Genomic DNA, 49,039 nt, shown 5'->3' with positions numbered 1-49,039 from the left:
CGCGCCGCCCCCGCCCCCCCCGCCCCCCCGCGCGCCCCCCCCCCCGCCCGCCCCCGCCCGCCCCCCCCCCCCCCCCCCCCCCCCCCCCCCCCCCCCCCGTTCCGGGGTCCGGACTACTTGGGGTCGTCGGTGTCCCAGGGGTGGACGAACCCGGCCGGAGGCAGGTTCCAGGCGTCGAGCACCGCGGTCAGGTCCGACTCGTCCGCTGCGGATGCGGTTCGGACGAGTTCCGCGCCGATGTCGTGGTCGAAGCCCTCGATGCGGTCGGCCTCGTACTCCCAGTGTTCGAGCCGGAAGCTCCGGCCCGAGTCGCTGCGGGGCCGGCCCTCGTCACGGGCCCGGGCGTCGGGGACTACGGTCGGGTGAGGCCCGGGAGAGAACGGGACACGTGGGCGTGCACCCCTATAGTCGTTAAGTTACTTAGCGATGCACGCCGTGTCAGAATTACCGCCATGGCGCAACAAAACCCCTTCGGAGCCGCCGCCCCATCGGATTCCGCGGACCGGCCGAACCAGCCCGACCGTCCGGACCGTTCACCCTCCGGTGACCCGCTCTCGGGTGCCCTGCGCGACGTCCTGACCTTCACGCACCTGGCCCGCGCCGCACTCGCCGAGCGCCTCGGCATGCCGCTCACCAACGTCGAAGCCGTCGAGCACGTGATCATCGCCAGGAGTGCCGGCGACCCCATCGGCCCCGTCGAACTCTCCCGGCGCCTCGGCGTCACCAGCGCCGCCGCCACCCAGTCCGTCAACCGCCTCGTCGCCGAGGGCCACCTCTCCCGCGAGGCCCACCCCAGCGACCGCCGCCGCCAGGTCCTCGACGTCACCGACGGCGGGTTCCAGCACGTGATGGGCGAACTCGCCCCGCTCCTCGCCCTCATCCACCACGCCTCGGACGGCCTGACCCCGGCCGAACGCGCCGGCGCCCAGCGCTACCTCGAACAGGTCTCCCGCGCCTGCCGCGACTACCTCGCCGACTGACCGCTCACGACACTCGGGGAGCGCTCAGGCAGGCCGCCCGACGGCACGCGGTCGGACCTCGACCGACGCACCCGCTGCGCGCAACCGCCCGGCGACCTGCTCCGCCTCGTCCTCGCGCAGCCCGTCCAGCAGCACCACCGGCCGCTCCCCGGTCACGGCCTGCTTCGCACCCCACAGACCGCCTCCCACCACCGCCCGCAGCACCTTCGCCACCTCCAGCGGCCGCGCACCGGGGTCCAGCAGCACCACGTCGTACGGCACGTCGTCGCAGACGAGCAGGTAGAACTCGGTCGGTTCCGGCTCGTCGTCGTACCAGCTGCCGCCGACCGCCTCCCGCTCACCGTCCGCCGCGGCGTCCTCCGGAACACCCGGTGGCGGGGCGACCGCTGCCGAGCTGCCGCGCAGGTGCCGGTAGTGCGTCGGCGCCGGCAGGGCCGACGTCCGGATCAGTTCGCGGCCGATCACCTGCCCGGCCGCGGTGAGCTCCTCGGCCTGCCCGGGCGGGGCGAGCCTCGCGTCGTACGTCTGGCTGACCGTCCGGCCGGTGTCCGCGAACAGGCAGCGCACCGCGTAGGGCCGCCCGCTGTCGTTCAGCCACGTGTACAGGAGCACCGGCCGGTCGAGCTCCGAGCGGAACCAGTCCGCGGACCGCCGGGCCAGCTCGTCGACCGTGCCGACCGCCTCGACCACCGGGCCGCCGTAGCCGTTCAGCCAACCGCCCCGGACGCGGTCCACGCCGACCTCCAGGTCCATGCCGATCAGCCGGTGGACGACGCCGGGCTCGTTGACGGTCAGCGTCACCACCATCGGGCCGCCGACCTCCGGCCGGCCGAACCGGATCTCCACCCCCGCGCCCACCGACGGCGCGAGCCGTACCCGCAGAGCGGCCAGGAAGGCGAGCTCACCCGCCGTGAGCCCGGACGGGTCCTCGATCTCGAACCACATGTGGTCGCCCATGGGTCGCGTGCCTAGAGCGCGACGTCAGGGGCCGGATCCGGTGCGTCCCCCGGGCGCCGCGCCCAGAAGAGGACGTGGCCGCCGGTGTCGCCCTCCGGGACGAACTCCTCGTGGACCACGTCGAAGCCGGCCCGCACCAGCCAGGAGCGGCTCGTCGCGCCGTCGGCGTGGCTCCACCACATGGCGGCCCCACCGCCCAGCCAGTTCTCGTCCGTGCCGGTCCAGGCCCGGTGCCCGGTGGTGCTCAGGAACCAGCCGCCCGGCCGCAGCCAGGAGGCGATCCGCTCCAGCAGGGCGGGCTGCTCCTCCACCGGGACGTGGATCAGGGCGTACAGGGAGACGACGGCGTCGAAGCCCTCCCGGGGCAGCTCCAGGGTCGTGGCGTCGGCCCGGAGGAACTCGGCGCCCGGCACGAGTTCCCGGGCCCGGCGGATCTGGACCTCGCTGATGTCGACGCCGGTCACGCGGTGGCCCGCCGCGACCAGGTCCCGGGCGACGGGGACACCGGTGCCGCAGCCGATGTCCAGGACGGCGGCTGACTCGGGGAGCCGGCCCAGCAGCTCCTCGATCCACGGGCCGTACTTCGTCCCGCTGCCGAACGCCCGCTCGTACTGCTCCGACAACGCGTCATATCCGCGCCGCACGACTTCCTTCGGGTTCTCGATGTCCACGCGCGCACGCTACGGCGCGGTGGTGGGGGGCGCGACCGTTTTTCCCCCGGGCCCGACGGTCGGCATGCCGAGGTCCGCCTGCGCCGGCACGGTTCGGCAGGCCGCTGCCCGCCGACGGCGGCGGCGTACGAACAGCAGCGCGCCCACGGCGGCGACGGCGAGGACCGCGAGGGCCGGGATCCACAGCGCGCCGACCGCGGAGGCCGCGCCGATGACGCCGAGCACCGCGAGGAGCGGGCCCGCGCAGCAGACCGCGCAGGCGGCCACCGCCGCCGCGCCGACGCCGAACGCCTGCCACGGCCGGGACCCGGGTGTGCGCGAGGACGTCATGCCGCTGCTCCGAACAGTTCGGCCAGCATGCCGGCGGCGCTCGCGGGAGCGCGCACGGCGAGCCGGAGGGAGGTGGGGGTCAGGTGCAGGGTGAAGTCGAGGAACGCGCAGCAGCCCTGCTCGGCCGCGGCGAGGACGGCGATCCGGGCCGCCAGCCCGGGGTCGGCGGGGAAGGAGAGACGCAGACCGTCGGCGATCTCCTCGCGCCGGTCGGCCTGGGCCGCCAGCTCCCGCCACTGGCCGACGCGCGCCCCCAGCTCGGCGCCGCCCAGCGTGCACGCCACCGGTGCCAACCGCCAGGCGTCCTCCGTCTCCGTCTCCGTCTCCGAGGACGTGGCCGGGTCGGGGTCCGGGCGCGAGCGGGTCGGCGACAGGGTGAGCGGCACCGGGCCTGCCCCGGCCGCGTCCGCCGCCGGGGTGCAGCCGCAGTCCGGTCCGCAGGCGCCGGTGGGGGCGGGGCCGGACAGGTCCGTGTGGACGGCCGCCAGGCGGGCGGAGAACGCGGTCAGCTCGGCGATCCGGGTGCCGGTGTCGGCGATCCGGTCGGCGATCAGCGGCAGCAGCCGGGCCCGGACGGAGGCGCACACGCCTTCCTCCCGCACGTCCAGGAGCTCGCGGATCTCCTCCAGGGCCAGTCCCAGCAGTTTCGCGGCCCCGATGAACTCCAGCCGGTCCACCGCGTCCGGTCCGTAGACCCGGTACCCGGCGGCGGTCCGTTCCGCCGGTAGCAGCCCGGCCGTCTCGTAGAAGCGCAGCGTCGTCGCCGGGACGCCGGAGCGTTCGGCGAGCTGCGAGATGCGGTACGTGGTCACGTCTTCGACGGTAGACCTTCGACCCGACTCGAAGGTCAAGCCGACCGCACCGGCCTGCGGGTCGTCGGGGGTCGACGCCGTCACCTCCCGCGCCGATCGCGAATTCCGCTACGGTCGGGCGCATGGATCGCCTGTCCGAGATCACCTTCCGTCTGCCCGGCACCCCGGGGTCGCGTGACTTCCTCGAGCAACTGCGGTCGCTGCTCGACGCCGTGCCGTACGCCGCAGGCGGTCCCGGTGGCCGACTGACGCTCACCCCGGCGCGGCCCGTCGGTGCCCGGCCCGTCACGGTCTTCGAGCTGGCGGACGTGCGCGAGCCCGAGGTCGTCCTCGGTGCGGGCCGGTCCGTCGGTGGGGCCGACGCACCCCGGGCGGGCGGCGACTTGTCCGAGCCGGTCGGGATGGCGGAGCTGACCCAGCGTCTCGCCGGGCACGTCAAGGGCGTCGACCACACGGGGGTGAACCTGCCGACCTGCACCACCTCGCCCGAGGAGTGGCGCGAGCTCACCGCCGCGCTCGCCTCGACGACTGCCCTGTACCGCTATCCCACCGGGGAGGACTGGCCGTTCGTCCTGCCCACGACGCCGGACGAACTCCGCGACGACATCCGCGAGTTCGTCGTCGGCCGGGAGCCGAGGTTCGAGCTGGTCCACGACCGGTGGCAGACCCGGACGCTGTGGCAGTTCGCGCTGCTGACCGACCTCACCCGCGCGGAGCTGGAGCAGCTCTTCCCCGAACCGTGGGGGACGGCGATCCCCGAGCTCGCGGAGTTCTTCCGGGTCGTCCCGGTCCGCAGCCCGTGGCCGACCGGACCGGACCTCCGCTTCGACCTGTGCTACCGGGCGGAGGGCGGACCGTCCGACTGGGAGACCGGCGAGTGGCTGGTCACCGAGGGCGGTCGCCTCCGCTGACGGCCGACGGCTGACGACCGACGGCTGACGACCGCCGGTCAGGCGGACGGGTACCGGACGCCGAGCCACTGCTCGGCGCCGAAGTCCACGAAGCGCTCGACCTCGGTGAACCCCAGCTTCTCGGCGACGCGCAGCGAGGCCGCGTGGGCGACCTGGGTGGAGAGCACCACCGGCTCGCCGGGACGCACGCCGGCGAGCCAGTCCAGTGCCGCCGCACCCGCCTCGACGGCGTAGCCCCGTCCCCAGACCCGGGGCAGGAACAGGTAGCCGAGTTCGGTCTCCCCACCCTCCGGCCGGATGTGCCCCACCCGCTCCACGCCGCGCCGGTCGAGCGTGATCACGCCGACCATCTCCCCGTCGAGCTCGACCACGAACACGCCGAAGCGCCGTCCGGGCAGCGTCGGCATGGCGATCTCCACGTCCGCGCGCGACCGGGCGCCGCCGGTGTACGTGCCCACCTCCGGCGAGGAGAACAGCTCGACGAACGCCGCGCGGTCACGGGCCTCGGACTCGCGGAGCACGAGCCGTTCGGTCCGGATCGGAGCAACTGGCCAGGCGTCAGATCCGTTGTCAGTCATGACAGGCAACCTACCCCAAGCCCTCCGTACCGGAGCGGCCGAACGCGAACTCCACGACGGTCGGCAGGTCGGCCTCCCCCACGGCGGCCCGGAGGTCCGGCAGGATCCGCTCGAACTCCTCGTCGTCGATCGCACCCTGGTACTCCTGGCGCAGCTCGTGGACGGCCCGGACCAGGTCGGGACGCAGCCGCATCCAGGCCCGCGAGGTGCGGATCTCCTCCTCCACCTGCTCGGTGAACCAGCGCATGACGTCCCAGGGGATGTCGACGTGCGGCCCGGCCGAGTCGAAGCAGAGGGTCGGCTCCCGCGCCGGGTCCTCGTCGGGGACGATCGCGATCGCCAGCGTGCGCTGCCGGCCGACGAGGTCGAGTTCCAGGCACCAGGCGTCGTCGGGCAGCGCGTAGAGCACGGTGATCGCGTACTCGCCGCCGGGGTGGGGGATGACGGGCATGGCCGCATGCTGTCACGGCCGGCCCGCGCGGTTCAGCCGGTTTTCTGCCTGGTCAGCGCTCGCCCAGGGCGTGCGCGAGCTGGTCGCGGGAGGCGACGCCGAGCTTGGGGAAGGCCCGGTAGAGGTGGTGGCCGACGGTGCGGGGGCTGAGGAAGAGCTGGGCGGCGATCTCCCGGTTGCTGTGGCCCGCGGCGGCGAGTCGGACGACCTCGCGTTCCTGCGGGGTGAGCCGGCCGAGCGGGGTGGCGGTGGCGCTGGTGGCGTCGATCACCTCGCCGGTGCCGCGCAGTTCGGCGCGGGCGCGTTCCGCCCACGGCCGGGCGCCGGCCTTCTCGAAGGCCTCCATCGCCTCGCGCAGGACGCGCCGCGCGTCGGAGCGGCGCTTGCGGCGGCGCAGCCATTCGCCGTGGAGCAGGCGGGTGCGGGCGAGTTCCAGGCCGCCGCCGGCCTGCTCGCCGAGCTCCACCGCCGACTCGAACGCCGCCTCGGCGTGCGCGTCGGTACTGGTCAGAGCACGGCAGCGGGCGGCCAGGGCGTGCGCGGCGGGGGTGGCGGACCGGGCGGCCCAGGCCTGGGTGCGGGCGGTGGCCGCGACGGCGGTCCGGTCGGCGCCGCTCCGCGCGGCGGCCTCGACCAGGTCGGGCAGCAGGAAGGCGTGCAGGACGGGTGGCCCGGCGAGGGGGTGGTCGAGGTGGGCGAGGGCCTGCGCGGGATCGCCGCCGCCGAGGTGGTTGAGGGCCAGGGCGTGGTGCGCGTGCAGGACGGCCGCGCCGAGGTCGTGCGCGGTGGCGTGGGCGAGGGCGGTCTCGGCGAGCTCGCGGCTGCGCGGTTCGTCGCCCTCGACGGCGGCGCAGGCGGCGAGCGTGGTGCGCAGGTAGCAGGCGCGGTGGTCGAGTCCGGCGTACTGGGCGATCCGCAGGCCCTCGGCGGCTCCGGTGGCCGCGGGTTCCAGCTCGCCGAGGGCGAGTCGGGCCTCGGCGAGCAGGTGCAGGCTGGTGGCCTGCCAGCCGAGCAGGCCCTGGGCCCGGCAGTGGGCGAGCAGCAGGGTGGCGAGGTCGCGGGCGAGGCCGTGGTCGGCGAGCGCGTGGGTGGCGTGGGCGGCCAGGAAGCGTTCGCTGAACAGCAGGTCGCCGTCGCGCGCCACTCCCCCGAAGAGCCACTCCCGCACCGGTTCACCGCCCCCGCCGTCCCCGTCGCCGTAGAGGGTGGTCACGGCGGCGAGCGTGTCGTGCGGGCCGGTCGACACCGTGCGGGCCCGGGCGGCGACGCGTCCGACCAGCTCGGGCACCCCGGCCGACTGGGCGGCGTGGAAGGCCTCGACGAGGATCGGCCGGGCGGCGTCCGCGACGCCGAGCAGCACCTCGACGGCCCGTACCGCGGATCCCTCGTTGAGTTGCAACGCTGCCTGGACGCGGGCGAGTTCGGCGCTCTGCCCGGCGTCCTCGGTGCGCTCCAGCAGGGCGGCGACGCGCTGGAACTGGCCGGCGTCGGCGGCGGCCTGGGCCGCGGCGACCAGGCGGCGCCGGCGGTCGGCGGGGTCGGGGCTGAGCTGGGAGGCGCGTTCGTGGGCGGCGGAGGCGCTGGCGGTGCCCTGGCGGCCGGTGGCCCGTTCGGCGGCCAGGTCGAGCTCACGGGCGACCGTCTCGTCGGGTGCGGTGGCGGCGGCCGCCCGGTGCCAGGCCCGGCGGTCGGCGTGCTCCTCGCCGTCGAGGGTGTCGGCGAGGGCCCGGTGGGCGGCGATCCGCCGGGCGAGGGTGGCGCTGCGGTACGCGGCGGCGCGGACCAGCGGGTGGCGGAAGACCAGGGTGGTGCCGTCGAGCCGTATCAGGTCGGCGGTCTCGGCCGGTTCCAGGGCCTCCGGCGTGGCTTCGGCGGCGCGCAGGACGGTCGCCAGGTCGCCGGTGTCGTCGGCGGCGGCGACCAGCAGCGCGGCGCGGGTCCGGGCCGGGAGGCGGTCGATCCGGGCGCCGAACGCGGCGCGGACCCGGTTGGAGGGGCTGGGGTCGCCGGGGGCGGCGGGCAGCGGTCCGAGCAGGCCGGTGCGCTGCTCGGCGCTGAGCGAGCGCGGCAGCTCGATCAGGGCGAGCGGGTTGCCGGCGGCCTCCGCGGCGATCCGCTCGCGGACGTGCGGCGGCAGCCCGGTGGCGTCCCGGCCGTCGAGCAGCGCGGCGGCGTCCCGTTCGTCGAGCAGTGCGGTGGCGGCGGCCGGGTCGAGGGCGTCCAGGCGCAGCTCGGGCAGGCCGAGCGGTTGCGGTTCGCGCATCGCGAAGACCATCACCACGCCCTCGGCGTCCAGCCGCCGGGCCGCGAAGGCGAGGGCGTCGAGCGAGGGCCGGTCGAGCCACTGCGCGTCGTCGACCAGGCAGAGCACCGGGTCCTCGCCCGCGTACTCGGAGAGCAGGGTGAGGACGGCGAGGCCGGTCAGGAAGCGGTCCTGCCCGCCGGCCGCCGCCAGGCCGAACGCCGAGCGCAGCGCGTCCGCCTGCGGCCCGGGCAGGACGCCGAGCCGGTCGAGCGCGGGGCGCAGCAGCTGGTGCAGGGCGGCGAAGGGCAGTTCGGTCTCCGCCTCGATGCCGACAGTGCGCAGCACCCGGGCCCGCCCGGCACCGGCCGCCAGCTCGTCGAGGAGCGCGGTCTTGCCGATGCCGGCCTCCCCGTACAGCACCAGTGCCGCGCTGGCACCGCTCGCCGCGTCCGCCAACAGGCCTCTGAGCCGGCCCGATTCCCCGTCCCGACCGTAGAGCATCCGGGGAGTCTACCGGGCACGACCTACCTGCCCGCCGGCATGCCCGCCGGCCTGCCGCCGGTCGCATTGGGTCATGGTGACTGATTCGCGACCGGTCTGTCGGTCCGTAAGGTCTGACGTGTTGCGAGAACGCACCCGGCACCGGCCGGGGCAGACCACTGGAGACAGAGTGACCTTCACCATCGAGACCGCCCGGCTGCGCCTGCGCCCGTACACCCGGGAGGAGGCGGAGCTGATCGTGGCCGGCGGGCGGCCCGAGAACGTCTGGAGCGCGGGTTTCCCCCGCGAGGACGACCGGGACGTGGCCCGGATGTTCCTCGGGCTGCCGGAGGGCGAGCCGCTCTTCGGGCCGCTGATGATCGAACTGCAGAGCACCGACCAGGTGATCGGCGGGATCGGCCTGTTCGGCCCGCCGGACGAGTCCGGCACCGTCGGGCTCGGGTACGGCGTGGCGCCCGAGGTCGAGGGCCGCGGCTACGCCACCGAGGCGCTGCTGGGCCTGCTGCACACGGCATTCGCGGACGAGCGGGTCCGCCGCGCGGTCGCCGACACCACCCACGACAACCTCGGCTCCCAGCGGGTGCTGGAGAAGGCCGGCCTACAGCGGACCTCCTCCGACGAGACCCTCCACTACTACTCCCTCACCAACTGAGAGGCCACCGGATGCGCACCCTGACCTACTACGTCGCCACCACCCTCGACGGCTTCATCGCGGGCGCCGACGGCGGCGACCCGAGCGGGCCCGACGGGTTCTTCCCCATCACCCCGGACTACCTGGAGCACATCGTCACCCACTATCCGGAGACCCTTCCCGGCCCGGCCCGCGCGGCGCTCGGCGTCACCGCGCCCGGGACGCGCTTCGACACCGTCGTGGAGGGCCGCCGCTCGTACCAGATCGGGCTGGACGTCGGCGTCACGGACGCCTACCCGCACCTGCGTCACCTGGTGTGCTCCCGCAGCCTCACCGAGAGCCCCGACCCGGCCGTCGAACTGGTCGCCGGCGACCCGGTGGCGAAGGTCCGCGAGCTCAAGTCCGAGGAGGGCGGCGGCATCTGGCTGATCGGCGGCGCCGAGCTCGCCGGCGCGCTGTACGGCGAGATCGACGAGCTGGTGCTCAAGGTCAGCCCGGTCACCGCCGGCGCGGGCATCCCCCTGTTCGCCGGCAAGCACGGCACCGACCCCCGCACCTTCGCACTCGCCGACCAGGTGGTGCTGCCGGGCGGCGCCATGTTCCTCACCTACACCCGTCGCTGACCGGGCGAAGCCCCGGCCTCACCTGCGGAGAATCGATTCGTCTCCTGGCCGCCCGTCAGGGCAGACTTCCGCCTCGGACGTCCGTCCGTCGACCGCACTGCCCGGAGGATCCGCCGCATGACCGACCCCGCCCAGCCCGGTAGCCCGCAGGCCGCCGGGGAACCGGTCGCCTTCAACCCCTGGACGCCGCCGGACGCCGGGGCGGCGTCCGGAACGGCGACCGCTCCACCACCGGCTCCGGGCCCGCCGGTGTATCCGGGCGCCGCCCCGGGGCCGGCTCCGGACCTGAACGCGGGCGCCGGCCCGGACATGCCGTACTGGACGCCGTTCCCGCAGCCCGTGCCACAGCCCCGCAACGGTCTCGGCATCGCGGCGATGACGCTCGGGATCGTCGGCGCCGTCCTCGGCCTGACGATCGCTTTCTTCTGGCTCGCCTGGCTCCCGGCCCTGCTCGGCGTCGTCCTCGGCGCGGTCGCGCTCGGCCACGTCCGCAAGGGCCTGGCGAACAACCGCGCCATGGCCCTGACCGGGGTGATCCTCGGCGCGGTCGGCCTCCTCCTCTCGGCCGGCGCCGGAGTCCTGGTCGCGGTGCAGGTCCACCACGTCAACGAGGCGCGGCGCGCGGCGACGGCCGCCGCCGACGCCGAGGCCCAGCGGAGGCGGGAGGAGGCGGACCGGCTGCGCGAGAAGATCGAGGCCGCGGAGCGGAAGCGGGCCGAGGAGGAAGCGGTCAGGCTCGCGCAGAAGGCGGCCGAGGACCAGAAGAAGGCCCTCGACGAGGCGGCCCGGAAGCTGTCGTTCGGCGGGTCCTACACCTTCGAGGAGAACGGCCTGAAGGTCACTCTGGCTGCTCCGAAGCCGTTCGTCCCGGACGAGTCCGTCTTCGCGGCCCCCGAGAACGCCAAGGTCGTCGTCCTCTCGATCACCCTGGTCAACACCGGTCCGACGACGCTCCCGATGGTCGGCTCCCAGCTGCTCTACGTCAAGGACGCCAACGGCAAGCTGCTCTTCCCGCTCATCGACATCACCGGCCGGGTCCACCCGATCCCCAACTCCCTCGCCCCGGGCCAGTCGGTCGCCGCCCAGGAGGTTTACGCCCTGCCGAACGGCACGACCGCCACCATCTCCGTCCGATTCACCGCCGGCGAGGGCCTGAAGCGGCGCGAGGTCGTCTGGACCGGATCGCCCAGCTGACCCGGCTCACCCCCCTCACCGGCCGGTGAGACGGTAGGTGAGGATCAGCGCCGGCCGGCGAGGCGGTGCGGCCCGAGGAAGTACGACAGCGCGGCGTGCGACGGACCGTCGGAGATCCCGCCGTCGGTGAGCAGCGCGACCACGTCCTTCTCCGGCAACCACTCCACCCGGGCCGCCTCCGACACGTCCTGCGGCTCGCCCACCCGCGTGCAGCCGGTCACGTGGAAGGACCGGAAGTGCGCGTCGGAGATGCCCGCCATCGCGAAGTACTCCGTCAGCGGCTCCACCCGGCCGGGCCGCCACCCCGTCTCCTCCTCCACCTCCCGGGCGATCGCCTCGGCCGGCGCCTCCCCCGGATCCGCCCACCCGGCCGGCACCTCCCAGCCCCACCGCCCGGTGATGAACCGGTGCCGGTGGATCAGCAGGAACTCGCCCGCCTCGTTGGTCACCACGGCCGTGGTCGACGCCCGCGGGTAGTGGACGACGTGGTGCTCGATCCGGCCCGTCCCGGGCACCTCCACGTCCTGCAGCCACACTTCCACCCACGGGCTCGCGTACACCTGTCGCCGCCCGAAGGTCCGCCACTCCACCACGCCCGGCCTCCTCGACCCGCCATCCGCCACCCGAGCCTCTCACGCGCCCGGCCCCGGCCGACGGAGTGTCAGCCGGACGACCTAGTCTCTCCGCATGCAGAACGTGACAGCGCAGCAGACGGCCGAGCAGGCCGAGGCGACGGAGCCGGACAATGCCGAGGGGCTGGCGGCCCGGCTCGCCGATCCGTCGGCGACGGTCCGCGATGCCGCGCTCACCGCGCTGCGCGGGCTCGGCACCGCCGCCCGTCCCGCGCTCGCCGCCGTCCTGCCGCTGCTCGGCAACCGGCGGGAGGAGTTCTCGGCCCGGCGGGTCCTGGAGGCGATGGGCCCCTCGGTCGTCCCCGAGCTGCTGGCCGTCCGGGCGGACGGCCCGGGCCGGCTGCGCCGGCACGCCCTGCACGCCCTCGCCCACCTCGGCGGCTGCGGCGGGCTGACCGGCCGCGACCGGGCCGCGCTGGAGCGCCTGGTGCGCATCAAGCTGCTGGACGACCCGTTCCCCGACGAGCTCTGGGACTACCAGTGGATCGCGGTCCCGGGCGACAGCTACGAGGCGGCGTTCGAGGCGCTGGAGCTCTGCGACCGGATCCCCGCCACCCTGGCGATGGGTCTGTCCGGCCGGGTGTACGACGAAGCCTCCGTCGCCCTCCCCGACGGCACCTCGCGGGTGGCGGAGCGGGTGTTCGTCACTCCCGAGATCGACGGCTGGCGGCTGTTCTTCGGCCGGACGCTGCTGAACAGCCCCGACAACGGCTCGCTGGAGCGCGTCGCCGAGGCCTGCGGCCAGGCGCACTACTACTTCCGCGACGAGTACGAGGACTGCCACCACTGGGCCGTCGCCGAGCGGGGCCGCGGCGTCGTCCGCTCCTACCAGACCTACCGCGAACCGGCGTTCACCGGCGAGCCGCTGGCCTGGGAGGAGCCGCAGACCGACGACCCGCTCTGGGAGCCCGGCATGTACGAGCCCAACGCCTCCCTCGAGGGCAACGCCCACGCCGTCGCGGGCCGGCTCACCGTCGACCCGGAGGAGATCGACGAGGACACCCCGATGACCGGCCACGGCTGGTTCGCCCTGACCGCCCCCGGCGTCGGCCACGGCGCGTTCGCCGGCGTCCTGTCGATCTGATCGGCGCTCGGCCAACAATTCGGGCAGAATGGGCACATGACGATGTGAAGAGCACCGGCCGGGCGGAAGGCCTGGCGCAAGTGGGGGAACGACTGGTTCGGTCGCCGGGGTGATCGCTGGCTCTGCGTGGTGTGCCACGAGCCCGTCCGGTCGTACGAGTACCGCTACTACCCTCCCGAGTCCTCCAGTTTCGAGCGGTGCATCGGGTTCGTGTGGTGTTCCGGGTGCCGGATCTACTGGGGCACGATGGTCCACGTCCCTCGGAAACGGGTCCTGGTCGACGCCCTGGCGTCGATGCATGCCGACGACCGTGAGCAGCTGCTGCGCAAGGAGTCCGCGCTGATCGACTACCTGGACAGTCACATGCCGTAGTCCGAGCGGAATTTCGAGGGGCTTTACCTTCTCATTACCATGGTGGCGGTCATGCTCGTCGAGGAGAGGACTGCCACCATGGCGATTCCCCGTGTCCGAACCACCGCGCTTCCCGGAGTCGGGACGCAGTACGGCCTGACGACGCGAGAACACCGCCAACTGTCGGTGATCGCGCACCGGGACGGCTCACGGACCCTCAACGTGTACCACTCCGACGACCCCGACTCCTGCTCCCAGTCGTTCCGGCTGACCCGGGACGAGTCCGCGGCCCTGGTGGACGCGCTGCTGCCGGACCACCACAGCCCGGCCCTGCTCCACAACAACGACCTCGGCCTGGTCGCCGAGCGCCTTCCTGTGACGGGCACCTCCCGCTGGAACGGCCGGCTGCTCGGCGACACCCGGATGCGCACCGAGACCGGCGCCTCGATCGTCGCCGTCCTGCGCCGCACCGGCGCCGTCCCCTCGCCCGCCCCGGACTTCCGGCTGGCCGGCGGGGACACCCTGATCGTCATCGGCACCCGCGAAGGCGTCGACGCCGCCGCGGCGATCCTCGGCAGGGAGTGATCGGATGCACACCGCGAGCGTCTTCGTCGAACTCGGCTCGATCATCCTGGTTCTCGGCCTGCTCGGCCGGGTGGCCGGCCGCTGGGGCTTCTCACCGATCCCGCTCTACCTGCTCGGCGGGCTGGCCTTCGGCCACGGCGGGCTGCTGCCGCTGAGCGCCAGTGAGGAGTTCGTCGCCACCGGCGCGGAGATCGGCGTCGTCCTGCTGCTGCTGATGCTCGGTCTGGAGTACACGGCCGCCGACCTGGTGACCAACCTCAAGGCCCAGTACCCGGCCGGTGCCGTGGACTTCGTGCTCAACGCGCTGCCCGGTGCGGCCGCCGCCCTGCTGCTCGGCTGGGGACCGGTCGCCGCGGTCGTCCTGGCGGGGGTCACCTGGATCTCCTCCTCCGGGGTGATCGCCAAGGTGCTGGGCGACCTGGGCCGGCTCGGCAACCGGGAGACCCCGGTGATCCTCAGCATCCTGGTGCTGGAGGACCTGGCGATGGCGGTCTACCTGCCGATCGTCACCGCGCTGCTGGCCGGTGCCGGACTCCTGGCCGGCTCGATCACCCTCGCCGTCGCGCTGGCGACGGCCGGCTGCGTGCTGTTCCTGGCGCTGCGCTACGGGCGGCTGATCTCCCGGTTCGTCTCCCACAAGGACCCGGAGAAGCTGCTGCTGGTGGTGCTCGGCCTGACCCTGCTGGTGGCGGGCATCGCCCAGCAGCTCCAGGTGTCGGCCGCGGTCGGCGCGTTCCTGGTCGGCATCGCCCTCTCCGGGGAGGCCGCGGAGGGTGCGCACACCCTGCTCAGCCCGCTCCGCGACCTCTTCGCGGCGGTGTTCTTCGTCTTCTTCGGGCTGAGCACCCACCCGGCGAGCATCCCGCCCGTGCTGCTCCCCGCCCTGGCCCTGGCGGTCGTCACCGCCGTCACCAAGGTCGCCACCGGGTACTGGGCCACCCGCCGGGCCGGCATCGCGACCCGCGGCCGCTGGCGGGCGGGCGGTGCGCTGGTGGCCCGCGGCGAGTTCTCCATCGTCATCGCCGGTCTGGCCGTCACGGCGGGCATCGAACCGGGCCTCGGACCGCTGGCCACCGCGTACGTCCTGATCCTGGTCGTCACCGGGCCGCTCGCCGCCCGGTACACCCAGCCCGCCGTGGAACGGCTCGGAGGGTTGTGGGCCCGGTGGGTGCCCGCCCGGAAGCCGGCTGCCGGTCCGTTCGAGGCGCCGGCCGACGCCGGCCGCGCGCGTGCCGGCGGACTGCTGGAGCCGGGCCTCGAACCGGTCCTGGAGCCCTCCCTGGCCCTGGACTTCGAGGCGTCCGCCACCCGGGACGACCCGGTCGGCGGGCCCTACCGGAGCTGACTCCCGCGGCGCCGGGCGGACCGCTCGTCCTCGGCGACGAGCACGCCGCTCTCCGACGGTCTCGACGAGCACCGCCCGGCGCACCGCGGCCACCCCCCTACCGGTCAGGGGCCGGCCGGGGTCGGGGAGACTGTGGCGCGTCGGATGTGACACGCAGGGGTCCACGGGAAGCACGGGGGAACAACTCATCGCACTCCACCACGTTCGCGGGGCGTCGCCGGCCGCGCTGCTGGGCGCCGCGCTCCTCACCGGGTGCTCGATCACGATCGGCTCCCCCGGCGGATCCGGCCCGTCCGCGAGTACGGCGGCACCCGCCGCCGCCTCACCGCGCCCGCTGCCGGCCGACGGCATCGCCCCGGCGGTCGGCGCGAACCTCTGCACGCTGCTGGGGGCCGATTTCCTCGCCCGGTACGCGCCCGGCTACTCCCCGGACCGGGAGAAGCCGAACCGGCTCAACCCTCCCGAGGACCGCGTCCTGCGCACCGAACGGGGCGGCACCGGACCGCAGTTGAGCTCCGGCGGGTGCCGTGTCACGGCCGCCGACGGTGTGGGCGGCCTCGGGGTCTCCTTCACCCGCGAGCTGCCGGGGCCGAACACCGGCATGTCCCCGGAGCAGCGCTGCGCCTTCGTCGCCACGGACCTGCACAGGCAGGAGGCCGCCGGGACCGCGTCCCTGTCCCCCGCGTTCACCTTCGAGGACCTGCCCGCCCTCGGCGCGGGCGGCTACCGCGAGATCGAGAAGGAGAACGGGAGGGTCACCATGGCGAGGGTCCAGAGCTGCCGCGGCGCCGACTGGATCATGCTCACGATCGTCCCCGGCCCGCAGAGCGACGACGGCAAGGCCGCCGGCGACGCCGTCGCGGCGCTGCAGGACCTCCACCGTCGGCTGGGCGACGCCTGACGGGGCCGCTGTCAGTGCCGCGTGCCATACTGCGGGCGGTATCGGGGGCTGCGGAGCGGGGGGTGGGCGGCGTGGGTTTCGTGGGTGAGGTCTGGCGGCTGGTGCGGCAGGAGGAGCTGCTCGGCGAGATCGTGATCGGCGAGGCGGATTTCCCCTGGTTGTACGGGCGCTTCGTTCCGACGGAGGCGTTCGGCGAGGTGAAGCCGTGGTTCGACGAGTCGCGGGCCCTGCTGGACGCGGAGGAGTACGACCGGTTCGACAAGGCGTACGACCGGATCGCGGACGCGCTGTCGCTGGTGGCGCCGGAGGGCCCGGTCGCGGAGTTCCTGCTGCACATCAAGGACGGGCGCGCGTGGTTCAGGTGGAACGACGAGCCTTTCGACGAGGACTGACCTGACGGGAGGCGGCCGTCAGCGCACAGCCGCGACCATCCGGCCCAGGACCGGCAGCACGTCGCGGAGGTCGTCGCTGTCCACCGTGGCGGTGGCCGCCGCCCGCGCACCCTCGGAGGCGTTGAACGCGACGCTCAGGCCGACCGAGCCGAACAGCGGCAGGTCGGAGCGGCTGTCGCCGACCGCCCCGCACGCGCGCGGGTCCAGCCCGAGGCTCCGTGCCTGCGCGAGGGCGAAGTCCCGCTTGTCGTACTCGTCGAAGTGCCGGGCGACGCGCCCGGTGTACCGGCCTTCGTCGGTCTCCAACCGGGGGCCGCTGTAGGCGTGGAAGCCGAAGCGGTCCGCCAGGTGGCTGCCGACCGGGGACCACGCCAGGGTGGCGAGGACGGGCACCAGGCCGTTCCCCCGGCACCAGGCGACGGTCTCGGCGATGCCCGACACCAGCGGAAGCCCGTCGAGCCGGTCGGCGACCTGCTTCTCCGACGCTCCCGCCCAGCCGGCCGCGTCCAGCTCGGAGACCTGGCGGTTGTCCAGGTCGCCGACGGCATAGGCGTCCTCGGCCCGCGTCACCTCCGCGCCGTGCCCGAGGAACCCGGCCAGGAACGCCGACGAGCTCGTCCTCGGAACGAGTGTGCCGTCGATGTCGAAGAAGACGGCGCCGACCTGATTCCCTGTGAGCACCGGTCAAGGATGCCACGCCCGACGGTCCCGGACGGCAGGCCCGGGCGGCTCCCCAATGCGGTTGCGCGGACGCCGCCCGCGCCTGTCTGATGGGCTGCCATGACCGAGCGACCTCCCCGGCCGACCCTCAAGCAGCGGTTCAGCCCCCATCCCCCGAGTTCTCCGCGCAACGCGTTCCAGCGCTTCAACCGCGCCAAGACCGATTCGGGTTGGCCCCTGCTCCTGGCCAACTTCGCGATCTTCGCCGGCCTGGCCGGCTATGGACTCCGGGCCGCCGCCTCGGGATCGACGCTGTTCACTGTCCTGAGCGTGACGTTCGTCCTCGGCGCCCTGCGGACCGGCCACGTGATGGTGTGCGTCGCTCGCGGGAGGACGGGCCTGACCGCCGGCGGAGAGGCCGTTCCGACGGTCCGCCGCGACGATCCCGACCAGCGACCCAGGCTCTTCTAGTGCAGGGATCGGGTGGCGTGGAGGATCGGGAGGAGTTCGTCGGCGGGGTCAACCGGGTGGTCCGGGAGGGCGGGGTGGTCCGGCGGCCGGCGGGGCCGTGGAGTGGGACCGTCCAGCGGCTGCTGGCGCACCTGCGCGCGGCGGGGTTCGGCGGGGCGCCGCGGCCGTTCGGGCTGAGCGGGGACGGCCGCGAGGAGCTGGTCGAGTACCTCCCGGGCGAGGTGGGGCACGACTTCGCGGCGCCCGCCGTGCGCAGCGACGCCTCGCTGGTGGCGGCCGGGCGGCTGCTGCGCGGTCTGCACGAGGCCTCGGCGGCCTTCGTCCGGGAGCCGGACGACGTGTGGCAGCTTCCACCGCGTGAGCCGGCGGAGGTGATCTGCCACGGTGACGCAGCCACGTACAACACCGTGTTCCGCGACGGACTCCCGGTCGCGTTCATCGACTTCGACACGGCGCACCCCGGGCCGCGGCTGTGGGACGCCGCGTACACCGCGTACCGGTTCGTTCCGCTGTACGCGCCGGACGAGGTGGAGCACACCCTGCCGGTGCTGGAGGCGGAGCGCCGGCTGGCGCTGTTCGCGGACGCGTACGGCCTGTCCCCGGAGGAGCGCGAGCGGCTGCCCGCCGTCGCGGCGGAGCGGCTGCGCGCGCTGGTGGCGTCGATGCGGCAGCAGGCAGAGGCCGGCCACCCGGCGTTCGCGCAGCACCTCGCGGACGGGCACGACCGGCGGTACCTGACGGACGCCCGGTGGATCGAGGAGCGGTTCTGAACGGCGAAGCCCCCCGGGGACCGGGGGGCTTTCGGACTGCAAGGTCGGCCTAGCGCTCCGGGTCCCACTCGAAGAGCTGGTCGAAGAGGATGCGCTGCCCCTCCAGCTTGAGGGTGTCGAACGGGATCCGGCCGTAGAGGGCGAGGAGCAACTCGTTGGCCGGGCCGGCGGCGGTGGCGTCGGCCGGCTCGGGGGCGTCGGCGGGGACGGCGCCGAGCCGGGAGCCCTGCTCGGAGAGGAGGCTGCGCCAGGAGCGGCCCTCGGTGGCGTGGTAGTCGACGACGGCGGCCTCGTGCGGCCAGGCCTCCGTCGTGGTGCCGATGGTGCAGAGGAACTCCTCGGCGCCGTCGAGGGCGATCTCGACCGGCACCGGCTGCGGGGCGCCTGCGGCGAGCTGGGCGTCGTAGGTGTGCACCGCGATCTCGTGGAGCTGGCGGCGGGCCGCGCCGTACACGGTCAGGGGCGTCTGGGACTTCCCCCACCAGCCCCAGCAGGGGCCGTCCTCGCCGGCGTCGGTGAGGGCGTCGAGCAGCAGCCGGGTCGACTCGGCGAGCCAGGCGTCCAGGGCCTCGCGCTCGGTGGGGGCGACCGGGTCGCCCAGCGGCTCGGCCTTTCCGGTGGCGGTGGCGCCGGCGGCGACGGTGGCGGCCCAGGCGCGGCGTCCGACGCCCAGGTGCTGCACCAGGTCGTACAGCGTCCACTCGGGGCAGGTGGGGACCTGGACGTCGAGGTCGGGCGCTGCGGCGATCGCCGCCCGGAAGGCGGTGGACCGCTCGTCGATCAGGCGCAGCAGCTCGGAGAAGTGAAGGTTGTTCAGCACGCCGGAGTTGTACCACCGCGCTCCGGTATCCGAACAGCCGTTTTCGATCGGCGGCGGTGGCCCGCGCGTGTCGGGGGTGGATGGCCTTGCCGGTGGGCGGGGCGCGGTCGATGATGCGGGGATGGTGGACGGTCAGGATCCCGCGTACGCGACCCGGTTGCTGGATGTCGGCACGTGGGAGGGGTTCGCCGGGCTGGTGGAGCGGCACAACGGGGTGTGGGGCGGGTGCTGGTGCCTGGGGTTCCACCCGGAGGGGGTGCGGAATTCCACGGGCCCGGCGGAGAACCGGGCGGCGAAGCGGGCGCACGTGGAGCGCGGCACGTGCCACCAGGTGCTGGTGTTCGCGGAGGGCGAGTGCGTGGGCTGGTGCCAGTTCGGGCCGCCGGCGGAGCTGCCGAACATCAAGAACCGGGCCGCGTACGCCAAGGAGCTGGACCGGCTGCCGGACTGGCGGATCGGCTGCGTGTTCACCGCCACCGCCCATCGCGGCCGCGGGGTGGCCCGGGCCGCGGTGGGGGCGGCGCTGGCGGCGATCGGGAAGGCCGGCGGGGGGACGGTGGAGGCGTACCCGGAGCAGTCGGAGGGTCGGCCGCCGCAGCGCGGGGCGTACTTCCACACGGGGCCGGAGGAGTTGTACGCGGGGTTCGGGTTCGTCCGTGACCGCCGGATCGCCAAGTGGCGCTGGGTGATGCGGTGCACGGTGCCCTCGGCGTGAGGCGAGCGGTGCCGGGCCCGGGCGCAGGTGCGCGGGCCCGGCACCGCCGGAGCGGGGGTCGGGTCAGGAGGCGACGGGCTGCTGCTGGGTGACGCAGTGGATGCCGCCGCCGCCGGCGCCGAGGTAGTCGATGTTGAGCTGTTCGATGACGCGGCCGGGGAAGAGTCGGGTGAGGGTGGCCCTGGCCGCGCTGTCGGCGGAGGTGTCGCCGAACTGGGCGGCGATCACGGCGCCGTTGCAGACGTAGTAGTTGGCGTAGGCGGCGACGAAGTCGGCGCTGGTGGAGCGGATCTTGTAGTAGTCGGGGCCCTGGAGCTTGGTGACGGGGATGGGGCTGCCGGCGGCGTTGGTCGAGGTGGAGAGGATCTGGTACTGCTGGCGGGCGTCCTGGGCCCAGACGTCGGTGTCGGTGGCGAGCGGCATCTGGACGAGGCCGCCGCCGCCGGCGAGGAAGCGGGAGGTGGCGTCGACGTGGTCGTCGGTGATGTCCTGGCCCTTGATGCCGGTGAACCAGATGACCTTTGACGCGCCGTAGGCGGTGCACATGGCCGCCTCGAGCTGGGCCTGGGTGCGGCCGGGGTTGCGGTTGTCGTTGATGATGCTGCTGCGGGTGGCCATCAGGGTGCCGGCGCCGTCCTGCTCGATGGCGCCGCCCTCGGCGACGATGCCGGCCGCGGCGGTGAAGGGGACGCCGACGTAGGAGGCGATCCGCTGGGCGACGAGCGAGTCCTTGGCGTGGGTCTGCCGGTTGCCCCAGCCGTTGAAGTTGAGGCCGACGGCGTCGAGGCCGCCGGCGCCGTTGGTGCGGAAGACGGCGCCGGTGTCGCGCATCCAGCAGTCGTCGACGGGGATGGTGTCGATGACGGTGACGGCGGAGCCGCACATCGAGCGGGCCTTGGCGGCGCCGGCGGGGTTGGCGCACATGATGACCGGCTCGTACTTGGCGATGGTCTTGGCGATCAGCGCGATGTTGGACTGGACGCCGCTGAGCTTGGTCTTCCAGATGGTGGTGGAGTCCGGCCAGGCCATCCAGGTGCGGGTGTGGCGGACGTCCTCGGCGGGGACGCGGTACGCGCCGGCCGCGAGCGGGGCGGCGGCGGGCGAGGCCTTGGTGCGGGCGGCGAAGGCGGACGAGCCGGTCGCGGCGGTGACGGCGGCACCGGCGGCCGCGAGTCCGGCGGCGGCCAGGAACGTGCGGCGACCGAGCTCGGGCCGGTCCGAAGCGTGGGGGTTCATTCGGAGGGTCTCCAGTCAACTGCCCGTCGGGGTAACGGGGTTGACCTGAAGCGTAAAACTGACCAAGCGCTCGGTCAATTGTCTGCGCAAGCCTTCTTCCAGCCGATCCGCGATCACCGACGACGGTGCCCGGAGCGGCCGTTACAGTTGCGCCATGGCGACCCGCGTGAACGAGCAGAGCAGCACCGCCGCCCCCGGCCGCAGCCGCGCGGCCAAGGGCGAGCAGACCCGGGCCCGGCTGATCGCCGCCGCCCGGACGCTGCTGGCCGGGGACACCGCCGGGCGTTTCACCACGCGGAACGTCGCCGCCCTGTGCGGGGTGTCGCACGGCATGTGCCACTACCACTTCGCCGACCGCAGCGACCTGATCGTGGCGGTGGTCGAGGACATCCGCCCCGAGTGGATCGCCCCGCTGGAGGCGGCCGTGGACGAGCCCGGCAGCTTCGCGGACCGCTCCGAACGGGTCATCGCCCTCCTCACCCGCACCGAGAGCCCGGACCTCGCCCGGCTGCACTCCGCCCTGCACTGGCTGGCGCTGAACGACGAGCGGGTGCGCGAGAGCCTGGACGCGGAGTACCGGCGCTGGCGGTCCTGCTTCGTCCGGCTCTTCCGGGTCCTCGCGGACGAGCACCCGCAGGCGTCCGTCGACCCGGGCGCCCTCGGCGAGTCCTTCGCGGCCGCGGTGGACGGGCTCGCCGCCATCGGGTCGCTGGACGCCTCGGTGGACGCCACCACCGTCCTGCGCACCCTGATGACCGCACTCACCGCCACCGCCCGCTGACCGGACCCGGACGTCGGCCCCAAGACCCGTCAGGCCGCCGCCTCGGCCCGTTTTCGGTGCTCCACCCGGGTACCGGTGACCACCGCCACCGTCAGGCTCGCCGCGATGATCCCCTCCGCCCAGAAGAACGCCACGTAGTCGATCAGCGAGCCGATCGGCGGGCCGCCGGGCGCGGCGTTGCGCATGCCGATCAGCGCGAACAGCGTGGCCGCCATCCAGCCGAGCGAGGGCCACACCAGGCCCTGGCCGCTGCGGTACAGCACCTCCACGGCCGCCATCACGGCCAGCGCCAGCGCCCACATCGCCGCGATCATGAACCAGGCGAGGATGAAGGTGCTGCGCGCCCTGGTCGCCTTCATCTCCATCAGGGTCGCGCCGGACGGCAGCACGCTGCTGGTCGGGGTGACGAAGAAGAACGGGTCGGTGTCGCCGGAGAACAGGCCGACCGCCACCGGCCCCGCGCTGTCGTGCGCGGAGAACGCCGTCGCGGCCCGGTACCGGTCGAAGGGGTAGTCGGTCTCCGTCCCGGAGAAGATCTCGGACTGCATCTGCTGCGGCGGCCCCGCCTCGCCCGGGGCGGTCCGGAACACCGTCGCGGTCGCCGACTCCGCCTTGATCTCCACCTGCCGGGAGAAGGCCAACGGATCGCCGGGCTGCGCCAGGCTCCCGTGCGGGAGGGGCACCACGTACAGGGTCACCTTCCCGGTGCCGGGGTTGACCTCCTGGGTGATCACGTCGAGCTCGACCCAGTCCGGCGTGCTCGGCACCGCCAGCTCGTGGGTCTGCTGCCGGGTCTCCCGCTCGTCCAGGTACAGCGCGATGCCCGCGCCGCACAGCACCGCGAGCAGCAGGACGGCCTGCGAGAACCGGCTGCGGCGCAGCCGCGCGAGGGCGCTCATGAGGCTCCGGCGGCGGGCTGCTGCTGGGTGGCGCAGTGGATCCCGCCGCCGCCGGAGGCGATGGTGTTGATGCTCACCTGGGTGACCTTCCTTCCGGGGTGGAGCTCGGCGATGACGGCGGCCGCCTTGTCGTCGGCGGCCCGGTCGCCGAAGCGCGGGACGATCACCCCGCCGTTGACGACGTAGTAGTTGAGGTAGGTGGCGAGGAAGTCCTTGCCGTAGCCCTGGATCCGGTCCGGGTCGGGTTCGGTGAGCTCGACGATCCGCAGCGTCCGGCCCTTGGCGTCGGTGGCGGAGCGCAGGACCTCCAGGGCCTGGTCGGAGGCGGTGGTCCAGACGTCCGGCGGGGTGTCGGCGCCGGGCCGGTGCAGGACGACCGTGCCGGGTTCGGCGAAGCGGGCGAGCGCGTCGATGTGGCAGTCGGTGATGTCCTGTCCCGCGACGCCCTTGATCCACAGCACCTTGCTGACACCCAGGAGTTCCTTGAGGCTCGCCTCGATCTGGTCGCGGGACTTGCCGGGGTTGCGGTTCCCGTTGACCCAGGAGCTCTCGGTGGCCATCAGGGTGCCCTCGCCGTCGACCTCGAGTCCGCCGCCCTCGCCGGTGACGGGGGCCTGGATCCGGGTGATGGTGTAGTGCTCCAGGAGCCGGCGGGCGACCTGGCTGTCCTCGGTGTGGGTCTGCTTGTTGCCCCAGCCGTTGAAGTTGAGGTCGACGCCGGCGAGTCCGCCGGGACCGGTGACGAAGGTGGGCCCGCTGTCGCGGGCCCACAGGTCGTCCACCGGCAGTTCGAGCACCTCGACGGTGGAGCCGACCTGCTGCCGGGCCTCGGCGGCCTGCTCGGGCCGGGCCATCAGGACCACCGGTTCGTAGCCGGCGATCGCCCGGGCGAGGCCCGCGATGTCCTGGCGGACGGCGGGGAGTTGGTCGCCCCAGACCTCCTCCAGGGCGGGCCAGGCCATGAAGGTGCGGGTGTGCGGGGAGGATTCGGCCGGCATCGCCCACCCGGCGGCGGACGCGCTCGGCACCGCCGGGGAGGCCGCGGGGGCGGAGGCCTCGGCGGCGCCGGCGGGCTCCTCTCCCCCGTCCGACGAGCAGCCTTCGATCAGCGCGAGCGCCGCCAGCGCCGCGCCGGAGCGCAGGACGGAGCGGCGGGACGGTGTGCGGGGGTCCATGGCGGCCTCGTTCCGGGCGGTGCTGCGGGTGTCATTCCGGGACGATACTGACGAAACGGTCAGCGACCGCCCCGCCGCACGCGGCCGTCCGGGCGAATCGGACGGCCGACGCGCACCACGGCACGGGAGCCGCTACAGCGCGCGGCGGGCGGCGGCGATCGCGTCGGGGTCCCAGCCGGGGCGGGGCACCGATTCGAGCAGCAGCCGGGTGTACGGGTGCTGCGGGTCGGCGAGGACACCGGCGGTGGGGCCGGACTCGACGATCCGGCCGTGCCGCATCACCACCACCTGGTCGGTGACGCACCGCACCACGCCCAGGTCGTGGGTGATGAACAGGTAGCCGATGCCGGTCTGTTCGCGGATGTCGGCGAGCAGGTTGAGCACCTGGGCCTGGACCGAGACGTCGAGCGCGGCGACCGCCTCGTCGAGGACCATCACCGCGGGTTCCACGGCGAGCGCCCGGGCGATCGCGACGCGCTGGCGCTGGCCGCCGGAGAGCTGCCGGGGCAGCGCGCTCGCGGCGCGGCTACCGAGGCCGACCTGGTCCAGGAGTTCGGCGATCCGCCGGGGGTGGTCGGCGTCCGGGAAGTGCAGGCGCAGGGTCTCGCGCAGGGCGTCCTCGACGCTGGTCCGCGGGTCGAGCGAGAGGTACGGGTCCTGGAAGACCATCTGGATCTCGCGGGCCCGGGCCAGGCGTTCGGTCCGGCCGCGGGCCCGGCCGGTGCGGGGGCGGCCGAGGACGGTGACCTGTCCGGCGTCGGCCTGTTCGAGGCCGACCAGGATCCGGGCGGTGGTGGTCTTGCCGGAGCCGGACTCGCCGACGATGCCGAGCGATCCGCCCGCGGCGAGGGTGAAGGAGACCTCGTCGACGGCGCGGACGGCGCCGAACGACCGGCACAGGCCGGTGACTTCCAGCAGGTCGCTCATCGGGCCGTGCTCCCTTCGAGCCGGTCGCTGTGGTGGCAGGCGGCCAGGTGGCCGGCTCCGACGGCCTCCGCCGCGGGGGCCTGGGTGCGGCACTGCTCGGTGGCCAGCGGGCACCGGGCGGCGAACGGGCAGCCGGTCAACTCCTCCCGCAGGTCCGGTGGTTGGCCGTCGATCGCGGTGAGCCGCCCGGCCGGGCCGGACAGCGCGGGAGTGGCGGCGAGCAGCGCCGCGGTGTACGGGTGGCGGGGGTGGGCGAAGAGGGTCTCGGCGGGCCCGGTCTCGACGACCCGGCCGGCGTACATCACCGCGACCCGGTCGCTGATGGCGGCGGCGAGTCCGAGGTCGTGGGTGACGAACAGCAGGCCGGTGGCGAAGCGCGTCCGCAGGCGGTCGAGCAGGCCGACCACCTCGGCCTGGCTGGTGACGTCGAGCGCGGTGGTGGCCTCGTCGGCGAGCAGCAGGACCGGGTCGCCCATCAGCGCGGCGGCGATCATGACGCGTTGCAGCATGCCGCCGGAGAGCTGTCCGGGGTACTTGTCCAGGACGGTGGCGGGCAGGCCGACGGCGTCCAGGAGTTCGGTGGCCCGTTCCACCGCGTCGGCGCGGCCCATGGCCTTGGTGAGGGTGACGCTCTCGGTGAGGAAGTCGCCGACGCGGCGCAGCGGGTTGGTGGCGGCGCGCGGGTCCTGGAAGATCATCGCGGCCTTGCGGGAGCGGAGTTCGCGCAGCTGCGCGGGGGTCATGGCGAGGACGTCCTCGCCGTCGACCAGGACCTTGCCCGCCACCTCGGCGCCCTTGGGCAGCAGGCGCAGGGCGGTGCGCGAGGTGAGGGTCTTGCCGGAGCCGGACTCGCCGACCAGGGCGACGGTCTCGCCGGCGGCCACGGTGAGGTGGACGCCGTCGAGGACGGGCCGGGCGGTGCCGGGGAGGGTCAGGCTCAGGCCTTGGATGTCGAGGACGTTCACGGGTTCCTCCGGGCGACGCGGTCGGCCCAGCGCTCGCCGACGACGTTGAAGGCGACGACGGTCAGCACGATGCAGACGCAGGGCAGGATCGCGGAGAGCGGGTAGCCGCGCTGGATCGCGGTCTGGCCGTCGAAGACCATCCGGCCCCAGTCGGGGGTGAGGGCGGGGACGCCGAGGCCGAGGAAGGAGAGTCCGGCCAGGTCCATCAGGGCGTAGCCGAAGTTGACGGTGGACTGGGCGAGGACGACGGGGGCGATGTTCGGCAGGACGTGCCGCAGGCAGATCTGCAGGCCGGAGTGGCCCTGGACCTGGTGGGCGGCGACGTACGGGCGGGCGCGTTCGGCGAGGACGAGGGAGCGGGTGAGCCGGCTGACGTACGGCAGGTAGGCGACGGCAAGGGCGATCACCGGGGCGAGCAGGCCCTCGCCGTAGACCGAGACGATCAGGATGGCCAGCAGCATCCCGGGGAAGGCGAAGACCAGCTCGGTGGTGCGGGAGAGCAGCGAGTCGAGCCAGCCGCCGCGCCAGCCGGCGGCGAGGCCGACGGCGATGCCGGCGAGGGTGGAGAAGGCGACCACGCCGAGCGGGCCGAGCAGCGAGGTGCGGGCGCCGATCAGCAGCCGGGAGAGGGTGTCCCGGCCGGCCGCGTCGACGCCGAGCAGGTGCTCGGCGGAGGGCCCGGCGAGGGCGGCGCCGAGGTCGACCTCGTTGGGGTCGTACGGGGCGAGCCAGGGTGCGAGCAGCGCCGCGAGCACGACCAGGGCGACGAAGCCGAGGCAGAGCAGCTGGAGCGGGGCGCTGGTGGTGCGGAGCCGGGCCAGGCCGGGCCGGCGGAGGACGGCGGTGCTCATCCGGTGGACCTCCGGGATCCGAGGGTGACCCGGGGGTCGACGAGCGGGTGGACGAGGTCGACGACGAGGTTCACGGCCATGAACAGCGCGACCATGATCAGGGAGATGGCCTGGACGGTCGGGAAGTCCTTGGTGGTGGTGGAGAGTTCGAGCAGCTGGCCGAGGCCGCCGATGGAGAACGCGGACTCCACCAGCACGGTGCAGACCAGCAGGGTGGAGACGATCAGGCCGCCGGTGGTGAGCACGGTGCCCAGCGCGTTGCGGAACACGTGACGGCTGATCACCTGCCGCTCGGGGACGCCCCGGCTGCGGGCCACGGTGACGTGCTCGCTGTCGAGGGCCTCCAGCATCGCCGAGCGGGTGACCCGGGCCAGCAGGCCGATCAGGTAGAGCGCGAGGGCGAGCGCCGGCAGGGTCAGGTGCCACAGCATGTCGCCGAGGCCCTCCCCCGCGCCGCTGCTGGGGAACCAGCCGAGCTTGACCGCGAACAGGCCCTGCAGCAGCACCGCCGCCACGAACGACGGGGTGCCGATGGCGAAGGTGGTGCCGACCAGGATGCCCGAGTCGGTGGCGCCGCCGCGGACCGCGCCGATCCGGCCGAGCAGCAGCCCGGCGGCCAGCACGATCACCAGGGCCATGGCGACCAGCAGCAGGGTGGCGGGCAGCCGGTCGGCGAGCAGCGCGGAGACGTCGGTGCGGTAGGTGAGCGAGCGGCCGAAGTCGCCGTGCAGCACCTGGCCGAGCCAGCGCAGGTACCGGACCAGGAACGGGTCGTCCAGGTGGTACTGCTCGTTGATCGCCTGCAGGGCGGCCGGTGAGGCCGACCGCCCCGACAGGAGGAAACTCGCCGGGCTGCCCGGCGCCAGGTACATCGCGCCGTACACCACGAAGGAAGCGCCGAGCAGGGTGGCTGCCATCTCCAGCAGCCGCCGGGTGGCGAATCTCAGGAAATTCACCGGGTGGCCCCCACGTCGGCCGCCCACGGGTAGTACAGGTAGCAGATGGTGGTGGGTGCGCCGGTGACCCGCTTGTTGAGGAACACGGCGGTGGGCCATTCGGCGACCGGGATCCACATCAGCTGCTCGGAGGCGGCCTGTTGGAGCTTCGCCTCGATGGCGCCGCGCTTGGCCGGGTCGTACTCGGCAGCGGCCTGGTCGACCAGGTCGTCGTACGCCTTGTCGCTGAAGCCGGGGTAGTTCTGGTAGGCGCCGGTCTTGAAGTTGCTCAGCAGGTCGAGCGGGTCGGTGATCGAGTCGTAGTACGTCTCCGGGAACATGTCGAGGCCTTCGCGGGCCTGCGGGTCGGTGAACAGCGCGGTGAAGGCGTTCGGGGCGATCGTCTTCAGCTGGATGTCCAGGCCGATCCGGGCGCCCGCGTTCTGCACCGCGGTGGCGAGCAGCGAGACGTCCTGGCCGATGCTGCTGGTGGCGATGGTCAGGGTCTTGCCGGTGGCGCCGGCCTCCTTGACCAGGGCCTTGGCCTGCTCGATGTCCTGGGTGGTCGGGGTGAGGTGGGCGAAGGCGTCGGTGCGCACGGCCTCCGGGAAGCCGGCCCAGACGGCCTTGGTGGTGAGCGAGCCGGTGACGGTGCCCGCGCCGCCGAGGCCGGCCTTGACGAAGCCGGAGCGGTCCAGGGCGAGCGACAGCGCCTTGCGGACCCGGACGTCGCCGAGCGCGCCCTTGGTGCTGGTGACGTTGACGTTGACGGTGCTCAGGCCCTCGCCGAAGTACAGCGTGCCGACGCCGCTCTTCTTCAGCCGGTCGTAGCTCTCGGTGGGGATCAGGTAGCCGCCGTCGACCTCGCCGCTGAGCATCGCGTTGGTGCGCGCCGACGGGTCGGTGAGGAAGCGGAACACCGCCTTGGCGGACTTCGCCTTCGTCCCCCAGTAGCCGTCGAAGCGCTGGAGTTCGATCGACTGCCCCTTGGCCCAACTGCCCAGCTTGAAGGGGCCGGTGCAGTCGAGGCTGCCGGAGGTGCCGTAGTCTTTGCCGGCCGCCTCGACGCCCGCCTTGGCGGCGACCGTGCCGGCCGCGGTCGCCATGTACTGCGGGAACTGCGAGTCGGGCTGCTTGAGCTTCACGGTGACCTGGAGCGGGCCGGTCGCGGTGATCGAGTCGACGTTCTGGAACACCTGGGCCCAGGCGGCGGCGTTCTCCGGGTCCATCTGCCGGCCGAGGCTGTAGACCGCGTCCTCGGCGGTCATCACCGAGCCGTCGTGGAAGTGCACGCCGGACCGCAGGTCGTACACCCAGGTGGTCGGGTCGGGGTTGCTCGCCTTCTCGGCCAGGCCCGGCGCGAGGGTCAGCTGCGGCGTCCACCGCATCAGGCTCTCGCAGACGTTGGAGAGGATGGTGTTCTGCGGGTAGTCGAACGCCATCGTCGGGTCGAGCGTGGGCGGTTCGGCGTACAGCGCCCAGGTGAAGGAGTCCAGTTCGCCCTTGGCGGCCGGGGTGTCGGGCGAGAGCTGGAACCCGGCCCCGCCGCCGGACGGACCGGCGGCGGGGGGCCCCGAACAGGCGGCCAGCAGGCTGAAGGAGGTGAAGGCCGCGGCGGTCAGGACCGCGGCGCGTCTGAGGCGGGGAAGTGCGGTGGGGGGCACGGTGGTTCCTCCTCTGGGGAATGTCAGGCGCGGGCGGCGGGGATCTGCTGGGTGATGCAGTGGACGCCGCCGCCGCCGAAGGCGACGACCCGGGCCCGCACGCCGACGACCTTGCGGCCCGGGTAGGCGGCGGCGAGCACGGCCAGCGCACCCTCGTCCGCGGGGTGGTCGGCGATCGGCACGACGACGCCGCCGTTGGCCAGGTAGTAGTTGAGGTAGCCGACCTCGGTGCGCTTCCCGTCGACCTCGACGAACGCGGCCTGCGGGACGTCGACGATCTCGAACGGGCGGCCCTGCGCGTCGGTGGAGTGCTCCAGCACGGCGCGGTTGGCCCGCATCCGCACGTAGTCCGGGTGCTCCGGGTCGGCGGGCAGCTGGACGACCACCTTGCCGGGCGCGGCGAAGGCGCACACGCCGTCGACGTGCCCGTCGGTCTCGGTGTCCAGCAGCCCGCCGTACGGCAGCCAGACGACCTTGGTGACGCCGAGTCGGGCCTTCAGCTCCGCCTCGACCTCCTCGCGGGTCATGTCGGGGTTGCGGTTGGGGTGGAGCAGGCACTGCTCGGTGGTGATCAGGGTGCCCTCGCCGTCCACGGTGATGGCGCCGCCCTCCAGGATCATCTCGGAGCGGATCGCCGGTACACCGAGCCGGTCGAGGATCAGCGCGCTGACCCGGTCGTCGGCGTCCCACGGGGAGTGCTTGCGGCCCCAGGCGTTGAACCGGAAGTCCACGCCGGCCCGGTTGCCCTCCGCGTCGACCACGAAGATCGGCGCGGAGTCGCGGAACCAGGAGTCGTCCAGCGGAAGCTCGACCACCGTGATGCCCTGGTCGCCGCAGATCGCGGCGGCCTGCTCGCCGTGGCCGGGCGGGGCCACCATGGTGACCGGCTCGAACTCGGCGATGGCCCGGGCCACCTCGGCGTACTCCTGCTGGGCCTCGGTCAGGACGTTGCCCCACAGGTCGGGGCGGACGGGCCACGCCATCAGGCAGCCCTGGTGCTCGGTCCACTCGGCGGGCATGCGGTAGGTCACAGCTAGTTCCTCTGGTTCGGGGGGAGGGTGGGTCAGCGCGGGACGACGGGCTGGGACTGCGTGGCGCAGTGGATGCCGCCGCCGCCGCTCGCGATGTTGTCGATGTTGATCTGGACGATGTCCCGCGTCGGGTAGGCCGACTGCAGGATCGAGTACGCCGTGGAGTCCGCGTACGAGTCGCCGAACTGCGGCATCAGCACCGCGCCGTTGGCGGTGTAGTAGTTGGTGTAGCTGGAGAGGAACTCCTTGCCCGTGCCGCGGATGTACCGCTTGTCGGGGCCGGGGAGCTCGGTGACGGAGAGCCGGCGGCCCTGGGCGTCGGTGGCGCTCTGCAGGATCTGCTTGGTCTCGTTGTAGACCGCGACCCACTGGGCGCTGACGCCCGGGCCGGGCTGGTCGAGCATGACCTTGCCGGGCGCGATGAAGCGGGCCAGGCAGTCGATGTGGCAGTCGGTGATGTCCTGGCCGGCCAGGCCCGGCACCCAGATCACCTTGCTGACGCCGAGCGAGAACTTGAGGTCCTGCTCGACCTGGGCCTGGGACTTGCCCGGGTTCCGGTTGGAGTTGACCAGCGAGCTGACGGTGGCCAGCAGGGTGCCCTCGCCGTCGGTCTCCAGCGAGCCGCCCTCACCCACGAACGGCGCGGTGATCCGCTCGACCCCGTACTCGGCGAGCAGGCTGCCCGCGGCGGCGGCGTCGTTGGCGAACGGCTGGTAGTACGGCGTGCCGGTCTTGCCCCAGCCGTTGAAGTTGGTGTCCAGACCGGCGATCGCGCCGGGGGCGGTGAGGAAGGTCGGGCCGAAGTCGCGGATCCACAGGTCGTCGTTGGGGATCTCCAGCACCGTGATGCCGTAGTACGCGCCGGTGCCGCAGCTGTACCGGGCGTCGGCGGCCTGGCCCGGGCGGGCCAGCACCACGACCGGCTCGTAGCGGGACAGCTGGTAGGCGACCCGGGCGATGTCGGTGCGGACGTTCCAGAGGCTGTTGCCCCAGACCGAGGAGAGGGCCGGCCAGGCCATGAAGGTCCGGGTGTGGCGGCCGTCCTCGGCCGGCATCCGCAGCTGCGCGCCGTTCGCCGCGGTGGCGGCGCGGGCGGCGGTGGCGGGCAGCAGCCCGCCGAGGGCCACGGCGGGGACGGCGGCCGCGCCGAACTTCAGGAGGCTGCGCCTGGAGGTGGGGGTCTGGGAAAGGTTCATCGGTGGCTCCCTTGCAGTGGGGGTTGAGGGGAGTGCGGTGTGCCGCACTCTTTCATTGAACTGAAAATTCAGTCAAGGGCCTGGATGCGGGTAGAGTGACCGTCCATGTCGGACCGTCGAACAGGGATACTCACCGCCGCCACCCGCGTCATCGCACGTCGGGGCGTACGCGGGCTGCGCGTGGAAGAGCTCGCGGCAGAGGCGGGTGTGTCGACCTCGCTGATCTACTACCACTTCGGCGACCGCGCGGGCATCCTGCGCCGGACGCTGGAGTTCATCAACGACCGCGCCGACCGGTACACCGCCGAGCGGATGTCCGACAGCGACCCGGACGACGCCCGCGCCGACCTGGAACAGGTCCTGCTGCTGGAGCTCCAGGACCTCGCCGAGGTGCGCGAGAACAGCACCGCCTGGGGGGAGTTGAGGGCGAGCGCGGTCTTCGAACCGGACCTGCGCGAGGAGCTCGCCCGGGCCACCCACACCTGGGTGCACGAGATCGCCGAGCTCATCGGCCGCGCCGACCCGGCCGGCACCGCCCCCGCCCACGCGGCCGCCGCCGAGCGCCTGACCGCCCTCCTGGAGGGCCTCAGCGTCCGCTGGCTCAGCGGCGCCCTGCCCCTCGACCACGCCCGCCACCTCCTCCGCGAGGCCATCGCGGTGGAACTCGGCCGGGCCGAAAACTGACCAAAACTTCGGTCGATCCCGAGCCCCGCCAGGGGCTCGGGGCTCTGTCGAATTGCGGCTCCGCCGCGGGGCGACGCCAACCGCATAAGAGGCCGAGCTAACGCACGTGGCCGACCACGCGTTCGGCTTCACGAACCTCCGGCCCTTGCTCCTCCAGGTCCGCCGGCAGGCTGAGCACCCAGTGCGTCGCACTGCGCGGCCGCAGGTACACCAGCCAGTACCCGGCGCCCAGCACCAGCACCGCCCCGGCGACCATCAGGTCCCGCGGAGTCTGCTTGGTCAGCGCGAACCCGAGCACCGCGATCGTCGCCAGCGGCGCCACCGGCCACAGCGGCATCCGCCAGTTCCCCGCGCCGCCGTGCCGTGCCCGCCGGGCGACCAGCGCGGCGCAGCCGAGCAGCAGGTAGACCACGCTGATCGCGACGCCGGTGAACCCGAGCAGGTCCTCGATCGGTACCGCGAGCGCCAGCGCGACGCCGGGCAGGCCGACGGCGAGGGTGGCGGCCCAGGGCGAGCCGAAGCGGGTGGAGACGGAGCCGATCAGCCGGTTGACGGGGGCGGGCCAGGTGCGGTCGCGGGCGGAGGCGTAGAGCACCCGTCCGTTCTGCAGCACCATGACGATGACGGCGTTGAGGATGGCGAGGGCGACGCACAGGCTGACGAAGGTGGCGACGGTGCTGCCGGCCCAGGACTCGACGACGGCGGAGAGGTCGCCGGCGGCGAGCTGGTCCGGGGAGGAGACGCCGAGGCAGATCGCGGCGACCGGCAGGGTGATCAGCACGACGCCGGCCAGCAGCGACCAGAGCACGGTCCGGGCGACGGTGCGCCGCGGGTCGCGGAGGTCCTCGGACAGGTAGACGGCGGTACCGAAGCCGTTGTACGTGAACAGCGCGACGGCGAGCCCCGAGATCAGCACCCCGGTGGTGAACGGACTGGTGCCGCCGTTGCCGTCCGGGACGACCGCGTGCACCAGGCTCCCCAGCGGCTGCTGGACGTGGGTGAAGCCGAGCACGCTCACCACCGCGGCCGCCAGCACCTCCAGCCCGAGGAACATGCCGGTGATCAGCGCGTTGGCCTTGATGTCGAGGACGCCGATCGCGACGGCGAGGGCCATCACCACGGCGCCGGTCACGGCCGCGTCGAGCTTGACGATCGGGGAGAGGTACTCGGCGGTGCCGAGCGCGATGATCGGCGGTACGACGATCAGCGAGACCGCGGAGAGCACGAAGACCAGCCAGCCGGTGAACCGGCCGAGCAGTTGCCCGACGATCGAGTACTCGCCGCCGGCGGTGGGCAGCAGGGTGCCGAGTTCGGCGTAGCAGAGGCCGACGCCGAGCGAGACCAGGGCGGCGACCAGCAGGGTGACGACGGCGCCGCTGCCCTGGCTGCTCAGCAGCGGGGGGACCACGATGAACAGCGAGGACGCCGGGGTGAGGCAGGAGAGGGTGAGCAGTACGGCGCCGAACACGCCGAGTGAGCGGGGCAGCGCGGTGACGCCGCCGCCGGGGGTTGCGGTCATCGGACCTCCTGGGGGTGAGGGTGGGGTGGTCACAGGAAGTAGAGGCGGCTGAGCGGCACGCTGTCGGCGGGCTCGGAGCGCAGCGGGCCGCCGTCCGGGAGGACGGCTCCGGTGCGGTGGTCCACCTCGACCGGTCCGGTGCGGGCGTTGCGGACGAGGTCGCGGGGGCCGGTGCCGAGAGGTCGGCCGGGGTCGGCGCCGTGGGCGCCGAAGAGCGGTCCCATGACCAGGGGCCGGCAGGTGTCCGTGGCGGCGTCGGGATCGCCGGTGACACCGTACGCGGGGACGCCCGCCTTGAGAACCGTCTGTGGTTTCGCACAGAGACGGGCGGGGGCCACGTCGCGTCCGTCGGGCCGGGCCCGGTTCACCCGCCGAGCGCGGGCAGGTCGTGGGTGGCGCAGTGGATGCCGCCGCCACCGCCGGCGATCGCGTCGATCCGGACGGGGACGATCTCGCGGTCCGGGAAGTGCTCCTTCATCATCTGCTGCGCCCGGTCGTCGGCCCGGTCGTCGCCGAACTTCGGCAGGTAGACGCCCTTGCTGCCGATGTAGAAGTTCATGTACGAGGAGACGAAGGCGTCGCCGCGCCCGGTGATCCGGTCCGGGTCGGGCTGCGGCAGCTCGATCACCTCGATCGGCTTGCCGCGCGCGTCAGTGGCGTCCTTGAGGACGTCCTTCGCCTGGTCCGCGGAGCGCGACCACACGTCGGCGGGCAAGCCGGGGAAGGCCTGGTCGAGCAGGACGACGCCGGGGGCCACGAAGCGCATCAGGCAGTCCACGTGCGCGTCGGTGATGTCCTGGCCCTTCACGCCAGCCAGCCAGATCACCTTGGTGACGCCGAGCGCCGCCTTGAGCTCCTGCTCGACCCGGTCGCGGGACATCCCGGGGTTGCGGTTGCCGTTGACCACCGAGCTCTCGGTCAGCACCAGGGTGCCGAGGCCGTCGGTCTCGAAGGAGCCGCCCTCGGCGACGACCGGGGTCTGGATCCGCTCGATGCCGTACTGCTCCAGCAGGGCGCGGGCGAGCTTGCCGTCCCGGCCGTGCTCCTGCTTGTTGCCCCAGCCGCTGAAGTTGAAGTCGACGCCCTTGACCTTGCCGCCCTCCTCGACGAAGACGGGGACGGTGTCGCGGGCCCACAGGTCGTCGACCGCCAGTGGGACGACCTCGACGTCGCTGCCGCACGCCTTGCGGGCGGCGTCCGCCTGCTCGGGCCGGGCGAGCAGGGTGACCGGCTCGTGGGCGCCGATGGCGGCGGCGAGGCCGGCGATGTCCTTCTGGACGTCGCGCAGCTGCTCGCCCCAGACGTTCTCGGAGCCGGGCCAGGCCATGTAGGTCCGGGTGTGCTTCTCCCACTCGGCGCCGAGCCGGCGCCCGTTGGGTGCGGTCGGCGGCGGGCCGTCCGCGCCCTCGCCGTCGAGGTCGGTGCAGGCGGTCAGGCCGAGCGTGAGGACGCCGGCGCCGGCGAGGGTGCGCAGCAGGGTGCGGCGGGACAGGGCGGAGACGGACAACGAGTCCTCCGTTGAGCGGTTTCGAGCAGTGAGGGTGGGGAGGTGCCGACGGTCAGGGCAGCGGCTCGTGCATGGTCGAGCAGTGGATGCCGCCGCCTCCGCCCATCAGGCGGTCGACGTCGAGCTGGACGACCCGGCGGCCGGGGAAGGCCGCGGCGAGGGTCTGCCGGGCGGCCTCGTCCCGGGCCGGGTCGCCGAACTGGGCGGTGATCACGCCGCCGTTCACCAGGTGGAAGTTGAGGTACGAGTCGACGAAGGTCGACTTCCGCGACCGGACGGTCTCCGGGCCGTCGACCCGGATGACCTGGAGCCGGCGCCCGCGGGCGTCGACGGCCCGCGAGAGGATCGCGAACTGCTCGCGGGCGTCGCGCGCCCACACGTCGTTGCGGTCCCGGGGCGGCAGCTGGACCATCACCACGCCCGGCCGGACGAACCGCGAGGTGACGTCCACATGGTTGTCGGTGATGTCCTTGCCCTTGATGCCGGGCAGCCAGATCATCGTGTCCGCGCCGTAGGCGTCGAGGACGGCGTCCTCGATCTCGTCGCGGCTCATGCCCCGGTTGCGGTTCTTGTTGACCAGGCTGCTCTCGGTGGCCATCACGGTGCCGTCGCCGTCGGTCTCCACCGCCCCGCCCTCGCCGACGAAGTCGGCCCAGCGGAGCTTCAGGCCGCGGTGGCGGGCGATCCGCTCGGCGGCCCGGGCGTCGTCGCGGTGGACCTGCTTGTCGCCCCAGCCGTTGAAGTTCAGCGAGACGGCGTCCAGGCCGCCGTGGCCGTCGAGGCGGAAGACCGGGGCGATGTCGCGCATCCACAGGTCGTCGGTGGGCACGGCGGTGGTCACCTCGACCGTCGGTCCGCACAGGCCGCGGGCCTCGCGGGCCGAGTAGTCGTCCGGGACGCACATGACCACCGGCTCGAAGGCGGCGACGGTCCGCGCGATCAGCGCGATGTCCTCCTGCACGCCGCCGAGCTGCCGCCCCCAGACCGACTTGCGGGAGGGCCACGACATCCAGGTCCGGGCGTGCGGCACGTCGTCCGCCGGCACCCAGGGGCTGTGGTCGTCGCTGTGGTCGTTCATGAAGTGCTCCGAGTCCAGTGTCGCTCGTGGTGGCCCACAGCGTGGCACTGACTGAAAAATCAGTCAAGCTCGGAGAGTCGAGCCCGCCCGGACCGGGAAGCAGAACGCCCGGACCCGCCGGAGGAACGGCGGCCCGGGCGCGGTGGAGCCGGCGTCAGCGGGCGAGCCGCGCCAGCTCCACCTCGATCGCCTCGCCCATCAGCGTCCGGGCGTGGCCCAGCGGCAGGCTGCCGCTCAGCCAGCGCATGCTCAGCCCCTCCAGCAGCGCGGTCAGCCGCTCGGCCGCCGCCGCCAGCGCGGTCGCCGAGTTGATCGGGTGCACCTGGCCGATCAGCTCGGCGATCTCCTGGACCCAGCCCAGGGACGCCCTGGCCAGGTCCTCGCGCAGCGAGTCGTCGAAGACCGCGCTGGCCCGCAGCTCGCCCCAGGCGGTGCTGTTCTCCCGCACCTCGGGCGCGTCCTGCAGCTCCAGCAGCAGGGTCTGCTCCAGCTCCTCGCGCGGGGTGAGCGGCGGCGCGTCCGGGTCGCGCTCGGTGGTGTAGCGCTCCGCGCGGTCGTTGATGAACTCGAGCGTCTGCCGCAGGATGCCCGTGCGGTCCTTGAAGTGGTAGTAGATCAGCGCCGTGGAGACGCCCGCCTCGGCGGCGAGCTCCTCGACCCGCAGGCCGCGGACACCGCGGCGGGCGATCACGCGCGCGGCTGCTTCAAGGATGGATGTTTTACGACTGGCCACGGTGGACCACCCTACTGGGCGACGGCCCCGGTGATCGAGACTGTGACCTGACTGTTTCATCAACGCCGCGATCAGCGCACGGACCGGGACGTTTGCACGCGCACCGCCATCGAACCGGGCGATTTCCCCGCCCGCGCCCACCGGCCGCCTCGATCAATCCTGACGGAATCTATAAACTGCGTGGCCCCAGCCGTACTCCCCCTCTGTTCCAGCCGAGAGAGCACGATGCACGCACACCGGTCCGCGGCCGCGCCCGCACCCACCTTCCGCCCCCTCGAGGCCGACGACCCGGTCGAGGTCGGCGGCTACCGGCTGGTCGCGCGCCTCGGCGCCGGCGGCATGGGCCGGGTCTACCTCGCCCACACCCCCGGCGGCCGCCCGGTCGCGCTCAAGGTCGTCCGGCCCGAACTCGCCGAGGACCCGGAGTTCCGGCTGCGCTTCGCCCACGAGGTCGCCAGCGCCCGGCTCATCCACGGGCTCTACACCGCGCAGGTCGTCGACGCCGGGCCGGAGGACCCCACCCCCTGGCTGGCCACCGCCTACGTCCCCGGACCCTCGCTGCACCAGGTCGTCCACGACAACGGGCCGCTGCCCGAGCAGACCGTCCTGCTGCTGACCGCCGGCATCGCCGAGGCCCTCCAGGCCATCCACGCCGTCGGCGTCGTCCACCGGGACCTCAAGCCCGCCAACGTGCTGCTCGCCGCCGACGGCCCCCGGGTGATCGACTTCGGCATCGCCCGCGCCGCCGACGCCGTCGCCCTCACCGGCGCCGGACTGCGGATCGGCTCCCCCGGCTACATGGCCCCCGAGCAGGCCCTCGGCCGCACCGCCACACCCGCCACCGACGTCTTCGCCCTCGGCGCGCTCGCCGCGTACGTCGCCGGCGGCACCCCGCCGTTCGGCCGCGGGCCCGAGTCCGGGGCGCTCTACCGGGTCGTCCACGAGGAACCGGACCTGGACGCCGTCCCGCCGGTCCTCGCCGGCCTGGTCCGGCACTGCCTCGCCAAGCACCCCGAGGACCGGCCGACCACCGCCCAGCTGATCGGCGCCGTCCACCACGCCCTCGGCGGGCAGCCCTCCTTCACCGACGGCTGGCTGCCGCAGCAGGTCCGCACCGAGATCAACCGGCGCACCGACCTCCCGCGGTCCCCCTCCGAGGCGCGCACCCTGCTCGTCCCGCCCCCGACCCTGCACGGCGCACCGACCGCCGCCGCACCGGCGCCCGCGCCCGCGCCGGTGGATCCGCCCGCGTCGCGGCGGCGCACCGGCCGGCGGACCGCCGTCACCGCCGCCGTGGCCGCCCTCGCCCTGCTCGCCGGGATCGGCGGCACCGCCTCCTACCTGCTCACCAACGGCGACGAGGACGGCTACGAGGCCACCCCGGAGCCGAGCACCGCCGTACCGACCCCCTCGGCCGCCCTCCCCTCCCCCTCCCCCAGCCCGACCGCACTGCCCTCCACCGCCGCCGGGTACACCCTGGTGTACGGCGGCCGGGAACTCGTCTCGCCCGACCACAGCTACGAGTTCGACCTCAAGACCGGCACCGTCGTGGCGGAGGAGACCGCCAGCTGGTTCGTCAGCCGCACCGCATCCGAGTTCGTCATCGCCGACGCCAACGACGCCTTCACCGCCGAGACCGCCCGCCTCGGCGCCGCCGACTGCCTGAAGGGCCTCGACAGCCGCCCCGCCGCCCGGCTCGACTTCACCGGCCTGGCCGGCCGCTCGTTCTGCGTCCGCAGCCAGGACGGCCGCGACCTCGCCCTGGTCCGGCTGCTCTCCGCCGCCGCGGGCGACGGCCCGGTCCGGATCTCCGTCGACTACTACCGCCGCGGCACGGACTGACCCCGCGGCAAAGCGGCGGCCGGGCCGCCCGCCCGTGCCCGACGCCCGCTACCTGCAGCAGCGTCGGCTCGCCGAGCGGCCGGACGGGCTCACCCCCGGTGGGTGAGGTTCACGTACGCCGACCTCGCCAGGACGGCGGGGTTCAGGAAGCGCGCCGGCCCGATCAGCCGTGAGGCGAAGCGGTGCATGTGGCGGGCCAGGTCGGCGTCCCGCGCGGCCGCCGCGAACACCAGCCGCTCGGCGGGGTTGAACGGGCGGGCCTTGGCGAAGTCCGCGGCCATCAACTGGTGGGCCGTCAAGCGGCGGTGGCGGCGCGCGTACACCGCGAGCGCCCGGTCGAGGCCGCCGCGGCCGGCCGCGGCGGGGGCGACCGCCTCGGCCAGCCACTGCGCGGACTGCAGGGCCCAGCCGCACCCCACGCCCCACAGCGGGTCACCGGTCAGCGCGGCGTCGCCGATCAGCGCGAGGCCCGGCGCGGTGGGCCTGCGGCTGTGCAGCGGGTAGTCCACGGTGCCGATGATCTTCGAGACGCGCTCGGCGGAGTCGATCGGCGGCGCCTCGGGCAGGCCGCGGACGAACTCCAGGAAACTGCCCTCCCGGTCCTCCCGGAAGGCGGGCAGCTTCTTCTTGTCGGGGAGCACCGCCAGCACCGTCACCCCGTCGTCGTTGGGGAACGCGTACGCCATGTCCGGTTCCAGGAACCAGGTCTGGCCGATCCCGCCCTGCAGCGGCAGGTTGCGGAAGTGCGCCAGGTAGCCGAACCGGGTGTTCTCGAACTGCCGCGTCGCCACCTTCGCGTACTTCGCCACGGCCGAGTCCTTGCCGTCGGCGCCGACCACCAGCCGGGCCCGGAACTCCCGCTCCCCGCCGTTCGGCGAGGAGGCCGTCACCCCGACGATCCGCCCGCCCGTCCACACCACCCCGGTCACCTGGTGGCCGAGCAGCAGGTCGACGCCGGGGGTCTCCGCCGCAAGGGACCTGATCAGCGGGTCGAGGGTGCTGCGCCGGACGTTGTACGCGTACGGCAGCGGAGGCCCGCCGGGTGCCGGCTTCGGCTCGATCCACCCCCAACGCGTCCACCAGCGGGCGTCGTTGTGCACCGCCCCGGCCTCCTCCAGCGCGGGTACCAGGCCCAGTTCGTCCAGCACCGGGTAGGCGTTGGCGGTGATCGAGTGGGTGCACAGCACCTTGTACGCCGAGGGGTCCGAGCGGCGTTCCAGCAGGGCGACGCGGACACCGCGCCGGGCGAGCAGGATCGCCGCGGCGCAGCCGGCCAGGCTCGCTCCGCCGATCACGACGTCGTACTCGGGTGGCGCGTCCTGAGGCATGGTCATGTGCTGGTGCTCCCTTCGGAGGGTGGAGCCTTGAGGAGCAACTGCTCCCAGGAACATGAGGCATTGTCAAGTATGCCTACCGGCCGGTAGGCCCCGGCCGGGGCGCTGACTGGTCCTGGCGGTCCCAGGAACAGGTGAGCCCTGGCTGCCCCTCGGCGCGCGGCGGAGAGTTGTCCCCGTCAGCCAGTACCGACCGCTCCCTGGAGAAGACCGTGAGCAACACCGCCCGCACCGCAGCCCGTACCGCCGTCGTCACCGGCGCCGCCAGCGGCATCGGCACCGCGACCGCCCGCGCCCTGGCCGCCGACGGTGCGCGCGTCGCCCTGCTCGCCCGCCGCACCGACCGGCTCGACACCCTCGCGGCGGAGATCACCGCCGCCGGCGGCCAGGCGATCGCGGTCACCGCCGACGTCACCGACCAGGCCTCCGTCGACGCCGCCGTGAAGGCCGTCCACGACGCCTTCGGCCGGGTCGACCTGGTCGTCAACAACGCCGGCGTGATGTTCCCCAACCCCGTCGCCGCCGGCCGGGTCGACGAGTGGACCCGCATGATCGACACCAATCTGACCGGTGTCCTGCGCGTCCTCGACGCGTTCACCGCCGACCTCACCGCGGCCGCCGCCGACGGGCAGCCCGCCGACCTGGTCAACGTCTCCTCGATCGCCTCCCACATCGCCTTCCCCGACTACGCCGTGTACGGCGCCACCAAGGCCGCGGTCACCCAGCTCTCCGCCGCCCTGCGCACCGAACTCGGCCCGCGCGACGTCCGGGTGAGCAACATCGAGCCCGGCCTGACCGACACCGAACTCCCCCACGCCATCGACAACCCCGAGCTGCGCGGCCAGCTGGACGGCATGTTCCAGCAGATCCCCTCCCTCACCGCCGAGGACATCGCCGAGCTGATCGCCTTCACCGTCAGCCGCCCCAAGCACGTCAACCTGCGCCACACCGTGATCCTCCCGACCCGCCAGGCCTGACACCTCCCGCGGCCGTGCCGAGCCTGGTCCTGACAGGACCAGGCTCGCCGCCGACGGATCGGGCACAATCGGCCCATGAGCCCAACGATCGACCTCGGCGCCTTCCTCCGCTCCCGCCGCTCCCGGCTGCAGCCCGCGGACGTCGCCCTGCCCGACTTCGGCGGCCACCGCCGCGTCGCCGGGCTGCGCCGCGAAGAGATCGCCCAACTCGCGGGCGTCAGCGTCGACTACTACACCCGGATGGAACAGGGCCGCGTCGCCAACCCCTCCGAGCTCGTCCTGGACTCGCTCGCCCGCGCCCTGCGGCTCAGCGAGGACGAGACCCGCCACCTCCGCCGGCTCGCCCAGCCCCGCCCGGCCACCCGGCGCACCTCGCGCACCGCCCGCACCGAGCAGCAGCACGTCCGGCCCATGCTCCGCCGCCTGCTCGACGAACTCCGCGACGTACCCGCCATGGTGATGGGCCGCCGGATGGACGTCCTCGCCTGGAACGCCGCCGCCAGCGCCCTCCTCGGCGACTTCGCCACCCGCCGCGCCGCCGAACGCAACATCCCCCGGATCACCTTCCTCGACCCCGCCGCCCGCGAGCTCTACGCCGACTGGACGGCCTGCGCCCGGGAGAACGTCGCCTACCTCCAGCTGGAGGCCGGCCGCCACCCCGACGACCCGCAGCTGGCCGGCCTGATCGGCGAACTCTCCATGAAGAGCCAGGACTTCCGCCGCTGGTGGGCCGAACAGCCGGTCCAGGACAAGACCTCCGGCGTCAAGCGCTTCCACCACCCCGTCGTCGGCGACCTCGACCTCACCTACGAGACCCTGCGCTCCACCGAGGACCCCGAGCAGGCCCTCATCACCTACACCGCCGAACCCCGCACCCCCTCCCACGACGCCCTCCACATGCTCCTCGCCTGGGCCGCCCCCACCAGTCCCGTCCCCTCCCGCCCCGCCCCCTGACCCGGGCCGGGTCTGCGCGAGGGCGGGGAAACCATCCGTACCCGACGCGCGTCCCCTGCTGTATGCAGGCAGCAAGATCGACTCAGCTCCGCCGAGCCACCCACGGGCTCGGCCAGTTCGTCCGCTTCGGCCTCCGCCAGGCGGCGAGCTGCGCGTTCGCCGTGGCACTGCTCGCCGGGGTGGGCGCGTCCAAGCTGCTGCCCGAACTCCCGGTGGCGCGCTACGACCTGCTGTTCGGGTACGGGGTGCTGCTCAGCGCGGCCTGCTGGCTGGTCGGCTGGGAGCGGCCCCGGGACCTGCTGGTGATCGGTGGCTGCCACCTGCTCGGCCTGGTCTTCGAGTGCGTCAAGGTGGCCCAGGGCTCCTGGTCCTATCCCGAGCCCGCCGTACTGAAGTTCGGCGGCGTACCGCTCTACGGCGGGTTCATGTACGCGGCGGTCGGCAGCTACATCTGCGCCGTGTGGCGGCTGCTCAGACTGGAGCTGACCGGGTACCGGCCGCTGGCGACCGCGGCGGTGGCGGGCGCACTGTACGTCAACTTCCTCAGCCACCACTGGCTGCCGGACATGCGCTGGCCGCTGGCGGCCCTGCTGCTCGCGGTCACCGCCGGGGCCAGGGTCAACTACACCGTCCGCGACCGCGGTTACTGGATGCCGATGCCGCTGAGCTTCGTGCTGGTCGGCTTCTTCCTCTGGCTGGCGGAGAACATCGCCACGTACCTCGGGGCGTGGCGCTACCCGTACCAGGAGGACGGCTGGGAGCCGGTCTCGCTGCAGAAGTTCGGCGCGTGGGCGCTGCTGTGCAGTGTGCTGAGCGTGCTCGGCGCGGCCGTTCACCATGAACGGCGTGTGCGCCCGACCCGGCCGCGTCGTCGGCCCCGGGTCCGTCAGTCGGCGGTCGGGCGCGGACGGTAGGGCACGTAGTCGACACGTCGCCCCCAGCGCGTCCAACCGGGCAGGGGCAGGAGGCTCGCGGGGGATTCATGGCTGGTCTCCACCTCGCTGCTGCCGTCGCCCAGGGTCACCGTCACTTCGCACCGGCCCGAGGCGAAGACGGCCGTGGCATCGCCTCGCAGGAGGGCGGCGACGATCTCCTCCACGAACACCATGTCCTCTTCGGACCCGCCCAGTTCCCATCTCACGTGACCGGCGTCGACCCCGAGGACGATGTCGGCGGGGTCTCCCGCGGCCAGCCACCAGAAGCCGAGCGGACCTTCGTGCCCGGGACGGACGAAGACGGACCAGAACCATCCGTCGTCCTTCTCCTCGATCTCGGCGACGCCGTCGAGGTCCCGTCTCAGTCGCTCGACCAGGGCCTCCAGCCTGCGGCGTACCGGATCGATGTCCGTCTCATCGTGCTGCACGGTCCCGGACTCCCTGGTTGTTCCCTCGGATGTTCCCTGCCACGGTGCAGGCGGCGCGGACGAAGGCGGCGACGGCCGCTGAGCGCGCGTCCTGGGGCCACGCCACGGCCAGGGTGGCGTCCGGGAGGTCGCCGACCGGGCGGTAGGCGACGCCGGGCCGCGGGTAGCGGCGGGCGACCGAGGCCGGTGCGAAGAACACGACGCTGCCCGTCTCGACGAGGCTGAAGATCTCCGACAGGTTCGACGCGGGCCGCACCGCCTCGGGGCGGCGGGCGTGCTCGCCGGAGCGGCCGCGGTCGGCCGGGGCGCCGTCGGGGAGCGTGCGGCCGGCCAGGTCGTCCAGGCGCAGCTCGGTCCGGGCGGCGAGCGGATCGGCGGCGGCAAGGGCGACCAGGACCGGCTCGGTGAGCAGCGGCTCGCTGTCCAGGCCGCGGCCGTCGAAGGGGCACAGGACGAGTGCCACGTCGGCGAGTCCGTCGCGCAGGGTCTGGGCCTGCTCGCCGAACCCGCCGAGGACCAGCTCGGGCGGCAGGGACGCCTCGTCCGCTCCGTAGGCATCCAGGATCTGCGGCAGCAGCCCGCCGTCGACATCCGCCTTGAGCGCGACCCGCAGCCGCGGCGCCGCACTGCCCGCCTCCCGGGCCCGGTGGGCGGCGGCGCTCACCGCCTCCAGTGCCGTCCGGGCGTCGCGCAGCAGGACCTCCCCGGCCGCGGTGAGCCGCACCTGCCGGGTGGTCCGCTCGAACAGGGCCACCCCAAGCTGCCGCTCGACGTCCCTGATCGTGCGCGACAGCGGGGGCTGCGCCATGCCCAGTCGCGCGGCGGCGCGTCCGAAGTGCAGTTCCTCCGCGACCGCGACGAAGTAGCGCAGGTGCCGCACCTCCAGGTCATTCATATCCCCAGGGTATCAATGGCGACCGAGACGGTCCTTCACCTGCGGCGTTGTGCCCGTTTGACTCGAAGGCGAGCGGCGACGCCCCGCCGGGCCTCCGCAATCGACACCGCGCATCCATGGAGGACTTCATGATCGTCATCACCACGCCCACCGGCGACATCGGCGCCCAGCTCGTCGACCGGCTCCTGGACAGCGGCGAGTCACTCCGGGTGATCGTCCGCGACCCCGCCCGGCTGCCCGCACACGTACGCGCCCGCGCCGAGGTCGTGCCGGGCTCCCACGGCGACCCCGACACGATCGCGAAGGCACTCGCAGGCGCCGACCGGCTGTTCTGGCTCGTCCCCCCGGCCGGATTCCACGACGCCGTCGACGCCCGGCGCCACTACCTGGACTTCACCCGGCCCGCCTGCCGCGAAGCCGCGAGCCGGGGTGTGCGGATCGTGGGCGTGACCTCGCTGGGCCACGGCTACCCGGGCAGGGCCGGACTCCTCTCCGCCGCGCTGGCCATGGACGAACTGATCGGGGCGAGCGGTGCTCCCTACCGGGCCCTGGCCCTCCCGTTCTTCATGGAGAACCTGCTCCACCAGGCCGCCGCGATCACCGAACAGGGCACCTTCTCCCTGGCGAACACCGCGGACCGGCCGCTGCCGACCGTCGCCACCCGCGACGTCGCCGCCGCCGCGGCCGCGCTCCTCCTCGACACCGGTTGGAGCGGCCGGGCCCGCGTCCCCCTCACCGGCCCCGACGACCTCACCCCCGACGCCATGGCCGAGGTCATCTCCGACACCCTGGGCCGCACCGTCCGCTACCGACAGCTCCCGCTCTCGGACCTCCGTGCCACGATGCTGGGACGCGGCGCCGGCCCGGCCCTGGCCCAGGACATGGCCGACATGGTCGAGGCGCAGAACAACGGCATCTACGACGCCGAACCTCGCGACCCGGGCACCGCCGGCACCACCGGCTTCCGCCGGTGGTGCGAGCAGAACCTCGCGCCGGCTCCCCGGTCCTGACGCCGCCTGCGGTCACCAGGGGACGACGCCGTCGTCCTCGAAGAAGGAACCGGTCGGTCCGCCGTCGGGGAGGGTGGCGAGCCGGATCGGGGTGGCAGCGCCCTGTGCGGCGGTGCGGGATCCGAAGAAGCCGGTGAAGTCGGTCGCGACCAGGCCCGGGCAGGCCGCGTTGATGAGGATCCCGGTGCCGGCGAACTGTCGGGCGTACTGCAGGGTCAGGGCGTTGAGGAAGGACTTCGACGGTGCGTAGGCCGCCATGACGGGGCCGACCTCGACGTCCGGGTCGGCCTGCCGGGCCAGGGAACCGACGCTGCTGGAGACGTTGACGATGCGCGGCGAGGCGGAGCGCCGCAGCAGCGGCAGCATCGCGTTGGTCACCCGGACGACGCCCAGGACGTTGGTGTCCACGACGGTGCGGACCACGTCCAGGTCGAGCGCCGTCGGCTCCTGCAGCCATCCCGGGCCCATCTCGCCGGGGATGCCGGCGTTGTTGACCAGGGCGTCCAGGCGTCCGGCCAGTCGTTCGACCAGTTCCGCGGCGGCGGTGACGCTGTCGTCGTCGGTCACGTCCAGGGGGACGCCGAAGGCGTCCACACCGTCGGCGCGCAGCTTTTCGACGGCGGCTTCGCGTCGGGTCGCGTCGCGGGATCCCACACCGACGCGGTAGCCGAGGCGGCCCAGTCCGGCCGCGATCTCGTAGCCGATGCCCTTGTTCGCGCCGGTCACCAGCGCGGTGTTCGTTTCGTTCATGACGATGATGCTGGCCGGTGGGCGGGTGGTGCGGCCAACACCGGTTCGGTGCGCTGTCATACCCGGCGGGTATCACGGCGTATGCTGCGTGCCGTGGACACCCTGGAGACCCGCGAGTTGAGGTACTTCGTCGCCGTGGCCGAGGAGTTGCACTTCGGGCGCGCCGCCGAGCGTCTCGGCATGGCCCAGCCACCGCTCTCGCGGGCGATCCAGCAGCTCGAACGGCGCCTGGGAGTCTGCCTGTTGGAGCGCAACCGCCGCGGTGTCCGGCTGACCGGCGCCGGCGAGGTGCTGCTGCAGGAGGGACGGGCGGCCCTCGACGCGGCCGCCGCCGCCGTCCGCCGCACCCGGCGCACCGGTGGTGCCGACGGTCCCGGCGGCCCCCGCGACCGGCTGGTGCTCGCGGTGAAGGCCGCCGCGTCCCACGAGCTGCTGCGCAAGCTGCTCGACGCCTACGCGGCCGAACCCGGCAGCGCCGAGGTCGAGGTGCTGCTGTGCGGCATGTGCGAGCAGGAGGAGCTGCTGCGCGACGGACGCGCCGATGTCGCGCTGATGCACACGCCGTGGAACTCCCTCGCCGGATTCGACAGCGAGGCGCTCACGACCGAGGGACAGGTCGCCCTCCTGCCGGCCGGGCACCCGCTGGCCGCCCGCAAGACCCTGTCCCTGGCCGACATCAGGGACGTCCCCGATCTGCCGCTCGCCCGCTGGCCCACCCACGGCACCTACGCGCCCGGCCCGGGCCCCGAGATCCACAACCAGACGCAACTGGCCCAGCTGATCGCCCTCGGACGCACGGTGGCCGTCGTCCCCGACTCCGCCCGGTCCTGGCTGTGGGCCGAGCACGCGGCCGTCCCCCTGACCGACGCGCCCCCCGTCGTGACCCACATCGCCTGGCCCGCCCACAGCCGTTCCCTCGCCCTGGCCGCCCTGGTCCGCACGGCCACCCGGCTCTGACCGGCCCCCTGCCGTCAGGCGTTTCAGGTCGCAGACCGGCCGATCCCGTCGTTCGGGGCCGCCCGGGCCGTGACCTCCTCGATCGCGCGCAGGATCGCGTCGGGCGCGCGCAGCGGCGGGAGGTGGTCGACCCCGGGCAGCCGGACGAGTCGGCAGCCGAGCCGGGCGGCCGTCTGCTCGGCGCAGTCGACGGCCGGCGGGAGGTCGAGGTCGCCGACCAGCACCACGGCGGGCAGGGCGGACAGTGTGGTGAGCCGGTCGAAGACCGGCGGGTCGGGCCGCTGGTGGATGTCCTCGCCGGGCCAGGCCCGGGCGGCGGAGCGCAGTTGGGCGGTCGCCGCCGCGTCCGCGCCGGCGGCCGCCCATTCACGCAGGCCGTAGGCGGTCAGCCCGTCCAGGTCGTCGGCGGCCACCAGCCGCTCGTACTCGGCGTCCGACTCCGGGTCGTCCGGCCAGGGGAAGCCGGGTACGCCGGGGCAGACCAGCACCAGCGACTCCACCCGCTCGGGCTGCTGGAGTGCGAACCCGAGCGCCGTCCCGCCGCCCATGCTGCATCCGACCAGGTGGACCCGGGCCGGCCCGAAGTGGTCGAGGACCGCGCGGAAGTCGTCCAGCACGGAGTACGCGGCGTCGGGCGCGGGCGATCGGCCGTAGCCGCGCACGTCGTAGCGGATCACCCGGTACCGCGCGCCCAGTTCGGGCAGCAGCCCGTCCCAGATCCGCGAATCACCCACCCCGGGGTGCAGCAGCACCAGGGGCGGCCCGTCGCCCCCGCTGTCCGCCGCCCACACGTCCCCGTCACCCACCCTGATCAACCCGTCCCATGCCATGGCGGTCATTGTGCGGCCACGATCCGTACCTCGCACCGGAATTAGCGGCAGTCGACACCCCGCCCGCCGGGCGGGCCGCTCGGCGGGGCGACCGGGCGTGCGAGGCTGGTGCGGTGAACGACGATCTCTCCGCCCTGATGCGGCGCGCGGCCGGCCACCAGCGCCGGTTCGACGAGCGCTTCGCGGCGTACTTCGACTCGCTGGTCGGCCGACAGGGCGGCCTGGACCTCCCGCCGTACGGCGCGTTCCCTGCGCGGGCGCTCGACCTGGTGCGGGAGTTGGCGCTGCGCGGTGGGAAGCGGCTGCGGGTGGTGGTGCTGCACGAGGCGGCGGCGCTGGTGACCGGCGAGGAGGTGGCCGGGCTGGACGAGGCGGCGATCGGCATCGAGTTGCTGCACGCGCACGGCCTGATCCACGACGACATCATCGACAACTCGCCGGTGCGCCGGGGCGGCCCTTCGACGTACTACGCCTACCGTCACGAGTTCCCGGACCGTCCGGACACCGCGCTGGCGCTCGCCGTCCTGGCGGGCGACCTGGCCGCGTTCCTGTCGATGCGGGTCCTGCTGGCCGGTGGCCTGCCGCCGGCGCTCGCGGTGGCCCTGGCGGCGGTGCACGCGGACGTGGGGGCGAGCACGGTCGCCGGGCAGATGCTGGACCTGGAGCGGGACTTCCGTCCGGACCCCGACCTCCCGCTGCTGCACGCGGTCACCGAGTACAAGTCCAGCCGGTACTCGGTGCTGGCGCCGCTGCGGATGGGCCTGCTCGCCGCCGGCGCCGACCCCACACCGCACGACGGCGGGTTGAGCGCGTACGCCACGGCGCTGGGCATCGCCAATCAGATCCACGACGACTGGCTCGACCTGTTCGGCGATCCGGGGTCCATCGGCAAGTCGGCCGGGTCCGACATCCGTTCCGGGCGGCACAGTTACGCGGTCCGCGCGCTGCTGGCCGCCGTCGACGCGGGCGAGCGCAAGGTGCTGGACTCGGCCCTCGGCGACCCGGGATGCGACGACGACACCCTCGACCGCGTCCGCGACATCGCGCGGACGCACGGCGTCGACGCGGCGCTGCGCGCCGAGGCCGACCGCTACGCGCGCGAGGCGGCGGCCGTCGCCGGCGGCTGGCGGGGGCACTGGCGCGCCGAGGCCGTGACGTTCTTCGAGCACCTCCCGACCTGGACCGTCGCACGCGACCGGTAGCACCGACCTTCGGAGCACCGAGCTCCAGAACACCGATCTCCGGGGGGGGGGGGGGGGGGGGGGGGGGGGGGGGGGGGGGGGGGGGGGGGGGGGGGGGGGGGGGGGGGGGGGGGGGGGGGGGGGGGGGGGGGGGG

At 73.8% G+C, this 49,039-nt stretch carries 52 protein-coding genes and 1 pseudogene; 23 read left to right on the top strand and 30 right to left on the bottom strand.

The genetic code is table 11. The annotated features are described in order from the left end of the window. Positions 1-452: 452 nt before the first annotated feature. Positions 453-980 carry a MarR family winged helix-turn-helix transcriptional regulator gene (locus tag ACGFX4_RS37545; protein WP_393084823.1) on the top strand — a complete coding sequence of 176 codons (528 nt, stop codon included), beginning with the start codon at positions 453-455 and terminating at the stop codon, positions 978-980. Between the two features lie 24 nt (positions 981-1,004). On the opposite strand, the gene ACGFX4_RS37540 is transcribed toward ACGFX4_RS37545, so the two are convergent. The 4 genes from ACGFX4_RS37540 to ACGFX4_RS37525 are packed head-to-tail and all read right to left on the bottom strand — an operon-like array spanning position 1,005 to position 3,750. Next, positions 1,005-1,937 (bottom strand): ribosomal protein L7/L12, encoded by a 933-nt coding sequence (locus tag ACGFX4_RS37540; protein WP_393084820.1) that lies wholly within the window; start codon positions 1,935-1,937, stop codon positions 1,005-1,007. Positions 1,938-1,948: 11 nt separating this feature from the next. Then, on the bottom strand, positions 1,949-2,608 hold the full coding sequence (locus ACGFX4_RS37535; RefSeq protein ID WP_393084817.1) for a class I SAM-dependent methyltransferase: 660 nt from the start codon (positions 2,606-2,608) through the stop codon (positions 1,949-1,951). A 9-nt stretch (positions 2,609-2,617) separates the two neighbouring features. Then, positions 2,618-2,938: a hypothetical protein gene (locus ACGFX4_RS37530; protein WP_393084814.1), complete on the bottom strand. Its 321-nt coding sequence runs from the start codon at positions 2,936-2,938 to the stop codon at positions 2,618-2,620. Further along, positions 2,935-3,750: a MerR family transcriptional regulator gene (locus ACGFX4_RS37525; RefSeq protein WP_393084813.1), complete on the bottom strand. Its 816-nt coding sequence runs from the start codon at positions 3,748-3,750 to the stop codon at positions 2,935-2,937. The genes ACGFX4_RS37530 and ACGFX4_RS37525 overlap by 4 nt, the downstream gene beginning before the upstream one ends. 122 nt (positions 3,751-3,872) lie before the next feature. Here ACGFX4_RS37525 and ACGFX4_RS37520 point away from each other — a divergent pair, with 122 nt between their 5' ends. Then, positions 3,873-4,661, top strand: coding sequence for a hypothetical protein (locus ACGFX4_RS37520; RefSeq protein ID WP_393084810.1), 789 nt, complete (start codon positions 3,873-3,875; stop codon positions 4,659-4,661). Positions 4,662-4,699: 38 nt separating this feature from the next. Here the strand turns inward: ACGFX4_RS37520 and ACGFX4_RS37515 are convergent, their stop codons facing one another. Genes ACGFX4_RS37515 through ACGFX4_RS37505 form a run of 3 tightly spaced genes read right to left on the bottom strand, consistent with a single transcriptional unit; the run spans position 4,700 to position 8,436 of the window. Further along, positions 4,700-5,239 (bottom strand): GNAT family N-acetyltransferase, encoded by a 540-nt coding sequence (locus ACGFX4_RS37515; RefSeq protein WP_393084807.1) that lies wholly within the window; start codon positions 5,237-5,239, stop codon positions 4,700-4,702. Positions 5,240-5,249: 10 nt separating this feature from the next. Beyond that, positions 5,250-5,690, bottom strand: coding sequence for a hypothetical protein (locus ACGFX4_RS37510; protein ID WP_393084804.1), 441 nt, complete (start codon positions 5,688-5,690; stop codon positions 5,250-5,252). 52 nt (positions 5,691-5,742) lie between these two features. After that, entirely contained in the window at positions 5,743-8,436 is a 2,694-nt protein-coding gene (locus ACGFX4_RS37505) for a helix-turn-helix transcriptional regulator (protein ID WP_393084802.1), read from the bottom strand. Positions 8,437-8,605: 169 nt separating this feature from the next. Between ACGFX4_RS37505 and ACGFX4_RS37500 the strand changes: the two genes are divergently transcribed. From ACGFX4_RS37500 to ACGFX4_RS37490, 3 genes are all read left to right on the top strand, one after another. Further along, a complete protein-coding gene (locus ACGFX4_RS37500) occupies positions 8,606-9,088 on the top strand; it encodes a GNAT family N-acetyltransferase (RefSeq protein ID WP_393084799.1) in 483 nt (160 codons plus the stop codon). A gap of 11 nt (positions 9,089-9,099) precedes the next feature. Next, entirely contained in the window at positions 9,100-9,690 is a 591-nt protein-coding gene (locus ACGFX4_RS37495) for a dihydrofolate reductase family protein (RefSeq protein ID WP_393084797.1), read from the top strand. 117 nt (positions 9,691-9,807) lie between these two features. Beyond that, the gene (locus ACGFX4_RS37490) at positions 9,808-10,884 is read left to right on the top strand and encodes a hypothetical protein (protein WP_393084795.1); all 1,077 of its coding nucleotides are present in this window, start codon (positions 9,808-9,810) and stop codon (positions 10,882-10,884) included. Positions 10,885-10,928: 44 nt separating this feature from the next. Here the strand turns inward: ACGFX4_RS37490 and ACGFX4_RS37485 are convergent, their stop codons facing one another. Then, positions 10,929-11,477, bottom strand: a complete 549-nt coding sequence (locus ACGFX4_RS37485) for an NUDIX hydrolase (protein WP_393084791.1) — start codon at positions 11,475-11,477, stop codon at positions 10,929-10,931. A 94-nt stretch (positions 11,478-11,571) separates the two neighbouring features. Here ACGFX4_RS37485 and ACGFX4_RS37480 point away from each other — a divergent pair, with 94 nt between their 5' ends. The 6 genes from ACGFX4_RS37480 to ACGFX4_RS37455 all read left to right on the top strand — a co-directional run bounded on the left by ACGFX4_RS37480 (position 11,572) and on the right by ACGFX4_RS37455 (position 16,174). Beyond that, positions 11,572-12,600 carry a HEAT repeat domain-containing protein gene (locus ACGFX4_RS37480; RefSeq protein WP_393084789.1) on the top strand — a complete coding sequence of 343 codons (1,029 nt, stop codon included), beginning with the start codon at positions 11,572-11,574 and terminating at the stop codon, positions 12,598-12,600. A gap of 246 nt (positions 12,601-12,846) precedes the next feature. Beyond that, positions 12,847-12,972: a hypothetical protein gene (locus ACGFX4_RS37475; RefSeq protein ID WP_393084787.1), complete on the top strand. Its 126-nt coding sequence runs from the start codon at positions 12,847-12,849 to the stop codon at positions 12,970-12,972. A gap of 78 nt (positions 12,973-13,050) precedes the next feature. Beyond that, the gene (locus tag ACGFX4_RS37470) at positions 13,051-13,536 is read left to right on the top strand and encodes a cation:proton antiporter regulatory subunit (protein ID WP_393084785.1); all 486 of its coding nucleotides are present in this window, start codon (positions 13,051-13,053) and stop codon (positions 13,534-13,536) included. 4 nt (positions 13,537-13,540) lie between these two features. Next, positions 13,541-14,881 (top strand): cation:proton antiporter, encoded by a 1,341-nt coding sequence (locus ACGFX4_RS37465; RefSeq protein ID WP_393084783.1) that lies wholly within the window; start codon positions 13,541-13,543, stop codon positions 14,879-14,881. Between the two features lie 508 nt (positions 14,882-15,389). After that, positions 15,390-15,782: a hypothetical protein gene (locus ACGFX4_RS37460; protein ID WP_393084780.1), complete on the top strand. Its 393-nt coding sequence runs from the start codon at positions 15,390-15,392 to the stop codon at positions 15,780-15,782. Positions 15,783-15,853: 71 nt separating this feature from the next. Continuing rightward, complete coding sequence (locus tag ACGFX4_RS37455) at positions 15,854-16,174, top strand: hypothetical protein (protein WP_393084778.1); 321 nt, start codon at positions 15,854-15,856, stop codon at positions 16,172-16,174. Positions 16,175-16,192: 18 nt separating this feature from the next. Here ACGFX4_RS37455 and ACGFX4_RS37450 read toward each other — a convergent pair whose 3' ends face one another. Further along, positions 16,193-16,855 (bottom strand): HAD family hydrolase, encoded by a 663-nt coding sequence (locus ACGFX4_RS37450; protein ID WP_393084776.1) that lies wholly within the window; start codon positions 16,853-16,855, stop codon positions 16,193-16,195. Between the two features lie 99 nt (positions 16,856-16,954). Here ACGFX4_RS37450 and ACGFX4_RS37445 point away from each other — a divergent pair, with 99 nt between their 5' ends. Both ACGFX4_RS37445 and ACGFX4_RS37440 read left to right on the top strand, forming a co-directional pair. After that, on the top strand, positions 16,955-17,305 hold the full coding sequence (locus ACGFX4_RS37445) for a hypothetical protein (protein ID WP_393084774.1): 351 nt from the start codon (positions 16,955-16,957) through the stop codon (positions 17,303-17,305). A 17-nt stretch (positions 17,306-17,322) separates the two neighbouring features. After that, on the top strand, positions 17,323-18,075 hold the full coding sequence (locus ACGFX4_RS37440) for a phosphotransferase (protein WP_393084772.1): 753 nt from the start codon (positions 17,323-17,325) through the stop codon (positions 18,073-18,075). Between the two features lie 49 nt (positions 18,076-18,124). Here ACGFX4_RS37440 and ACGFX4_RS37435 read toward each other — a convergent pair whose 3' ends face one another. Continuing rightward, positions 18,125-18,895, bottom strand: coding sequence for a maleylpyruvate isomerase family mycothiol-dependent enzyme (locus ACGFX4_RS37435; protein WP_393084770.1), 771 nt, complete (start codon positions 18,893-18,895; stop codon positions 18,125-18,127). A gap of 121 nt (positions 18,896-19,016) precedes the next feature. On the opposite strand from ACGFX4_RS37435, the gene ACGFX4_RS37430 reads away from it, so the two are divergent. Beyond that, entirely contained in the window at positions 19,017-19,610 is a 594-nt protein-coding gene (locus tag ACGFX4_RS37430; protein ID WP_393084768.1) for a GNAT family N-acetyltransferase, read from the top strand. Between the two features lie 63 nt (positions 19,611-19,673). Here ACGFX4_RS37430 and ACGFX4_RS37425 read toward each other — a convergent pair whose 3' ends face one another. After that, entirely contained in the window at positions 19,674-20,846 is a 1,173-nt protein-coding gene (locus ACGFX4_RS37425) for an agmatine/peptidylarginine deiminase (RefSeq protein ID WP_393084766.1), read from the bottom strand. 154 nt (positions 20,847-21,000) lie between these two features. Here ACGFX4_RS37425 and ACGFX4_RS37420 point away from each other — a divergent pair, with 154 nt between their 5' ends. Further along, entirely contained in the window at positions 21,001-21,627 is a 627-nt protein-coding gene (locus ACGFX4_RS37420; protein ID WP_393084763.1) for a TetR/AcrR family transcriptional regulator, read from the top strand. A 29-nt stretch (positions 21,628-21,656) separates the two neighbouring features. Here the strand turns inward: ACGFX4_RS37420 and ACGFX4_RS37415 are convergent, their stop codons facing one another. From ACGFX4_RS37415 to ACGFX4_RS37375, 9 genes are all read right to left on the bottom strand, one after another. Then, positions 21,657-22,526 (bottom strand): DUF4436 family protein, encoded by an 870-nt coding sequence (locus ACGFX4_RS37415; RefSeq protein ID WP_393084762.1) that lies wholly within the window; start codon positions 22,524-22,526, stop codon positions 21,657-21,659. After that, complete coding sequence (locus ACGFX4_RS37410) at positions 22,523-23,701, bottom strand: agmatine deiminase family protein (RefSeq protein WP_393084759.1); 1,179 nt, start codon at positions 23,699-23,701, stop codon at positions 22,523-22,525. Before ACGFX4_RS37410 ends, ACGFX4_RS37415 begins: the two co-directional genes overlap by 4 nt. A gap of 132 nt (positions 23,702-23,833) precedes the next feature. Further along, positions 23,834-24,628 carry an ABC transporter ATP-binding protein gene (locus ACGFX4_RS37405; protein WP_393084757.1) on the bottom strand — a complete coding sequence of 265 codons (795 nt, stop codon included), beginning with the start codon at positions 24,626-24,628 and terminating at the stop codon, positions 23,834-23,836. Further along, a complete protein-coding gene (locus ACGFX4_RS37400) occupies positions 24,625-25,593 on the bottom strand; it encodes an ABC transporter ATP-binding protein (RefSeq protein WP_393084755.1) in 969 nt (322 codons plus the stop codon). The genes ACGFX4_RS37405 and ACGFX4_RS37400 overlap by 4 nt, the downstream gene beginning before the upstream one ends. Beyond that, positions 25,590-26,444 carry an ABC transporter permease gene (locus tag ACGFX4_RS37395; protein ID WP_393084753.1) on the bottom strand — a complete coding sequence of 285 codons (855 nt, stop codon included), beginning with the start codon at positions 26,442-26,444 and terminating at the stop codon, positions 25,590-25,592. Before ACGFX4_RS37395 ends, ACGFX4_RS37400 begins: the two co-directional genes overlap by 4 nt. After that, the gene (locus ACGFX4_RS37390; RefSeq protein WP_393084751.1) at positions 26,441-27,400 is read right to left on the bottom strand and encodes an ABC transporter permease; all 960 of its coding nucleotides are present in this window, start codon (positions 27,398-27,400) and stop codon (positions 26,441-26,443) included. Before ACGFX4_RS37390 ends, ACGFX4_RS37395 begins: the two co-directional genes overlap by 4 nt. Continuing rightward, the gene (locus ACGFX4_RS37385; protein WP_393084749.1) at positions 27,397-29,043 is read right to left on the bottom strand and encodes an ABC transporter substrate-binding protein; all 1,647 of its coding nucleotides are present in this window, start codon (positions 29,041-29,043) and stop codon (positions 27,397-27,399) included. Before ACGFX4_RS37385 ends, ACGFX4_RS37390 begins: the two co-directional genes overlap by 4 nt. Positions 29,044-29,066: 23 nt before the next feature. Continuing rightward, positions 29,067-30,074, bottom strand: a complete 1,008-nt coding sequence (locus tag ACGFX4_RS37380; RefSeq protein WP_393084746.1) for an agmatine/peptidylarginine deiminase — start codon at positions 30,072-30,074, stop codon at positions 29,067-29,069. 32 nt (positions 30,075-30,106) lie between these two features. Next, entirely contained in the window at positions 30,107-31,270 is a 1,164-nt protein-coding gene (locus tag ACGFX4_RS37375; RefSeq protein ID WP_393084745.1) for an agmatine deiminase family protein, read from the bottom strand. A 105-nt stretch (positions 31,271-31,375) separates the two neighbouring features. On the opposite strand from ACGFX4_RS37375, the gene ACGFX4_RS37370 reads away from it, so the two are divergent. Then, positions 31,376-31,954: a TetR/AcrR family transcriptional regulator gene (locus ACGFX4_RS37370; protein WP_393084742.1), complete on the top strand. Its 579-nt coding sequence runs from the start codon at positions 31,376-31,378 to the stop codon at positions 31,952-31,954. Between the two features lie 97 nt (positions 31,955-32,051). Here ACGFX4_RS37370 and ACGFX4_RS37365 read toward each other — a convergent pair whose 3' ends face one another. The 5 genes and pseudogenes from ACGFX4_RS37365 to ACGFX4_RS37345 all read right to left on the bottom strand — a co-directional run bounded on the left by ACGFX4_RS37365 (position 32,052) and on the right by ACGFX4_RS37345 (position 36,791). After that, entirely contained in the window at positions 32,052-33,473 is a 1,422-nt protein-coding gene (locus tag ACGFX4_RS37365; protein WP_393084740.1) for an APC family permease, read from the bottom strand. 29 nt (positions 33,474-33,502) lie between these two features. Continuing rightward, a pseudogene (locus tag ACGFX4_RS37360) lies at positions 33,503-33,805 on the bottom strand (urease subunit alpha); the annotation flags it as partial. A gap of 32 nt (positions 33,806-33,837) precedes the next feature. Continuing rightward, the gene (locus tag ACGFX4_RS37355) at positions 33,838-34,980 is read right to left on the bottom strand and encodes an agmatine/peptidylarginine deiminase (protein ID WP_393084737.1); all 1,143 of its coding nucleotides are present in this window, start codon (positions 34,978-34,980) and stop codon (positions 33,838-33,840) included. Between the two features lie 52 nt (positions 34,981-35,032). Next, entirely contained in the window at positions 35,033-36,058 is a 1,026-nt protein-coding gene (locus ACGFX4_RS37350; RefSeq protein ID WP_393084735.1) for an agmatine/peptidylarginine deiminase, read from the bottom strand. Positions 36,059-36,212: 154 nt separating this feature from the next. Then, entirely contained in the window at positions 36,213-36,791 is a 579-nt protein-coding gene (locus ACGFX4_RS37345; protein ID WP_393084732.1) for a TetR/AcrR family transcriptional regulator, read from the bottom strand. Positions 36,792-37,016: 225 nt separating this feature from the next. On the opposite strand from ACGFX4_RS37345, the gene ACGFX4_RS37340 reads away from it, so the two are divergent. Next, positions 37,017-38,633: a serine/threonine-protein kinase gene (locus tag ACGFX4_RS37340; protein ID WP_393084729.1), complete on the top strand. Its 1,617-nt coding sequence runs from the start codon at positions 37,017-37,019 to the stop codon at positions 38,631-38,633. Between the two features lie 89 nt (positions 38,634-38,722). On the opposite strand, the gene ACGFX4_RS37335 is transcribed toward ACGFX4_RS37340, so the two are convergent. Then, positions 38,723-39,967, bottom strand: a complete 1,245-nt coding sequence (locus ACGFX4_RS37335; protein WP_393084726.1) for an NAD(P)/FAD-dependent oxidoreductase — start codon at positions 39,965-39,967, stop codon at positions 38,723-38,725. 212 nt (positions 39,968-40,179) lie between these two features. Here ACGFX4_RS37335 and ACGFX4_RS37330 point away from each other — a divergent pair, with 212 nt between their 5' ends. The 3 genes from ACGFX4_RS37330 to ACGFX4_RS37320 all read left to right on the top strand — a co-directional run bounded on the left by ACGFX4_RS37330 (position 40,180) and on the right by ACGFX4_RS37320 (position 42,812). Continuing rightward, positions 40,180-40,944 (top strand): SDR family oxidoreductase, encoded by a 765-nt coding sequence (locus tag ACGFX4_RS37330; RefSeq protein ID WP_393084723.1) that lies wholly within the window; start codon positions 40,180-40,182, stop codon positions 40,942-40,944. Between the two features lie 75 nt (positions 40,945-41,019). Continuing rightward, complete coding sequence (locus ACGFX4_RS37325; RefSeq protein ID WP_393084720.1) at positions 41,020-41,898, top strand: helix-turn-helix transcriptional regulator; 879 nt, start codon at positions 41,020-41,022, stop codon at positions 41,896-41,898. Between the two features lie 62 nt (positions 41,899-41,960). After that, positions 41,961-42,812: a DUF817 domain-containing protein gene (locus ACGFX4_RS37320; protein WP_393084717.1), complete on the top strand. Its 852-nt coding sequence runs from the start codon at positions 41,961-41,963 to the stop codon at positions 42,810-42,812. Here the strand turns inward: ACGFX4_RS37320 and ACGFX4_RS37315 are convergent. Beyond that, positions 42,785-43,261, bottom strand: a complete 477-nt coding sequence (locus ACGFX4_RS37315) for a hypothetical protein (protein WP_393084714.1) — start codon at positions 43,259-43,261, stop codon at positions 42,785-42,787. The two genes, ACGFX4_RS37320 and ACGFX4_RS37315, sit on opposite strands and share 28 nt — an antisense overlap. Next, entirely contained in the window at positions 43,248-44,156 is a 909-nt protein-coding gene (locus ACGFX4_RS37310) for a LysR family transcriptional regulator (RefSeq protein ID WP_393084711.1), read from the bottom strand. Before ACGFX4_RS37310 ends, ACGFX4_RS37315 begins: the two co-directional genes overlap by 14 nt. A gap of 128 nt (positions 44,157-44,284) precedes the next feature. Between ACGFX4_RS37310 and ACGFX4_RS37305 the strand changes: the two genes are divergently transcribed. After that, positions 44,285-45,166, top strand: coding sequence for an NAD(P)H-binding protein (locus ACGFX4_RS37305; protein WP_393084708.1), 882 nt, complete (start codon positions 44,285-44,287; stop codon positions 45,164-45,166). Positions 45,167-45,178: 12 nt separating this feature from the next. Here the strand turns inward: ACGFX4_RS37305 and ACGFX4_RS37300 are convergent, their stop codons facing one another. Beyond that, positions 45,179-45,916, bottom strand: coding sequence for an SDR family oxidoreductase (locus tag ACGFX4_RS37300; RefSeq protein WP_393084706.1), 738 nt, complete (start codon positions 45,914-45,916; stop codon positions 45,179-45,181). A gap of 93 nt (positions 45,917-46,009) precedes the next feature. Here ACGFX4_RS37300 and ACGFX4_RS37295 point away from each other — a divergent pair, with 93 nt between their 5' ends. Next, entirely contained in the window at positions 46,010-46,873 is an 864-nt protein-coding gene (locus ACGFX4_RS37295) for a LysR family transcriptional regulator (protein ID WP_393084703.1), read from the top strand. A gap of 23 nt (positions 46,874-46,896) precedes the next feature. Here the strand turns inward: ACGFX4_RS37295 and ACGFX4_RS37290 are convergent, their stop codons facing one another. Next, positions 46,897-47,703: an alpha/beta fold hydrolase gene (locus ACGFX4_RS37290; protein WP_393084700.1), complete on the bottom strand. Its 807-nt coding sequence runs from the start codon at positions 47,701-47,703 to the stop codon at positions 46,897-46,899. Positions 47,704-47,840: 137 nt separating this feature from the next. On the opposite strand from ACGFX4_RS37290, the gene ACGFX4_RS37285 reads away from it, so the two are divergent. Further along, positions 47,841-48,905, top strand: coding sequence for a polyprenyl synthetase family protein (locus tag ACGFX4_RS37285; RefSeq protein WP_393084826.1), 1,065 nt, complete (start codon positions 47,841-47,843; stop codon positions 48,903-48,905). Positions 48,906-49,039: the final 134 nt, after the last annotated feature.

Source organism: Kitasatospora sp. NPDC048365, from assembly GCF_043200835.1.
GTDB classification, from domain to species: Bacteria; Actinomycetota; Actinomycetes; order Streptomycetales; family Streptomycetaceae; genus Kitasatospora; species Kitasatospora terrestris.
The sequence above is the reverse complement of the archived record's forward strand: the minus strand, read 5'-3'. Positions and strand labels throughout refer to the sequence as shown.

Bases quoted from the DNA above. Each gene is read 5' to 3' on its own strand.
- ACGFX4_RS37545 (WP_393084823.1), top strand. From the start codon at position 453: ATGGCGCAACAAAACCCCTTCGGAGCCGCCGCCCCATCGGATTCCGCG.
- ACGFX4_RS37540 (WP_393084820.1), bottom strand. From the start codon at position 1,937: ATGGGCGACCACATGTGGTTCGAGATCGAGGACCCGTCCGGGCTCACG.
- ACGFX4_RS37530 (WP_393084814.1), bottom strand. From the start codon at position 2,938: ATGACGTCCTCGCGCACACCCGGGTCCCGGCCGTGGCAGGCGTTCGGC.
- ACGFX4_RS37520 (WP_393084810.1), top strand. From the start codon at position 3,873: ATGGATCGCCTGTCCGAGATCACCTTCCGTCTGCCCGGCACCCCGGGG.
- ACGFX4_RS37515 (WP_393084807.1), bottom strand. From the start codon at position 5,239: ATGACTGACAACGGATCTGACGCCTGGCCAGTTGCTCCGATCCGGACC.
- ACGFX4_RS37510 (WP_393084804.1), bottom strand. From the start codon at position 5,690: ATGCCCGTCATCCCCCACCCCGGCGGCGAGTACGCGATCACCGTGCTC.
- ACGFX4_RS37505 (WP_393084802.1), bottom strand. From the start codon at position 8,436: ATGCTCTACGGTCGGGACGGGGAATCGGGCCGGCTCAGAGGCCTGTTG.
- ACGFX4_RS37495 (WP_393084797.1), top strand. From the start codon at position 9,100: ATGCGCACCCTGACCTACTACGTCGCCACCACCCTCGACGGCTTCATC.
- ACGFX4_RS37490 (WP_393084795.1), top strand. From the start codon at position 9,808: ATGACCGACCCCGCCCAGCCCGGTAGCCCGCAGGCCGCCGGGGAACCG.
- ACGFX4_RS37480 (WP_393084789.1), top strand. From the start codon at position 11,572: ATGCAGAACGTGACAGCGCAGCAGACGGCCGAGCAGGCCGAGGCGACG.
- ACGFX4_RS37475 (WP_393084787.1), top strand. From the start codon at position 12,847: ATGGTCCACGTCCCTCGGAAACGGGTCCTGGTCGACGCCCTGGCGTCG.
- ACGFX4_RS37470 (WP_393084785.1), top strand. From the start codon at position 13,051: ATGGCGATTCCCCGTGTCCGAACCACCGCGCTTCCCGGAGTCGGGACG.
- ACGFX4_RS37465 (WP_393084783.1), top strand. From the start codon at position 13,541: ATGCACACCGCGAGCGTCTTCGTCGAACTCGGCTCGATCATCCTGGTT.
- ACGFX4_RS37445 (WP_393084774.1), top strand. From the start codon at position 16,955: ATGACCGAGCGACCTCCCCGGCCGACCCTCAAGCAGCGGTTCAGCCCC.
- ACGFX4_RS37430 (WP_393084768.1), top strand. From the start codon at position 19,017: ATGGTGGACGGTCAGGATCCCGCGTACGCGACCCGGTTGCTGGATGTC.
- ACGFX4_RS37425 (WP_393084766.1), bottom strand. From the start codon at position 20,846: ATGAACCCCCACGCTTCGGACCGGCCCGAGCTCGGTCGCCGCACGTTC.
- ACGFX4_RS37420 (WP_393084763.1), top strand. From the start codon at position 21,001: ATGGCGACCCGCGTGAACGAGCAGAGCAGCACCGCCGCCCCCGGCCGC.
- ACGFX4_RS37415 (WP_393084762.1), bottom strand. From the start codon at position 22,526: ATGAGCGCCCTCGCGCGGCTGCGCCGCAGCCGGTTCTCGCAGGCCGTC.
- ACGFX4_RS37410 (WP_393084759.1), bottom strand. From the start codon at position 23,701: ATGGACCCCCGCACACCGTCCCGCCGCTCCGTCCTGCGCTCCGGCGCG.
- ACGFX4_RS37405 (WP_393084757.1), bottom strand. From the start codon at position 24,628: ATGAGCGACCTGCTGGAAGTCACCGGCCTGTGCCGGTCGTTCGGCGCC.
- ACGFX4_RS37395 (WP_393084753.1), bottom strand. From the start codon at position 26,444: ATGAGCACCGCCGTCCTCCGCCGGCCCGGCCTGGCCCGGCTCCGCACC.
- ACGFX4_RS37375 (WP_393084745.1), bottom strand. From the start codon at position 31,270: ATGAACCTTTCCCAGACCCCCACCTCCAGGCGCAGCCTCCTGAAGTTC.
- ACGFX4_RS37370 (WP_393084742.1), top strand. From the start codon at position 31,376: ATGTCGGACCGTCGAACAGGGATACTCACCGCCGCCACCCGCGTCATC.
- ACGFX4_RS37365 (WP_393084740.1), bottom strand. From the start codon at position 33,473: ATGACCGCAACCCCCGGCGGCGGCGTCACCGCGCTGCCCCGCTCACTC.
- ACGFX4_RS37350 (WP_393084735.1), bottom strand. From the start codon at position 36,058: ATGAACGACCACAGCGACGACCACAGCCCCTGGGTGCCGGCGGACGAC.
- ACGFX4_RS37340 (WP_393084729.1), top strand. From the start codon at position 37,017: ATGCACGCACACCGGTCCGCGGCCGCGCCCGCACCCACCTTCCGCCCC.
- ACGFX4_RS37335 (WP_393084726.1), bottom strand. From the start codon at position 39,967: ATGACCATGCCTCAGGACGCGCCACCCGAGTACGACGTCGTGATCGGC.
- ACGFX4_RS37325 (WP_393084720.1), top strand. From the start codon at position 41,020: ATGAGCCCAACGATCGACCTCGGCGCCTTCCTCCGCTCCCGCCGCTCC.
- ACGFX4_RS37320 (WP_393084717.1), top strand. From the start codon at position 41,961: ATGCAGGCAGCAAGATCGACTCAGCTCCGCCGAGCCACCCACGGGCTC.
- ACGFX4_RS37310 (WP_393084711.1), bottom strand. From the start codon at position 44,156: ATGAATGACCTGGAGGTGCGGCACCTGCGCTACTTCGTCGCGGTCGCG.
- ACGFX4_RS37305 (WP_393084708.1), top strand. From the start codon at position 44,285: ATGATCGTCATCACCACGCCCACCGGCGACATCGGCGCCCAGCTCGTC.
- ACGFX4_RS37300 (WP_393084706.1), bottom strand. From the start codon at position 45,916: ATGAACGAAACGAACACCGCGCTGGTGACCGGCGCGAACAAGGGCATC.
- ACGFX4_RS37290 (WP_393084700.1), bottom strand. From the start codon at position 47,703: ATGGCATGGGACGGGTTGATCAGGGTGGGTGACGGGGACGTGTGGGCG.
- ACGFX4_RS37285 (WP_393084826.1), top strand. From the start codon at position 47,841: ATGCGGCGCGCGGCCGGCCACCAGCGCCGGTTCGACGAGCGCTTCGCG.